Raw genomic sequence first — 47,022 nt, 5'->3', positions numbered from 1 at the left:
AAATCATGAATCTACAGGACTTTATATTGCAAAGTTAATTTTAAATGGTGAGGAGTTTACCACAGAGAATGGCGGACTTACAATCACACAGACTTTACCAGGAAATATTTCTGGAGAATTTGAGGTGGTAAAGGAAAATATGAAAGATTATGTAGGACGCCCATCAGGTGACGCTTATAATTTTAAATTTACCAATAGTAATATTTTTACAACAACACTTCAGAGTAGAATTAATATTGTACCAAAATCAATAGATACAGAGTTATTTGCTGCTGCAACAGGAGATAAATATTATGAATTAAAGAATCATCTAGGAAATGTACTTAGTACAGTTTCAGATAGAAAATTGGTAGATTCAGATATTAATACTACATTTAAACCTAAAGTTCTTTCATATAGTGATTATTATCCATTTGGAATGCAATTACCTAATAGATTTGGAAATTCAGATGCGTATCGTTATGGATTCCAAGGACAGGAAAGAGATGATGAAGTTAAAGGAGAAGGGAATTCTTATGATTTTGGTGCTAGGATGTTGAATTCTAGAATAGGTAGATGGTTTGCAAGAGATCCTTTGGAAGCTAAATTTCCTGGATTTAGCCCATATAACTTTGTGTTAAATAAACCTTTAATTTTAACAGATCCAGATGGTAGGGCTCCTCAAGATCGTTGGAGAATTCATGCCGATGGAACAACAGAATGGATTAGTTCCGAAGGAGGAGATAAAATAGATTATGTTGAATATTTAAATGATAAATGTGAACTTGAATATACAGATGAGATAGAGGTTGAAACAAAGATTGTATATAATTTGAAATCTAAATTTTCTCTTAATGGAGAAGAATTTATTAAGGATGCCCCACCTGGTACACAGGAAAAATCACCAGGTTTAAGGAAAGAACAAGGGCTAGCAATGGGATATACTAATCCTGGAGAAATTAGTGATTGGTCTGATCCAATTATAGAGGAAGGAACAACGAAAATACAAGAAGCAGGATTTCCAGTTGTTGCGATTATTCTTTTTGCAGTACTTGTAGATACTAAAAAAGCTTTGAAAAAAGTAGATGAATTAGTTTCCAGAAAAAAAGCTTTTAGACAAGCGAAAAGAGATGCTAAGATACCAATGAGTCAACAGCCAAGTAAGGTTGATTCAGATGTGTTAATGACTGATAAAAATGGTAATCCTATACTTGATGATAAAAATCAAATGATTAGAACAAGAGAATATCACTTTAAAGATACAGATGGTAACTCAAGAGTAATTCAAGATCATTCAGCAGGTCATTCTTATCCTGGTGGTGTAGGAGATCAAGGAGCTCATTTTAATGTGAGACCTAGTGAAAATACTAGAACTGGAAAAGTTCCAGGAACACAACCTCATTATGATTTCGACAAATAAAAGCAATAAATATGAACTTAGATTATGTAAAAAAATCCTTTTTTTTAAAGGAGCTTTATTCAAATGAATTAGATTTAAAAGGGTCTTTCATTTCAAATATAGATTTTTCATATAATGGGCCTTCTTTACTTATAACATTTCATATAAATAAAATTCCTAAAAAGTATCCAGAAAAGTGGAAGCAAAATTGTAATTCATTTAAAATTAATTTTGAATTTTCAGGTATTTTAGATTTAAATTTTTGTAAGTGGGGAACAAATAATATAATTGATTTTCAAATGGAATATGTAAGTGGGAAATATGATATTAATATTTTTTCTGAAGAAGTGAGTTTAAGATTTAAAGCACGAGAAATATTATTTAAAACAATAGAACCTTATAATATATAATTTATATTGTAAACTTAATGTCTCATTAATGTTCCCCGCTTGTCTTCGAGTGAATAACAAAAAACACTAGATACCTAAAAAACAAACCCAGTACTTTGTAAAAAGTACTGGGTTTTATAATTTTATTTCTCAAGAATAGGATTAATTTCAATCAATTCTACATTCGAACTTCCTTTATAGAAATCTTTAATTACAGCGCTATGTCCTGAACCGATTAAAACTAAAATTCGATCGTTCTCTGTGATTACATCGTCAATGTTTTTTTTGATGAAAATATTTCTTTTCCACCAATTTGAAACAAAATCAGAAGCTGGAGAATTTCCTTTTTCTACAAAATTTAAAACACTTTCTAAATAAATATTTTTATTAAAATTATCCGATTCTGCTTGATTTAATTTAATCAAAGTTTCATTTAAAGTATGTGTTTTTAAATAAGAAGTGAAATCAGCAGCAAAATCATTGGTATTTGCTAAAAGCGAAGAGAATTTTTCCATTAAATTATGCTTTTCTAAATAGTTTACAAGCTCTTCATCACCCAAACCCATTTCATAATCGATACCGAAAAGTTGCTCATGATTTAATTCTTTTGCCAAACGAAACCCAATTTGATACAACTCATTTGTAGGTAATTTATATTCTCCATTTAAATAAGATGCATATTTTCTATTTAATGTGTCATTATAACTTGGTTCTCTTTCAACTAAAATTTTTGTTGGTTTAAATGCAACCAATTTTTTTACAATTTCTGCAACTTCTTTCTGCCTTTTTTCTGTGTGTAAATCATCCATTTTTATAGAGGAATAATCGGAAGTATTGCCAAAATGGAAGGATCCTAAAAAAGCAATTTTTGGTAAATTTTCAGTTACTTTTTTCTCTTTAATTTCTTCTTTTTGAACTTCATTTTTCTTTCCATCTGAAGTATTACAAGCAAAAAACAAAGCAGATAAACTTAAAATAATTAATTTTTTCATAGTGTGATTTATAGTTTGAAATTTTTATAATTTGTGAAATTAGGAATCTTTTAATATTAATTAAAATAGATAGTTTTAATTAATCATTAATATTGAAAACAAGAATAAAAGATTTGGAAGTTTTTGTAGATTTTGCGACAGAAATATTTCTAAAATTAAAAATATAAAGCTTAAAAAATGGAGAATTTACTACGTGAAATTGGAAAAAAATGTCCTATAAATGTAGAATTAAAAGAAAGAATTCAATCAGATTTTAAATTAGTCGAAACCAAAAAAAAAGAGATTCTTTTAGAACAAGGAAATATTGCAAATCATTTATATTTCATCGAAAAAGGAGTTTTACACAATTATTATTTCTTTAAAAATAAAAAAGTTTCTTCTTGGTTTTATGCTGAAAATCGATTTGTTTCTTCTTGGTATAGCTTTTTTTCGCAAAAACAAAGTTATGAAGAAATTGAATGTTTGGAAGATTGTGTTTTATATAAAATAAGTTATCAAGATTATCAAAAATTAATCAAAGATTTTCCTGCATTTAATAATTTTGCTCGCTTACTTTCTGAAGAAATTATTGTGTTTTTTGGAGAGTTTTCAAAAGGTTGGGCATTCTTAACCGCTAAAGAAAAATACGATTTATTATTATCTTATTCTCCAACAATTGAACTTCGAATTAAACTTGGATTTATCGCTTCATTTATTGGAGTTTCACAAGAAACTTTAAGTAGAATTAGAGCTGGAAAATGATTTTTTGATATAGGTCAAAGGAAAAAAGAAACCCATTTCTGAACTTTGTAGAAAATAAAACACACGTAATAAAATGAAAGATTTAAGATTATTTTCTACAAAGTTTGTAGTTGTATTTTTGCTGCTTGGAAATACGTCTTTTGCTATGATTTCTGAAAATTTAAATAAGCAAAATTTACCACCAAAAAAAGAAATTGTTGAAACACAAAAAACAGAAATTCTTCTTGGAAATTGGTATGTTGACTATAATGATAAAAATTATAAAGGAAGATTAGTTTATGAGATAAAAAAATCTAGAGCTGATATTTACAATGCTTTTTTAAAGGAATATAACGATGAAAATGGAAATGTTAAAAAGGCAAATGATGAAAAAGTTTTATTAATTAAATCTTTTAATGGAAAAAGAGGAAAAGGAATTTATTTATTGAAATATCAAGGAGAGCGATACAATGTAAATTGTACAATTGAATTGAAAGATAAAAATACATTTGTTTTAAAATATAACTATTATGGTTATAAAAGTGTTGAAACTTGGAAAAGAAAGTTGAGTTAGTTTATTTTTTAAATGTATTATTATGAAAAAACGTAAAATAATAATTCTTGTTTTTGTACTTTTTCTACTTCCCATTTTATTTTATTTCTTTTCTAAAAATCCACATGATGTTGTTTCTTACCCAGAAATTTTAGTGAAAAATGCTAAAATTTATACACAAGATTCTATTCATCCTTGGGCAGAAGCCATGTTGGTGAAAAATGGAAAAATAAAATATATAGGAACAAATAATGAAGCTAAAAAACAAAGCTCTTCAAAAGCAAAAGTAATCAATGCGAAGAATAAATTAATTCTTCCTGCTTTTATTGATTCACATACACATCCAGGTTTGGTTTCTTGGTTTTCGGATAAAATTATTGGAATTCCAGAAGGAACAATAGAGGAGAAATTACAATGGCTGAAAAAATATGCTGAAGAAAATCCAGATGTTCCTTATATCATTGCTGGAAGTTGGAATTGGTATGATTTCGGAAAAGAAGGACCAAATAAACGTGATATTGATGCTGTTGTAAAAGATATTCCAGTGATTCTTTTAGAAGGAATCGGACACAGTTTATGGGTAAATAGTAAAACTTTGGAGGTTTTAGGTGTTGATAAAAACACAAAAGAAGGTGTAGAAGATTTGTCTTTTTATTACAAAGATGAAAATGGTGAACTAACTGGTTGGATTAAAGAATTTGTTGCTTATCCAAAAATGATTGAGTTATTAAAAGCGAAAGAGAGTAAAAATGTTGATTTGGTTTTAGAAATGTTTTTAAATCATCTTTCGTCACAAGGAATAACGACTATTTTTGATGCAGGAAATATGACTTTAAATGATGAAACTTATAGTCGTGTTGCAAAATTAGATAAAAAAGGAAAATTGCCAATGCGCTATGAAGCTTCTTATCACATTGTTATTCCAGAACAAGTGAAAAAAGCTGTACCAGAAATAAAAAGATTACGTCAGAAATATCAAACCGAAAATTTGAGATTTAATACAGTGAAAATTCATTTTGATGGAATTATTCAAATTAGAACTGCGGCGATTAAAGAACCTTATAGAGATGATTTGGATAATCATGGAAATACGCTTTTAAATGAAGAAGAATTAACTTCTTTTCTTAAAGATTTAAATAAAGAGAATATAAATTTACACTTGCATACAATTGGTGATCAAGCAATTCATATTGCAATAAATAGTTATGAAAATTTGGTGAATTCTCTTGAAAATAAAGAAAGTTTAAAAACAAAATTGACCATTTCTCATTTGGAATATATAGATCCTGATGATGTTTCTAGAATTAAAAAACTTGGAATTATTGCGAATTTCACACCTCAATGGTTTGGATATCCGCAACATTATTTAGCACATATGATTGGAGAACGAGCAGAACATAGAATGGAAGCGAAAACTTTGATGGATTCTGGTGCAGATGTTACATTTTCAAGTGATGTTATTTCTCCACTTGAATATTTAAGAAGTAGTCCGTTGCTAGGAATACAAGTTGGACATAATAGACAAAATATTTACGGTGGAAAAGAAGCGCCGATAACTTTGCCAATTAAGGAACGTTTAAGTATCGAAGAATTAATTAAAGGTTATACCATAAATGGCGCAAAACAATTAGAACTAAATGAAAGAATTGGTTCCTTAGAAGTTGGAAAAGAAGCAGATTTTATCATTTTAGATAAAAATATTTTTGAAACGGATCGCTATGATATTTATAACACGAAAGTGGAAAAAACTTTTAAAAATGGAAAGGAAGTTTATAGAAGAAATTTTAAAGCCATCGTAAATGATTTTTTCTTGAGTTTAATTTTGTAAAGCAAATTCAATCCTGAAGCTGTTTTTTTGCTAAAGTATCTAGGATGGATACTTTAGCTTTTTTATTTTATTCTATTTTAGGTTCGCTTAGATATTTCGTTATAGTTTTAAAGGTTCCAGTATTTTTATAAGAATATTGAATTTTTCCAACATATTTTTCATCTTCAAGGCTAGAACGTATTATTTTTCTTGTAGAAGAATCAAGCATATCAAAAGTGGTATCATCATCTAAATAATTTTGATTTAAATGGAAAATTACTGAAATATATTTGGAATTTTCCATATATGGAACAGAATCATACACACGAATATCTGGTGAAAAAGCAAAGGATTCTACACCTTTTATTAAAGATTGTTCTAATTTTTTTGATGTATTTTCATTATAAGACTCTTTGACAAAAGTATTTTGTTCAATGAAAGAATTATTCAATGATTCAAAAGGAGAAAAAATTATATACAAAAATCCTGTAGCAATTAAAAAAGAGATAGCAATAAATCCATAATTTATTTGAGAAGGATGATTTTCGGCTGAATAAGGGACAACTTCTGTTCCTGTAATCATATCACCAATTCTTCTATTTGGATTAATAAGAGTAACAATAACTTCAATTGGCCAAATTATTATAAAAAGATTTCGAAATAGACATTGAATTGGAGATGCAACTTTTCCAGTTTTCTTTTCAATTATTTGTAATTTAAAAATTCTTTTAGCAAGACTTCTACCACTAAAGCTATCTTTACAAAAATAAAAAGAAGAAATTGCATAGAAAATAAATGAAAAATAAGAATCATAAGTGTCAAAAGGGTCAGATTGATTTTCATGAGAAACATTAAATCCATCAATGATAGATGGAATAAAAAAAGGTATAATTAATATTCCCATTATAAGCGTCATTGAAAAATGATCAACAACCATAGAACCTATACGAGCTCCAGTATCGACTTTTTGTTTTAGCATAATTTTTAATTAATTGTTGTTTAATAAATATTTTTTTAGAATAGATGCATGAGAAAGTGGTTTTATTGTATTATTGACATCTTCATTCACATCATAATCTAAAAAAACCAAATCTTTTTCTTTGTGTAAATTTTGTAAGAGTTTTATTTCTTTTTGTAATTTGTTTTCTAAAATCCAAGTATAAGTCGGAATATAAATTTCTTTTCTAGCTGAGATATAATCTAGTAATTCTTCACTATTTATTCCTTTTTGATGACCAATTGTTTTTCCAAATTTTCTTACAGTTCTTTTTAAACTTTTCATTTTTTGATTCTCGAATTTTTGCATATCAATTGGATGATTTTCAAAAACTTTTAAACCTTGCCAAATTCCTTCAACGGAAGCTGAAAAATATCCTTTAGAAAAAGGAACGGGAATATTTTTTATGGGATAAAATGGACTAAATTTTAAATAAGGAAGCGATGCTTTTGAGGTTACATCAATAATTTCAGCATTTGGAAATTCCTTGCGAATATTATCTAATTTTCGCCTTTTACTAATAATAAAAATCATTTTGTGCTTTTTCTTTTTTGCAATATTACTATTTAAGAATTGATTGAACAATTCAATGTTCAATTAAAGTGAGAAAAATAAAAAGAGAATTTCAAGATATGTTTCCTAGAATAATAAATATCGTACTTTTGTAGCATTAATTTGAGATAAATGAGTAAGAATTTTAAGATGGTTGCTACAACCATGCAAGGACTAGAAGAAGTTTTAGCTACAGAATTACGAAATTTAGGAGCGCAAGATGTTAGAGTTGGTGTTCGAAATGTTTCTTTTTTTGGAGATAAAGGATTTATGTATAAAGCAAATATTGCTTTACGTACTGCAATTCGTATTTTAAAACCAATAAAAAGATTTAAAGTATATGATGAAGAAGATTTATATGAGGAATTACAAAAAATCAAATGGGAACATTATTTAGATACACATAATACTTTTGCGATAAATGCGGTTGTAAATTCTAAATTCTTTACTTCGAATTCACATTATATTTCATTAAAATCAAAAGACGCAATTGCAGATTATTTTAGACATAAATATAGCAAGCGTCCTAATATTGATATCAAACATCCAGATTTAAGAATTCATGTACATATTCAAAAGGAATTTTGTACAGTTTCTATAGATTCTTCAGGAGATTCTCTACATAAAAGAGGATATAGAAGTGCAACGAATATTGCACCAATTAACGAAGTTTTGGCTGCTGGATTAGTATTACTTTCAGGATATAATGGAGATAGAAATTTTATTGATCCAATGTGTGGTTCTGGAACAATTTTAATCGAAGCTGCAATGATTGCAAATAATATCCCAGCTAATATTAATAGAAAAGAATTTGGTTTTGAAAAGTGGGCAGATTTTGATGAAGATTTATTCTTTATTATTCAAGAATCTTTATTGAAAAAAATTAAGAATTGCCGTCATAAAATCATGGGATTTGATAAAGCTCCTTCGGCAGTGAAGAAAGCAAAAGACAATGTGAAAAATGCCAATTTAGAAGAATTTGTTGGAATACATCATGTGAATTTCTTTAATTCTACAAAAGATTTAAATGGTGCTACAACAATGTTATTTAATCCACCTTATGGAGAACGTTTAAATATTGATGTAAAAGAGTTTTATAAAAGTATTGGAGATACATTAAAACATCAATATCCAGATACACAAGTTTGGTTTATTACGTCGGATTTGGATGCTTTAAAACATGTTGGTTTACGAACTTCAAAGCGAATTGCAATTAAAAATGGAGATTTAGATTGTCGTTTCGTGCGTTATGATATGTATGCAGGAAGTAAAAAAGCAAAAAAACAAGAGGATAGATAATTCGCTTAAAAAGAATAAAATAAAGAGAAGAGGTGGTTAATTTTTTAATCATCTCTTTTTTTTGTTAAAAAAATAAAGTTAAAGAGTGGGAAATGTTTAAAAATAAAATAAATTTGCGCTGAAATTATAAAATATGTTATTTCTTAATTTATTATTGCTTGAATAAAGAAAAAATGTGTTTTTGAAAAAGAAATAAAAATGAATAAAAAATACACACTTTTTGTGTTGTTTTTGCTATGTACACTTATAAGTAAAGCACAATTAAAAAAATCCATGATCTATGGTTTTGAATATGGAAAAAATAATCCAACATTAGAAAATAATTATTTTTTTTTAGATAAAGAACTTAATAGTTCACAGTTAAAATTAAACATAGGTTTACAATTAGAAACAAAAAATGAATTTGTTTATTCTTTAGAATATGGACTTATTTATCGTTTTTTTTCTACGATTGGGCTAAAATATAATTTACTTAATGATGTTCTTGTTAATGTATCTCAAGAAGATTTAAATTTAATAGGAAGAGTTGGTTTTGGTAAAAATATTTACTTTTCAAAAAAACTTGATCGATTTTCTCTTTTTTTAGGAGTAGGTTTACAAGCAGAACTAAACGGAATGCAAATACAAAGAAAACCAACTGGTTATGAGAACGATTATGTGTTACTTACAAGTAATTTCAAAAATAAAGTATCTTGGTTTATACAACCTGAAATTGCAATAAGAATTCGTTCTAAAAGTAGAAAATCAGCATGGAAGTTAGGAGCAAGATATAATGTTTCTTTTGCGAAAAATATAATGGAAGGTAATTTTTCTCATTATAATAATCAAAAATTAGCTGGTAAAGTAAATTTTGAAGTTGATGGAAAAATGTTAGCACTATTTTTTCAGTTAGAATTTCAAATGAAAAATAAGAAGAATAAAAAAACAATGTTACAATTAAAAAAATAATATAAACAAACTTATAGGGAAGAGATGATTTTGAAATAAAAGATCATCTCTTTTTTTTGAAAAAAAACAATAATATTTATTTAGATTAAATAAAAATAAAATACATTTGCATTCAAATTTTAAAAAATAGAAACATGATTAAAAAATACTATTTAGGAGCGATTCTAGTTATTTCTCTTTGTTTTTCTTGTTCTAAAGCTGATTTGGATGTTATTTATGGAGAGAATCCAGAAGAGAATTTAATTACAAATCCAGATGAAAATATAGATAATACAGATTCTGGAGACAATTCATCAAACACAGATGATAATTCTGATAACACGGATAATACAGATGATACTAATAATTCTGATAAAAGTTTAGTAGGAATTTGGAAAGGAGTGATGAATTGTAAACCATGTGGAAATGGAAATGCTTCTTATACTTATACTTTAGATATTTTTACGGATGAAAACAATGAAATAACAGGAACTATTCATTTAATTGATATTGATTTTAATACAGAAACAGGATTATACAGTATTTCAGGAGAATATAATTCAGATTTGGAATTGGTAATTGATCAAACAATTTTGATTGAAGAAAATGGAGATAACGGAGATTATTGTGAAGGAAATGTGTATCAATTTCAAATTTCTGAAAATAAAACAGAAATGGACGGACATTGGATTAGTTCAGAATCTTGTTCGCAATTTTGGTTATTTAATTCGACAGAAGATACATTTGATATTCACATTGAAAAAGAAAATTAAGCGATGAAAACATACTTTTTAAATACGCTTTTTCTTCTATGCTTTGTAGTTGGAAAAGCACAAATGCAAAAATCAATTATTGTTGGTTATGCTATTGGAACTTTTAATTCAAATATTGATCATTCGGGAGATTATTTTCAAGTAGATCAAAATAATTTTCAATCGAAATTTAATTTAGGAATTCAGTTTAAAACCCAAGCGAATACAATTTATTTTATAGAATACGGACAAATTTACCAACGATTTAGTGTAGATGGAGAAACTTCTGAAAGCCGATTTAAAATTGATCAAAATAAATATATTCCTTCTGCAAGAGTAGGACTTGGAACGAATTTTTCCATTTTAAAAAAAGCTAGAAAATTGTGGTTTATCTATTTTGGAGCTGGAATTCAATCAGAATTTCATAGTACAGATGTTTTGAGAAATATTTCTGGAAATGAAAATGATTATGTAGAATTATTGACGGAATTACAAGATAAAATTGTATTGACAATTCAACCAGAAATTGCTCTTACAAGTGAAATGAGTAAGAACAAATCGTTTTGGAAATTAGGATTACGATATACGTTTCCATTTTCGCAAAATGTGGCAAAAGGTAAATTTTCACATTATTTAGAGAAAGAATTAGTGAAAAATCAGAATTTTGAAATCAGTGGTAAAATGTTATCAGTTTTTCTACAATTAGAATTTAATATTTCAAAGAAAAAATAAATTTTTAAAAAAATAGAATGAAATATAACTATCTGAAATGATATGTTTTAGGGTGAATTTTCTTACTATAATTTAATCAAAAAAAACAAAAATTAAAAGGGATAAAATTTTAACAAAAAATATTTGTAATGTGAATATTTGCATACTTTTTCATTTGAATAAAAAATGATATAAAATTCATGAGGATTGTAAACATCGATGTTTAAAATAAAGGTTGTGTGAAAATTACTTAATAATTAGCAATTTTTTAGGTTAAAAAAGTAACAATAATTCAAAATTTGCGGAATTTAAATAATGAATTATTAGTTAAAAAAGTATGTGTATTTGATAAATTTCTATTAGAAATTTTGTGAAGTTTCATTTAGCTTTAACAAAACTTTAACAATCACGCAAAATGAAACTAAAATTACTCACACTAATTGTGCTCTGTTGCACAGCGGCTTTTTCACAAAATTCTCCGCAACCCTGTAAAGCTTCTGAAATCAATAATAAGTTTTTAGAAGAACATACAGATGCGTTTGTTGAAAACCATAAATTCAACCAATTTTCAAGAGAATTTCAACCTCAAACGAATAATAGTACATACATTATTCCTGTAGTATTCCATGTTTTTGGAGATATTCATAGTGGTAAAACGGTTACTTATGAAAAAATAGAAGTAGCTCTAGAAAAATTAAACGATGATTTTAATGGATTAAATCCAGATTTTTCATCTGTTGATTCTTATTTCTCAAATATTAAATCAACTCTAGATATAGAATTTCGTTTGGCTAAAATTGATCCAAATGGAGGATGTACTACAGGTGTCATTTTTTATGAAGATGCAAGTGGATTCGGAAATGGTTCTGGATATGATAATCAAATACAACAATATGCTTGGGACAATTATAAATACATGAATATCTATGTGCAAAATGATTTGTACAATGATGGAAGTGAATATAATTCAGGTGTTGCTTGGTATCCGAATACTTGGATGTCAGATAACGATTTAGCAAGAGTTGTGTATAATGGATCATATTTACACGGAAATACAGATTCAGAATTTGCTTCAACTTTGACACATGAATTTGGACATTGGTTAAATTTAATTCACACTTTTGAAGGTGGATGTAATGGAACTGATGAGGTTAACGATACTCCAGCAGAAGATGGATATCACGACTTAGATTGTACTTATGGATATAATTGCAGTAACAGCTATGTAAATGTTGAAAATTACATGGGATATAACGGTTCAAGTGGTTGTTATAAAATGTTTACTGCTGGACAAGTTACTAGAATGGAGGCAGCTTTAAATCACCCTACAAGATACCCTTTATGGCAAAATTCTAATTTGATTGATACAGGAGTTCTAAACGAAACAAGCGGACAAGGAACTTTTGAGAGTAGCATAAGTACAATTTTTGAAGATGATGCGAATAACGGAACTTTTACAGAAGTTATTACTGTCGATCTTAACAATGGATATTTTTCAAATTCTTCTGGAACTTTACAAGAAAATACAGATTATACTGTAAGTGCTCCAACTGGATTAGGAGTTCAAATTAATCTTCTTTCTTCAACGAAAGCTGAAATTTCATTTACTGGAGCTGCAACTTATCATGATGATAATGATAATACAACTCTTGAAATTGATTTTAAAAATAATGCACTTTCTGGTGGATTAAGTAGTTTTTCTTGTGCTAAATTAGCTTACGAATTAAAATATTATGCTCCTTATGAAATCGTTTATGTTGATATAGATGATATTACAATCACAACTTCTTATCCATGGGAATGGTTTACAATTGAAGTTGGTGATGATAATCAATATGGAGCATTTTTAGATGCAAATCTAAATGATGAATTAAAAATCGAAACATATCAAAAACCACTTATTTGTGAAGGAAATTCTTTAAACATTACATATTTAGGAGAAGATGAGCCTGTGAACGGAACAAGAAATTTTGTTGACGGTGGGCCTTATCCAGATCTTCATAATTTAAGAAGTACAAACTATACAGTTTGGGATGGACAAGAAGGATATGTTGGATTTGAATACCGAATTAACAATAGAAAATGTTATGGATGGTTTAAGTTGAGTGTTTCAACTTATGGAGATTCCTATACATTATTAGAATACGCATATAATACAGCTCCAAATCAGACAATTTATACAGGTTATAATAATTCGAATGTTAGTGTGACGGATTATACTTTAAATAATGAAATACTTATTTATCCAAATCCAGTAAAAGATCGTTTACAGTTAAAGTTGAATTCAAAACAAGAAAATGTTCAAATCAGTATCTACGATTTACATGGAAAACTTGTAAAGAGAATTTTCAAGGATAAAATAGATGGTGTTCTTGAAATTGATACTAAGGACATGACTTTTGGATTGTATAATATTACGTTAGAATCAGGCGAAGAAATAAAACTCTCAAGTAAATTCCTTAAAAGATAATTAATTTTTTCATAAACAATTTTTTTAAAAAAATTTCTTCGTGTATTAAAAGAGGCTGTTTTATTCTTTGGTGAAGGCAGTCTCTTTTTTGTATTTAAAACTTTTGGTTACTTTTTGAAATAAATTATAAAAAGGCATTAAAATATTTTTCCAAAAAGTATTGTAATTTTTATCATCACCTAATCCTAAACCAAATTCTACTTTTCTATTTTTTACAGATTTTGAACGAATTAAAGTTCCAAACATCCAATCCCAAATTGCTAATTTTGATCCCATATTTTTGTCAAAATGCTCAGGATTATTACTATGGTGAATTTGATGTTGGAAAGGACTAATAAAGATATATTCTAAGAAATTAAAATAAGTCAATTTTACATGAGAATGACGGAGATTTGCTCCCCACGCAAGAAAAATAAAGCTAAAAGCATTTACTCCTAAAAAAGTAATTTTTTCAATTTGATGATTTGATAAATAATCAAAAACTCCTGTAACAACTCCAAAAACAATGATATTTTTTGCATTATTTAATAATAATTCAATAGGATGCAAACGATATTGTGTCAAAGGATTTAAAGAAGTTGCAGAATGATGAATCTTATGAAATTCCCATAAAAACGGAATTCGATGCATTAAATAATGAATAAAAAAGGAAAAGAAATCACCGATGATTGTTAAAGCAATTGTATAGTAAATCAATGTTTCTGTAACACTCAATTTAATACTTTCATAACCGAAAGTTCGCATCAAATATTCGTTTACATGATAAGAAATATACAATCCGAAAATCAGAAAAGGAGCAATCAATAATACTTTCACAAAACTATTGAAAAAGATAATTTTATAATCAATCCAAGCAGATTTACTAAACCAAACTTTTTTATGGAATAAAAATTTAAAGAAATTTTGACGAGTTTTCGAACGATAATAAACATACAAAGCTAAAACAAGCGTCGAGACGAGATATAAATAATGAATTCTTTTTGTTGGATTTACAAAATTTTTAAAAGGAAGTTTTAAAGCTTCATATACGGTATCGAAAATTTCATGAAAACTCATATCCATACATTTTGAATTCATGCAAAAGTATCTAATTATTTGTGGTTAAACAAATTATTTAGATGTGTTCTAAATAGAATTTTCTAGTTTCAATTATTACCTTATTTTTGCAGCATTAAATACATAAATTTATGAATATTGATTTATTATTCTCATTTTTAACTGCATCTGTTTTGCTGACTTTAATGCCTGGTCCAGATATTATTTATGTCTTGATTCAAAGTATTACAAACGGAAAGAAATATGGAGTTGCAACAGCAGCAGGTTTGGTTTCTGGAATTATTATCCATACAACTTTGATTGCTTTTGGTGTTTCTGCAATTATTAAAGAATCAGAAGTTATCTTTACAATCATCAAATTTTTTGGGATTTTTTATCTTCTTTATCTTGCATTTAAAACATTTAAAGCAAGTGCTGTAATAGATTTAGATGTCGAAACTAAAAAGGATGTTACTTTATTAAAATTGTTTAAACAAGGATTTATTATGAATGTTTTAAATCCAAAAGTTACCATTTTCTTTTTAGCATTTTTTCCAAGTTTTATTGATGAAAATTATGGAAATGTAACAATGCAAGTTTATGTTCTAGGACTTCTTTTTATGTTACAAGCTTTTATTATTTTCTCTAGCATGTCTGTAATTGCAGATAAATTAACTTCTTTCATCAGAGAAAATCAAAAGTTCCAAGTTACTTTAAAATGGCTACAAATAATTGTTTTAATTGGAATTGCAGTATTTATTTTTGTTTCCGATTTATAAAAAATAAAAAAGCATATAGAATTTCAAATCTATATGCTTTGATAGCTATTTTAGTTTAATGTTATTATCTTTTTTTCTTATAACTGAAAGGGAAAAGAGTTATTCAATAAAAGAAATATGATAATTTTGGTTAATTGATTTCGAGTTTTTTATGCATTTAAAGTAATTTCTTCTTTCTTTTGAACGAAACACATAATTCCGCCAATTAAAAATATTATAGCAACAACAATAGAAAGTAAATTTCCTACAATAATGGAAGTTCCGACTAAAACTGCGGAAAGAATCATTAATATTCCAGCGATTGTTGGTTTTGGTTTCCCCATAATTCCACCTACAAGTCCAAGAATTGCAGCAGCAATTCCAATCCAAATAAAAATAGATCCTGTTGTTGCAGCAGCTTCATAAGGTGCAGGATCACTTAAAACAGTTGTTAAATTTTCAATATCTTCATCTGTTAAGTTTTCTCCTAAATTTCCAACTCTTTCTAATTCATTAATTTGCTCCTGAGAATTAGCCATGGCTCCAACTGCCGTTCCACAAGCTCCTGCACATAATGCAGAAGGTATTCCTAACACGCCACCAATAATTCCTAATATCATCGGAGCTGATGATGTTCCTTTTTCTGTCATTTAAAAATTAATTTTGATTATAAATTTTTGAAGCAATTTAAAGAAAAATAAGGAATGTAACTGATACAATTTTAGCAATTTAAGATGAAATATTAATATTTTTATAATCCGTTGATTTTTCGCGGTTTAATTCTTTTCAAGGAATACATTATTTATGTAAAAATAAGTTTTGAAAGACTAAAAATTTATTAAAATAGAAGACTTTGATATATTTTTTAAAAGGAAGCTTTTTGAAATAAACATTATTATTATCTTTGGTTTTTCATTAAAAAAATAAGAAAATTATGAAACTTCTTGAAAATAAGACAGTTTTAATAACTGGAGCAACACGAGGAATCGGAAAAGGAATAGCTCAAAAATTTGCAGAGCAAGGTGCGAATGTAGTTTTTACTTTTAGTTCTTCAGTAGAAGCAGCAAAAGCATTAGAAGACGAGTTAAATGGATTAGGAGTAAAAGCTAAAGGTTACCAATCAAATGCAGCTGATTTCCAAGCAGCACAAGATTTAGTAGCTGAGGTTGTGAAAGAATTCGGTTCTGTAGATGTTTTAATTAATAATGCAGGAATTACAAAAGATAATTTATTAATGCGTATTTCTGAAGAAGATTTCGATAAAGTGATGGATGTAAACTTGAAATCTGTTTTCAACTTAACTAAAGCAGTAATTCGCCCAATGATGAAACAACGTAAAGGTTCGATCATCAACATGAGTTCTGTTGTTGGAGTTCAAGGAAATGCTGGACAAGCAAATTACGCAGCTTCTAAAGCAGGAATGTTAGGATTTACAAAATCTGTTGCTTTAGAATTAGGTTCTAGAAATATCCGTTGTAATGCAATTGCTCCTGGATTTATTGAAACAGAAATGACTGCTAAATTACCAGAAGAAACTGTAGAAGGATGGAGAAAAGAAATTCCATTAAAGCGTGGAGGTTCTCCAGAAGATATCGCAAATGCTTGTTTATTCTTAGCTTCTGATATGAGTTCTTATATTACAGGACAAACTTTAAATGTTGACGGAGGAATGATTACTGCATAATCTTTTTTTCAAAATTATATGATATGAAAGCTGACTTGTTTTTTTCAAGTCAGTTTTTTTATGAACTTATTTTATTGCTTCATAAAAAAGTCTATTTTTACAACTTATGAAATTTGAAATTATTCATGATTGACACATCAACTATTTTCTATATTATTTTAGCATTTGTCATTGCAATTGCAGTTTCCTTTTTATTATATTTTTTAAAAGAAAAAAAAACAGATAAAAGTAATTTTCTCTTATTTGGTTTAAGAACTTTAAGCGTTTATCTTTTATTACTTCTTTTTATTAATCCTGTAATCACAAGAAAAACTTACGAAACAATAAAACCAAAATTGGCAATTTTGTTCGATAATTCTTCATCTGTGCTTTCTACTAAACATAATAAAGAAGAAATACAACAATTTTTTGAAACTATAGAAAATAAAGATGAATTAAAAGAAAAATTTAATGTTGATTTTTATGAATTTTCAGAAGATATTTCTGTTTTAGATTCTTTACATTTTAATGGAAAACAAACAGATATTTCTAAAGCTTTACAGAAAGTTTCTAAAGTTTATAAAAATGAAAAAGCTCCAATAATTTTATTTTCTGATGGAAATAGTACTAAAGGAAATGATTATGCCTATTTTCAAGGAAAACAAACAATTTATCCAATTATTTTAGGAGATACAATTTCTTATGCTGATTTAAAAATTAATCAAATAAATGTCAATCGCTATGCGGCTTTAGATAATAATTTTCCTGTTGAGATTTTTACAAATTACGATGGTGAAAAACCTGTAAAAGCAAAATTAATTGTAAAAGAAGGAAATAAAACTGTTTTTACAGAAGATGTAAATTTTGATAAAAATACAAAATCCGAAACAGTAAATTTTTATATCAAAGCTGATAAAAAAGGTTTTCATCGATATAATGCTTCTTTGATTTCTTCTGATTTAAAAGAAGAAAATATGCAAAATAATCATGTGAATTTTGTTGTAGAAGTAGTGGAAGAGCAATCGAAAATTTTAATTCTTTCCAATTTTGTACATCCAGATGTTGGAATGTTTAAAAAGATTGTTGCAAATGACAAAAAACAATCAGTTTCTTTTAAAAATATTAAAAATTATAAAGGAAATCTAGCTGAAAATGATTTAGTTGTATTATACCAACCAAATCGAAATTTTTCAAAAGTTTTTCAGCAATTAAAAAATACAAATCAGAATTACTTTATCATTACAGGAACAGTTACAGATTGGAATTTCTTGAATAATGCACAAGATTTTTTCAAAAAGAAATCTGGAAATTTGGTAGAAAACTTTACACCAAGTTTTAATGCAGGATTTATGCCTTTTATTACTGAAGATTTAGGTTTTTCTGATTTTGCTCCTGTAAGAGGAATTCTTGGAGAAGTTTCCATAAATGCGCCTGCGGATATTTTATTGAAACAACAAGTGGAAGGAATTGAAACAGAGGAACCACTTTTGGTGACGATTAATCCAAATAATGAACAAAAAGTTGGTGTTTTATTTGGAGAAGATATTTGGCGTTGGAGAATGCAATCTTATTTAAATTCGCAATCTTTTACAGAATTTGATACTCTTTTTAGCAAACTTTTTCAATATTTGAGTTCTACAAAGAAATTAGACAGATTGAAAATAGATTATAAGCAAAATATGCTTTCTAGCGAGGAAAATAAAATTTATGCTTCTTATTTTGATACAAATTTCAATTTTGATAAAAGAGCTAGAGTTTGGCTAGAAATTCAAAATACAGAAACAAATAAATCGTTCAAACTTCCATTTAATTCAAAAGAAAATTACAATGAAGTTTCTTTAGAAGAAATTCCAGCAGGAAAATATGCATTTACAATTTCTGTGGAAAATGAAAAAGAAACAAAGAAAGGTTTTTTTGAAATTATTGATTTTGATGTGGAGAAACAATTGGTTTCTGCAAATGTGGAGAAATTAAATCAATTGGCAGCAAATACAAATGGAAAAACAATGTATCCAAATCAATTAAATTCTCTTTTAGATGAATTAATTCAAGATCAAAAAATCACACAAACACAAAAAGAAATCATCACACAAGAAAGTTTAATTTCTTGGAAATGGCTTCTTGGATTATTGGTTTTCTTATTGAGTTTAGAATGGTTTATTAGAAAATATTTGGGGAAAATTTAAATTGAAAAAATGTATTTATTAGAAGAACACTTCAATTCAATTGAAAAATTACTTATTGCTAAATCTAAAATTGCTAATAATTCAGGGCATCCATTACATAAAGGAAATGCAAGAGAATATTTTATTAAAGAATTTTTAAAAGACCATATTGGAGAAAATATTAATATAGGAACTGGTGAAATAATTGATAATAATACATTAATAACTGATAAAAGAAATCAAATTGACATTGTTTTATTTAATTCTGTGTTTCCAAAAATTAGATTTTCTTTAGATGTTGATGTATTTTTAATAGAGTCAGTGAATGCAACAATTGAAATTAAATCGACTTTAACTAAAATAGAACTTAAAAAAGCAATTCAATCAGCAGCTAATATTAAAAGACTTGATAGAAATGTAGATAGATATATTAATCCTCAAGGTACAGTTCCTCCAAGATTGTATTGCCATTTAGTAGCTTTTAATTGTAAAGTGAAATTAGAAACAGTAAATAAATGGTTTATTGAAATAGAGAAAGAACTTAATTTAAATCAAGAAAACTTCCCTCAAAAATTAGAGGAACGAACTTCAACACCTAGCCAAGCTCTTGATGGAATATTTATTCTTGGAAAAGGAACTATAATATATGATAATCTACCTGTTAGATTTGGAAATATTACACAAGACTTATATGTTAATAATCCTTCCAATAAAAAAATTGTTTTTAATCAAGTTGATAAAAATATTCTATTATTTTTTATAATAATTACTGAACAAATCAAGGGTATTGAAACAGATGTAATAAACCTTACAAAATACTATTCGAAAACATTTGATGAAAAAGGGATTATTTATTGGTCAATCTAAACTATTAATTATAGTCATGACATAATAATTTTTAATTCTTAATGAATAAAAGTTTAGATTAATGGAAATTAAATTATTATCAAAAATAAGTTTGAATAAATAATTCCGTAAATTTAATAGCTCCTTCTGTATTTAAATGCGTATGATCTTTAAAAAGAGTAATATCAGAATATGCATTTGAGAAATCAGTGTAATTATTCAGTGAATTTTCAAAAATTTTATGATTTCCTTCAAAATTGAAAACAGGTGCTGTAAAAAACATTAATTCGATATTATTTTCTTTACACAAAGAAATAATTTCTTCAATATGAATATTTTTTTCTCTTTTTAAAGTATAAAAATGAGGAGTTTTTTCTTTTAATATTCCATCTGTGGCTTTAAAACCTAGATTATTTATTGTATTAATTTTCTTTCCTGAAACACTTAAAAATAAATTTCTAAATCCAATTTTAGAATCAAATTTTAAATATTTATAAAATGGGATATAATTATAATAGAAATAATCTGGCTCAAAGCGTTCAAATTCTTTATTAATATTATCTTCAGTCAAATATGGAAGCCAATTAATTTTTGCAAGATTGTCTGGTGAAATTTGATTAAACGAATAATCTATTTGAATAAAAACCTTTTTAGTATTAGTATTTTTAATCACCTCTTGTAGCATTAATTTTACTTCGAATGGACCTGTGGAAGGATATGCTAAATTCAATCCTTTTTTTCCAGTTTTTTCTAGGATTGTTTTTGAATTTAAACTATGAATACATCTGGAAGAACCTAAAAGAACATATTCCAAAGAATCTTTTTTAGAAAAAGATTGCTTTAGCCAAGTAATTTTACTTCGAGGAGCACTTTTACTATAAATAAATGTATATGAAAAATCTAGAAAATAAGCTAGAATTATAAAAATTAAAACTGTTTTTAAAATATGAATAAGAAACTTTTTCATGGCAATTAAAATTTGAAATAAATAAAATCTTGGATTTCAGAAAAACTTCCAAAAGAAAGAATTAAGATTAAAATAAAAGCAATTTTCAATCTTGGAAATTTCATATCTAAAAGAGGAAATTCTTTATGTCTAGCAAACCACTCAATTACAACAAGAACAAGAATTAAAGGTAAACTTTCAAAGGCGAATCTTTCAATTGATAATTTTTCTATAGAAAATTGAAATTGTGCAATTTTTCGGATATAAGAAAAAGCATGTGAAACATTTTCAGCTCTAAAAAATATCCATCCGAAAACAGTTAAGGTAAATGTTACTAAAATTCCAAAAAGCTCTTTTCCTTTTGGTAAAAAACTATTTGAAGCAATTGTGTTTAAGTTTTTTCGATTTGAATTTGACAAAGATAAAGGTAGAAAATAGAGAGCATTTAGAAATCCCCAAACGATAAATGTCCAATTTGCTCCATGCCAAAACCCACTAATCAAGAAAATGATAAAAGTATTTTTGATTTTATTTAAATTATTTCCTTTGCTTCCGCCAAGAGGAATGTAAACATAATCACGAAACCAAGTGGAAAGAGAGATGTGCCATCTTCGCCAAAACTCTGCAATATCTCTCGAAAAATAAGGATATTTGAAATTTGTCATTAATTTAAAACCGAATAATCTAGAAGTTCCGATTGCAATATCAGAATAACCAGAAAAATCACCATAAATTTGAAAAGCGAAATAAATTCCACCTAAAAATAAGGTGAAACTAGAATAGCATTCATAATTATTAAAGATGTCATTTGCATATTGAGCACAGTTATCAGCAATTACAATTTTCTTAAAAAGTCCCCAAATTATTTGATTGATACCATTTTTTGCATTTTCTAAATTAAATTGTCTTTTTTTAGAAAATTGCGGTAATAAATTTGTAGCTCTTTCAATTGGTCCAGCAACTAATTGCGGGAAAAAGCTTACATAAGTGAAAAAATCTATTGGATTTTTAGAAGGTTTTAAATCTTTACGATAGACATCAATTGTATAACTCAATGTTTGAAAAGTATAAAAGCTAATTCCAACAGGTAAAATAATATTTAAAGAATTTCCTTGAATAGTTTTTCCGAAAAATGAAAAAGTATCAACAAAACTATTTAGGAAAAAGTTATAATATTTAAAGAAACCAAGTAATCCCAAGTTTACTGCTATGCTAATTCCTAGTAAAAGTTTTCTTTTTGAAATATTTTCCGATTTATATATTCCGATACTTAGGATATAATCCAAACAAGAACTTATAAAAATTAAACTTAAAAAACGATAATCCCACCAACCATAAAATACATAACTAGCAATTAGTAAAAGGATATTTTGTAATTTGAGATTATTTTTTAGAATGATCCAATAAATAAAAAAAACTATTGGAAGAAAAATAGCAAAATCTAGGGAGTTGAATAACATTTTTTATTTTTTTCGCAAAAGTAATTAAAATATTAGCAAGCATTGATTTATTCTTAAAAAATAAAGAATGGATTGCAGTTAATTTGAAACTTAAAGCTAAATAGAATAGAAACTTACATCTGCGTATAATAATTATAATCTTGAATTACAGTATTAATGAAATCATAAGGTTTTTCATTTGTTTCTATTTCAGTTATATTTATGATTTTATCATTAAGTTTTATGATAATATCATGATTTCCTTTTGATTTAGCTTCTTGATAAAGGTTTTTAATTGTTTGAATATCTTTATCAGAAAGTAAAGTTACTTGAGGATAAGTTGGAGCATAATCTTCTTTTACTTCTGTAATAATTGTGTTTTCCAAACTGATATATTCTTTTTCAAAAACAACTGTTGTTCCAGCAGCAACATCACCTAATCGCTGTCCTTTTTTTGTTAGTAAAATAGAAAGTGAAGCAACAGATCCTGTAGTAAGTAAAATATCAAAAATTCTTAAAACCCAACGAACTAATAAATTAATAACAGTTGGTTTTTCGCCATTTATTTGAACAACACGAATTTTCATAAAATATTTTCCAGGACTTTTTCCATTATTTAAAACTTCAAAAAGCAAACTATAAAAAAACACAGGAAGCATTATTAAAGAAATAATTGTAGGAGTTAAATCATATCCTAATAATTTCTTTGCAATCATAAGCATGATAAAAGCATACATACCCATTATATCGATATCAATTAAAAATGCCCAAATTCTTTTAGTAATTGGAGATATATTTTGTGAAATAGTAATGTTTTGTGCAGTTTGAATTTGAAATTTTTCCATAATTTTATTTATTTTTGGCAAAAATAATAAAAAATGCGTGAAGCCAATTTTATAAAAAAAAATAAAGAAAAATGGCAACTTTTTGAAGATGTAATTCGACATAAAAAAGAAATAGAACCAAATGAACTTTCGGACTTATATATAGAAATTACAGATGATTTGAGTTTTGCTAGAACATTTTACCCTGATAGTAATATAGTAGTTTATTTAAATTCAATTGCTGCTGAAGCACATAGAAAAATATATAAAACTCAAAGAGAATCAAAGAAAAGATTATTGGAATTCTATAAAACAGATTTTCCATTATTATTTTACAATTACCAAAAACAACTTTTAATTGCTTTTTTAGTTTTTGCTTTTTTTACAATCGTTGGAGCTTTTTCTGTTTATACAGATATTGATTTTGTTAGAATTATTTTAAGTGATGGTTATGTAAATATGACGCTGGAAAATATTAATAATGGTGATCCAATGGCTGTGTATAAGCAAACAAATGAAGTCGATATGTTTCTTGGAATTACAATTAATAATATTCGAGTTGCATTTATGGCATTTGCTTTTGGAATATTATTTTCTGTAGGAACATTATACGTAATGATGCAAAATGGAATTATGCTTGGCTCATTTCTTTATTTTTTCATAGAAAAAGGACTTTTCTGGGAATCATTCAGAACTATTTGGATTCATGGAACTATTGAAATTTCTGTAATTATAATTGCTGGTTGTGGAGGAATGGTTTTAGGAAATAGTTTATTATTTCCAAAAACACTTTCTAGATTAGATTCTTTTAAAAAAGGAGCAAAAGATGGATTGACAATTATGTTGAGTACAGTTCCATTATTTATTGTAGCTGGATTTTTAGAAGGATTTGTAACTAGACATACAGAAATGCCTGATTGGTTAGCGGTTTTGATTATCGGAACATCGCTATTTGTGATTCTTTTTTATTATGTATATTATCCGATAAAATTAACGAACAAACTAAAAAAACTTGAAAAATGAAAAACTTAATTACATTGTACAAAGAAAGAGATTTAGGGGAACTAATCTCAGATTCCTTTAAATTAATCAAAGAAGAATCGAAAAACTTTTTTCCAATATTTATTAAAATAACTTGGATTTATATTTTAATAGTTTTGGCTGGAAATGCTTTTACTCTATTAAATTTTTCAGATCCTACAAAATTGACAAATATTTTTGCAATGTTTGGAGGAACTATAATTTCTGGAGTAACAAACATTATTTTATATGCTGTTTCTTTTGGAGTGGTTCTATTTTATTTAAAAGCTTATAACGAAAACGAAGGAAATGTAACTTATGAATATGTAAAGACAAATGTTTATAAAAGAATTTGGTCTTTATTAGGTTTAGGATTCTTAATTTATTTAATAATTTTTGTTAGTGCATTTTTCTTTCTCTTACCTGCAATTTATTTTGCAATTACGTTCTCAACTTGCTATCAAATTATGATTTTAGAAGATAAAACTGCATCAGAAGCAATTTCAGATAGTTTTAAATTAATTAAAGATCATTGGTGGGTAACTTTTGGAGTTTTGATTGTTATTACTGTATTATTTTTAATTATTAGTTCTGTTTTCAATATTCCAACAATATTATATCAATTTATCAGTATGGGAACTATGCTTAGAGATTTTGGAAATGGAATTGATGCATATTCTATTTTTTCAGATCCAATTTATGTAACTCTAAATATGATTTCAATTTTAGGAAGTACATTTATTAATGTTTTAGCAACTTTCGCTTTTGCAATGGTGTATTTTGATTTACATGAGATTAAATATAAAACTGGGATTTCTAATCAAATCGATAATATAGGAAGCTAATTAAATGTTTAGAAAAATATTTGTTTTATTCTGTTTTTGTGTAAGTACTATTGTATTTGCACAAACAACAGAAGATGAAATACAAGAAGATAGAAAATCAACTGTTGAACGCAAACATTTTGATGCTAATAAACTTCAAGGTTATAAAGAAAAAAAAGATTTTAATTATGAAATAAATGAAAAAGATACTTCTTTATACGAAAGAATAATAAACTGGTTAACTATAACTGTTGAGAATTTTTTACACCGTATTTTTGAAAATGAAACTGCTGGAATAATTCTAGGTTTTATAGGGCTTTTCTTTACTTATCTTCCATATTTATTTGGAGCTATAGTATTGTATTTGCTTTTAAAATTCTTAAATAAAAAAGGATATATCTCTTTATCATTTAAATCAAAAAATAAAAAAAACATCACTTTTTCAGATGATGAAAAAATAATTAATGAAGCAGATTTACCTTCTCTAATTGAAAAAGCAGTTTTAAATCAAAATTTCCGTTTAGCAATTCGATATCAATATTTATTTCTTCTAAAACAACTACAAGATGCTGAAATATTGCGTTGGGCACAGCAAAAAACAAATGAAGATTATTTCGAAGAAATTGAAAAAGAAGAAATTAAACAATATTTTAGAAAAGTCACAGATTTATATGATTATATCTGGTATGGAAATTTTAATATTACAGAAATAGAATATAATAAATTGTTAGTGAATTTTGAAAAAGTAACTAAAACTCTGAATTATAATGGATAAAAAAACTAAAATATATATAGGAATTATTTTGAGTTTTATGTTCATTGGAGTTTTTTTTCAAATGCTAAAACCAAAAGAAATTAATTGGCTTCCAACTTATTATGGAACACATAAATCACCTTATGGAACTTATGTTTTAAAGAATAGTTTAAAAGAACTCTTTCCTGAAACGAATATTTCAGAAATACATAAACCAACATATGAGTTTTTAAAAGAAAACCCAGAAAATGGAACTTTAATTTATATTGATCATCAATTGAATTTTGATGAAGCAGAATTTTACGATTTATTAGAATTTATTGAAAAAGGAAATGATGTTTTTATTTCAACTTCTGCTGTTCGAATTGATACTTTAAATTTAATTACGAAAGAATTTGAAACATCTGGATTTGATTTAATTCCTTTCTTTACAGTAATCAATCCAAATTTAACACAAAAAGAATATTCTTTTGACAGAGAATTTAGTAAAAATTATTTTTCTAAAATTGATACCACAAATTCAATTGCATTAGGAAAATCAGGTTTATTAAACGCTGAAAATGAACGTGAATCTGAAGGAATAAACTTTATTAAACATCCTTATGGTAAAGGAAATTTATACCTTCATACTTTTCCAGAAGCCTTTACAAATTACTATCTTTTGAAAGATGAAAATAGTGAATATTCTGCTTCAGTTTTATCTTATTTAGGAAACCCGGAAAGGATCTATTGGGATGAATATTTTAAAACAGGAAAACCAACAAATCGTTCTTTAATGCAACATGTATTGCTAAATAAAAGTTTAAAATGGGGATATTATATTGCATTAATTGGTGTCTTATTTTTTATCATTTTTAAAGGAAAAAGAGAGCAAAGAGTGGTTCCAATTATAGAACCTTTAAAAAATAATACATTAGCTTTTGTGCAAACAATTGCTGGAATGTATTTTAATAACAAATCACATAAAAGTATTTCTGATCAGAAAATTATATACTTTTTAGAACAAATTAGAATTCATTATCACTTGGATACAAGTAATATAAATGAAGAATTTATAAAGAATTTCACAGAGAAAAGTGGTTCAGATTACGAAGAAGTAAAACAATTTTTTACGTATTTAGAAAATATATACAATGAAAAAACTATTCAAGAAAATCAATTGATAAAGTTGAATAAATTCTTGGAAAAATTTCAAATAAAAAATAAAAATGGAAGAAAATAACGAAATATTTTTTGAAAATAGAATAGATTTAGAAGCATTAAAAAATGCTGTAGATAAAATAAAAACACAAATAGGAAAAGTGTTAGTTGGACAAGAAGAATTTTTAGAGTTTCTGATTGTTTCTTTACTAGCTGATGGACATGTATTGATTGAAGGTGTTCCTGGAGTTGCAAAAACCGTAACTGCAAAAATGCTTGCAAAAACAGTTGCTACAGCATTTAATAGAATTCAATTTACACCTGATTTAATGCCAAGTGATGTTATTGGAACTTCTGTTTTAAATATGAGTTCTGCTGAATTTGAATTTAAAAATGGGCCAATTTTTTCCAATTTAGTTTTAATTGATGAAATCAATCGAGCACCTGCAAAAACACAATCTGCTTTGTTTGAAGTTATGGAAGAAAAGCAAATTACAGTAGATGGAATTACGTATAAAATGCCAAATCCATTTATGGTTCTTGCAACTCAAAATCCAATTGAACAAGAAGGAACATACGCTTTACCTGAAGCGCAATTAGATCGATTTTTATTTAAAATTCTTGTAGATTATCCTAATACAGAAGATGAAATTAAAATTTTGCAATTGCATAATGAACGAAAAGGACAAAAACAGGAAGCTTTAATTGAAAGTATTTTAACGGAAAAAGAATTAGAAGAAGCAAAATCGAAAGTAAATGATATTTTAGTGGAAGAAAAATTGTTTACTTATATAGCAGAAATTATTTCTAAAACAAGAAATCATTCATTTTTAAGTTTAGGAGGTTCTCCAAGAGCAAGTATTGCAATTTTGCAAGCTTCTAAAGCATATGCAGCAATGAAAGGAAGAGATTTTGTAATTCCTGAAGATATTAAAAAAGTAGTTTTTCCGATTTTAAGACACCGAATTATGTTGACTCCAGAAAAAGAAATGGAGGGGTTAACAACAGATAAAGTGATTGAAATTATTGTACAATCAGTGGAAGTTCCAAGGTAGATGAAGTTTTTTAAAAGTTTATATATTCACCAACGATTTTTCATTTATATCGCAATTATTTCCACTCTTTTTATTTTAAGTTATTGGATAGAATTTTTATATCAATTAGCTTGGGTTTCTGTTCTTTTTCTAATGGTTTTTATGTTTTTAGACATCTTTTTATTATACAATAAAAAACAGAAATTAGAGGCTTTTAGAAATGTAAGTCAGAAATTATCAAACTCTGATGAAAATCCGATTACAATTCAAATAAATAATGAATTTAATATTCCAATTCATGTAAAAGTAATCGATGAAATTCCTTTTCAATTTCAAAAAAGAGATTTTGATTATTCTTTTCAATTGGATAAATACCAATCTTTTAGTTTTGAGTATAAATTAAAACCAACGGAAAGAGGTGAATATGATTTTGGAAATTTATTGTTGTATATTTCTAGTTTTTTGAAGATTTTTTCAAGGAAAATAACATTTGAACTTTCTGAAAAAGTTAGTGTGTATCCGTCATATATTCAAATGCAAAAATATGCTTTCTTAGCGATAAGCAATGGTTTGAACAAATTAGGAATTAAGAAAATTCGTAAAATCGGTCATACGATGGAATTTGAAAAAATTAAGGAATACACAAAAGGAGATGATATTCGAACAATTAATTGGAAAGCAACTGCGAAACGAGCACAAATAATGGTGAACCAATATCAAGATGAAAAATCACAACCGATTTATTCGATAATTGATACTGGAAGAGCAATGAAAATGCCTTTTGATCAATTGAAATTATTAGATTATGCAATTAATTCTTCATTGGCTTTTTCAAATATTGCAATAAAAAAAGGAGATAAAGCAGGTTTGTTGACTTTTTCAAAAGAAATTGATATTATTTTATCTGCAAGTAAAAAAGTGACACATTTAAATTTGATAAATGAAGCTTTATACAAGATTTCTACCGATTTTACAGAATCGAATTTTGCATTACTTTACAGTACAATTAGAAGAAAAATTACGCAAAGAAGTTTGATTATTTTATATACAAATTTTGAACATGAAGCGAATTTAAAACGTCAATTACCATATATTTCTGCGATTGCAAAAAAGCATTTGTTATTAGTTGTGTTTTTCAAAAATTCAGAATTAAATTCATTAATATCTGAAAAAACAGAAGATTTAAAATCGATTTATAAGAAATCGATTGCAGAAAAATTTGATTTTGAAAAAAGATTAATTGTAAAAGAATTGGAAAAAGCAGGTGTAAATACCTTGTTGACCGAGCCTTCTGAATTATCTGTAAATGTGATTAATAAATATTTACAATTTAAAGCAAAAGGAATGATATAAAAGAAAAAAAGACTAGAATTAACTAGTCTTTTTTTTATGTTATTTCTTGATTCCAACTAAAATTCCTGCGCCATATTTATTTCTATTTAAAATAAAATGGGTGAACATTTGAATGGTTCTTCTAAATAGATAAGAAGAAGATTTAACTTGCAATACTTCGGGGGAATTTAGAATGTTTTTTGTGAAATTTGAAAACAAATAGGAGGGGGCATAATCTTTGAAAAGTATTTTTAAATTCATCAATTCAAATTCTTTCGATTCTGATTTTACAATTTTAAAATTTGATTTACAAAGCTTTTGTTTCAAATATTTTGTTGTATACATTTTCATGTTACAACCACAAATAGCGTAGGTTTTTAATTTAAATTTCTCCGAAAAAGATAAATGTTTAAAAACAAAAGGAGCGTCGATAAAAATTCCACCAGGAGATAAAATTTTCTCTGAATTTTTATAAAAAAACTCAATATCTGGTAAAAACATACTTACAGAAATAGAAAAAATTCCAATAATTTTTAAAGTCGGATATTGCAATCTAAAATCTTCCATTGTTCCATGATAAAAAGAAAGATTTGGAATATCTTCATAATAAGATTTCGCTTTTTGAATTGCAATTTTATTGATATCAATTCCAATAATATCAATTCCTTTTGAGATTTTTTTTGATAAATTATAAGTTCCTTTTCCACTTCCACAACCAATATCTAAAATTACACCTTTCTGATTTTCAGTATGTTTAGCGATTAAGTTTAAAATGTTGTTTACCGTTTTTAATGAGTGAGGATGCAAACCATCAATTCCCATGATATGTTCTAAAATTTCATAGGTGTTTACCAATTCGCATGTACTACTATTTTCCATTTTCAATTTTGATTAAATTAATAAAATAAGTTGAAGTTATTTTATCAGTGTACTAATAAATTATTAGTTAAAACTCTGTTTTATAGCATAATTATAATCGAAATTAGAGAAATGTTTTTAATAATAAAAATGGTAATTTTTGTAAGCTTTTTTGGTATTTTACGTCGTTTTGAGATTTTTCGACATTTTAGGAAGTTTATATTTAATGCTAAAAGGAAGTAGGAAATGGTTTTTTTGGTAAGTTTTTAAAAAAGAAAAGTACAACAGTAATGACTAAAGAGATTTTGAGTTTATTACTGCGTACTTTCTAAAATTACAACAATTACCATCTTGGCGTATCGTGATGCCAACCTGGTGCATCAAATTCAGCTTTCAAATTTTGAATATATTCTGTTGGGAAAGAAATTGCATGTGTAAAAGTTGGTAATTGGATTTCTACATCTAAATTTTTTGAATCTAAATTTTTTACTTCATTGTCAAAATTGTGAATCCAATCTTCTACAAAAAATAACAAATCCATCAATTTTTCTCGATCTACATCTTCAGAATAATGAAAATTATATTCGATGATATCAATTAGTTTTTTATAGGATTTTTTTAACCTTAAACCTTGGTGAATTCTATGATTTTCAGAAAAATGAGCTGCTGCTTTTTCACATCTTTCTAAAGCGATGATTAAATGTTTTACTTCATACATAATTTAACGTCTTACTTTTTTACAAAAAACTTGCTCCATATAATATTTATACATAAAAAATGGATCTAAATTTTGCTGGAATATTTTAGGATATATAGCTTTCCATAAATCATCTTCTAAGAAGCGAACAAGAATTTTTGTTTCCTCTGCTGTTTGATGAATAATTATGGGTGTAAAACTATCTTTTCCAACAACTTCACTTGTTGTATATTGATATTTTATTTCCATCATGTCTTTAAATAAAATTTCTTTTTTATATCGATAAACTTTACAATTTAAAGTATCTTCAATATCTCGAAATTCTATTAAAACATCTCCTTCTGATTTTTCTCCAATTGGAAGAATTTTTACTTTAAATGGAATAGAACCATCTTTACCAATATATTGATGAATGTTCATTCCTAATTTTGGTTTCGCCATAGTTTTTTTGGAAATTCAGAAAGTTTAAACAGCCAATAAGAGATGATTTTAATTTTATAACCCCCATTATAAAATATGAACAAAGACAAAATTTTCTCTTTCAAATTCTTCTGTATTTATTTGGTTTAAACTTTCTCAGAAATGAAAAATATAGAATGCAAAAGAACCATCAAGTTGAAAACTCGATGGTAAAAAATCAATTACAAATTATTAAAGCGCGTTCTCTAATAATTCCTTTAGATAATAAATTCGATCCTCTACATTCCCCATATTTGAAGTAGTTTCATGATCAAGAGTTAATACTCCATCTTCGAATTTAGCCCATTTTGTTGCCGACCAAATATCATTTTCATTTTTAATGACAATTTTCTTTAAAACTTCTTTCATCGCTTCTTTCCCTAAATCATCCTGACAAATGTCCTTAAAAGTTTCAATTTGTGGCTGAAAATAAATAGCAGGAATTGCTTCTCTATATAAATCTACTTTTGTATCCTTTGCTAAAGAATCCCATTCTACTTCCATAGGAACTTCAAATCCTAAAGTGTTTAAAACTTCTGTTTTTAAATCTTCAAATTTTGTTTCTTTAAAATTTTGTATCGCTCTTTTTTCTTTTAATCCCATGTTGAGTGTTTTTTTAGTTTTTGTTGAATACAAAATTCTAGAATTATTAAAAGTTATAATACACTTGAAATAGTAGAATTTTTCACCCTGTTTTCAGGGGGTAAGTTTAAATTTGAAAGAAAATTAAAAGAATTAAATACAATTAATCAGAAATTTGTTTAAACAAAAGAAAAAACATAGATTGAAAACAATATTTTATCTTTGAGACCCTTTATTTTAAAAGATAAGATTAAAGAAAACCAAATTATGTTCCAAAAATCATTTCTATTATTTATAATATTCACACAAATTTCTATTTGTTCATTTGCACAGAAACCTACAACTTATTCAAGGAAGACATTGGTTCCAATTGTGAATATTATTGTAGAAGGAGTGAATATGCACACTTATAAAACTCGAAATAAAAATCATTTTTATGGAGATTATTACACCAAAAATTTATTTGAGAAGAGATCGACAAGAATTAGCAAATTTCCAAAGTATAAGTTTAATATTTTTATCAAAAAAAATCGATTTATAAAAGCAAAAGAAAATGTTCAATATTTACCTGGAAAATGGGCAGCTTTAATTGAAAAAGAATTGCAAGAATTAGAAAAATTGCAAAATGAAGAAATTGAATTAAATGCTACTTTGGTTGTACAAACACAAGACATTTTATCGACAAAAGAAAATAGAAAAGCTGTAGGAGAGAATGTGATTAAATTAATTGAAAATGCACATAATCATACTACTTTAGTTGAAAAAATACAAAGTCAACTTCGTGAATTATTACTAGATTATCCAATTAAAGATACTTCAAATTCATGGTATAAATGTGGAGATTTGATGAATCAAATTTTGGAAGAATCAGAAGTAGTATTGACATTTTTAAAAGAAAATAAAACTAAAGAAGCCAAAGAATATGTATCGAAAGTAGATGATCTTTTAAAAGAAATTGAAGAAAATAAAACGACTTTATTAGAAGGAATTAGAAAATATCCAAGTGAAGGAGGAGATGTACATTCGTATTTTTTCATTTTCCATAGATTCGGTCAAGCTTTTGTTTCAGATGTTTTAAAAGATCCAGAAACATTTTCTCGTAGAAGTTTTTATAATTCAGCTTTAATAGAATTTTTTAACATGCAAAATTATTACAATGAATTTACAAACAAAGCTTCTATTGCTTCTAATCATAAAGTTGCTCCAGCTTATTTAATGAAGCAAGTTTATAAGAAATTTTATGTAGAAGTTCCTGAATTAAATTCAAATGAAGAAGCATTTTTAAATGAAGTTTCTGAGGATTTAACGATGGAAGGTTTTAAGAAAAATAATTTGATTTTGTTGTTGGATGTTTCTGGAAGTATGAAAAAGAAGGAAAGATTGCCTTTGTTTAAAGATGCAATACAAAAAGTTTCTTCAATTATGCGAAATGAAGATGTTTTTACAGTTGTTTTATATTCAGATAATGCAAAAATTCTTTTTGAAAGAAAATCATTTACAGATTCCAAAGCGATGAAAAAGTTATTAAAACTTCAAACAAATGGAAGAACAAATGTTTTAAAAGGAATAGAAAAAGCATATAATTTGGCAAATAAAAAATATGATAATCTTGAAAATACGCGAATTATTATGATAACTGATGGTAGTTTTAAATTACCAACTAAAATTTATGAAAAAGTAAAAGCTCAAAATGAAAAAATCCAATTTTCAGTTTTCAATTTTGGAGAACCAAATAAAGCTAATGAGAACTTAAAAAAACTTTCCAAAAGTGGAAATGGAAATTATGTTTCAGTTACTAATGAAAATCATATCAAAACTTTATTAGAGGAAGTTCGTGTGAAATAAAATGTAAAAAAGCTACTTCTATAATAAAGTAGCTTTTTCAAATATTTTATGTATCACAAGTTACAGCATCCCATTCTTGATTTCTATAATTTATCAACCAATTTAAAGCATAATGTCTTTCATAAACTACACTTGGATTTAAATTTTCTACTGTTTCATTTTTAATTCTTGCATCTACACAAGCCCATTCATAGCGATAATATAAATCGTTTAAATCTAAAATTTCCGATTTATTCCTAGTTTCCGTAATTGAATTGATATAATTTGTTACTTCTTGTGCATTTGAAAGAGGATAATTTTCTTTTGGAATAGAATCTAATTGACACATTGCATTTGGCGAACCTAAATCATTTACTTTGTTAATTGCCCATAACAAAGTCCAAATACACTCACATTTCCAAGTTTGTAAACTTTTCTTTTCTGCTGTTGGATTTTCAATAAAATCTTTTTCACCTTCTGTTACAAATTCCCATAAATTATTTTTCTTTAGAAAATTAGTTATCTGTTCTGGAGTTGCAGCATCAAAGGCTATAAAATTCAAAGAAATTAAAATACTTGCTCTTGTTGCGATTTCTTTTGGTGTTCTTAAAGTAACTTCTTCTTCAGCTTCCACACAAGGAAGTTTTTTATTAAATTTTATATGGTTTTCAGCTAAAAAAAGTTCGTTTGTTTTTTTTCGATTTAATTGATCTTCAGTTAGATTATTTTGATTCTGATCATAATATTTTGCATCAATATTCACTTCTAAATCTTCAATTTCACAATTTCCTTGAGAATCAATGATTATATTTAAATTTTTATCTACAAAATGTTGCACAGAAGATTTGCTAATCAATGTATTTGGTTGAACAAAAAGAAAAGCATTAAATTCAATAGCTAATTGTTGAATTAATTGCTGAATTTGTTCTTTTTTACCAATTCCATCTACCAAAGTAAATTCACTATTTACGGCTTGAATTCGATACAAAAAACGACTTTGAATTTCTTCATTAGAGGAAGGGAGGTTTTGAACATAATTAAAAAGTCCACGCAAATTGGAAGTTAAATTTCCTTTTTCTTCTTGAGGAATAAAATAGTTTGGTTGCTCTCTTTCTCTGTAAGAAAATTTGATTTTTGTAGCGCTTTTAAATAATCCTCCTTTGTTTTCTAATTTGATAATTTGAAAATCATCTTCTGTTGAGGTTGTAATGTTTCCTTTCGGAAAAATTTGTTGTAAAGTACTTTTGACTTTTTCAAATCCCATTTGATGGGAATAAAATGTGCATATCATATTTTTTAATTTTTCTTGTTCTTTTAGCAATAATTTGAATGCTTTTTTAACACTCAATATAGCCTTTTTTAATTGCATATTTGGTTAACCCTGCTATATTTTTAGCATTGATTTTTGCCATAATATTTTTACGATAACTTTCCACAGTGTGTTTACTTATAAAAAGTTTTTCTGCAATTTCTAAAGTTGTAAATTCTTGTGAAATCAATTTTAAAACATCAATTTCTCTTTTTGTCAATTTAATTTCTTGTGTGTTTTTGGAATTAATATTATAATCCAAGAAAATATTTTTTACTTCTTGTGAAAAATATTTTTCTCCTTTTAAAATGGTTTTTATAGCTTTTAAAAGTTCCGAAATTTCAGCATTTTTTGGAATATATCCATCTACTTTTGCATCAATTAACTGGCTGATTATTCGCCCTTCTAAATGCATGCTAACCATTAAAACTTTGATTTCTGGATATTTTTTTTTGATATAATTATTGACTTCCATACCATTCATTTCAGGCATCGACATATCACAAATCAATAAATCGATTGGTTCATTTTGATTGATATCAACATATTTCACCAATTTTTTTCCATTATTTGCTGTGTAAAGAATTCGAAATTCATCTTCTATTTTCAAAATTTTATGCAATCCATCTACAAATAAATTATGATCATCAGCAATTAATAAATTATATTTCATGAATAATTTTGTGTTGTTTTTTTAGCGGAATTGTAAAAGAAAAAGTAAATCCACGCTTTGGATGTGCGTCCAAATTTGCAATTCCACCTAATTTTGTTGTTCTGTTTTCAATACTTTTTAATCCTAATCCAGAATTGAATTCTTCCAATTCAAAGCCTTTTCCATCATCTTCATAGATAAAATTCAATTCATCATCATGCAAAGTTATATGAATTTCTACATTTTTCGCATTTGCATGTTTCAAAGTATTACTTATTAATTCTTGAATAATTTTATAAATTTCTACCAAATATTTTTCTTCTAAAACATTAATTTCAAATTCAGGGAATAAGTTTAAATGAAATTCTATTTCTGTAGAGTTTTCTATATTTTGTATATAATTTGCAATTGTTTCTGAAAATTTTCCTTGATAAATTCGATTTTCCATTAAACTATGCGATAAATTTCTAACCTGTTCGTAAGTATGATTTATCTGTGTACTAATTGAATTCCATCGTTGGTGTTTTTGAATCAAATTTCCAATTTGCAATTTAATTGCAGCAATATTTCCACCAATTGTATCATGTAATTCTTGCGCAATTCTTTCTCTTTCTTTTTTCTCTCCTTCCAAAGAAGCGTTAATGATTTCAATTTCTTGATTTTTAATTAGACTTTCTATTTTTTGTGCATTAATTATTTCCTGTTTTTGGTGTAATAAATTTTTAGTTTTTAATTTTTTTAAATAGAAATAAATCAGAATAAAAATGAAAATCAATACAATTGAAATACTAATAACTGTAATCGTACGAATCATTTTCATTTTCGCATTTTTCTCCTTTTCGAGAATTCTTTTTTTCTGTAAAAGCTCTAATTCTGTACTTTGTAATTTGGATAAATTACTTAGTTTATCAATTTCATATTTCTGAGATTGTTCTTTTAATTGTTTTTCTAATTCTAAATTTTGATATGCTTTTTTCTGATTCTGAATAACTAATTCTTTTTCTTTTTTCAACATTTGAAGTTCATGAATTTCTTTTTCTTTTCGATAAGCTTCAAATTCGATTTCCAATTTTTTTATTTCTTCATTATCTTGTAATTCATCAATTTCTTCTTGTAAAATATTTTGTTTTAATAGATAATCATAGGCTTTTTCTAAGTTTTTATCTGCAACCTCGCAAAGTTCTAATTGATGTAAAATTTGCAATTGTTTTCCTAAAACTTTCTTTTCTAAACTTGTTGGATAAATTGTCCATAAAATTTCTTTTGCTTTCTGAATTTCTCCGATTTCTCGCAATAAAGTTGCTTTCAATAGATAAATATCAAGATAGAAAGCTTGAAAATCATTTTCTGTAGAATATTCTTTTGCAATATTTATATATTCTAATGCTTTTTTATATTCTTTTTGATGTAAAAGGTTTTCTCCAAGATTTAAATTCCCAATGATTATTCCTTTTATATTTTCAATTTTTTCACTTAGTTGAATCGCTCGTTGTAAATAAGAATTTGCTTTTTCATAATCTTCATTTCCTGTAAAAATCAATGCAAGATTAATCAAAGCAGCAATAATAAATGTTGGTTTTTCCTTATAATTCAGGCATTCTTCAAAATATGGAATAGCTTTTTTATCATCAAATTTATTCGTGTAACAAAGTGCTAAACCATTTAAATGTCTGAAATAATACTCTTTAAAATTAATTTTCTCAGCAATTTTTAAACCCTCAATATGCCATTTTATCGATTCGTCAATTAAACCTTCATTTAGTAAAGTAATTGCACGAGTATTGTAAGCGGAAGTCAATCTTTTTTGGGATAAAATGTCTTTTCGATTTCCAATTAATTCTATAAATTTTAAATTATAATATTTTGCAGAATCAATATTATGATGTGTATTATGATATTGTCCTAAAACATTTACAGCTTTAATTTTCGAATCATATTCTGATGAATATTGATAAATTTCCTGAAGTTTTTGATAAATAGAGTCACTTTCTTCTCCAATTAATTTTAAATGGGCAGTTTTAAAAAATGAAGAACTAACATTTCCCTTTTCATTTTGTGAAAAAAGAAAAACAGAGTAGAAGAAGCAAAAGAAAACGAGTAGCTTTTTTTCCATGCTCGAAATTAGTGAAGAATTTTTTGAAATAAAAAAACTCAAGACGTAAATCTTGAGTTTAAAAAATTTGACTAAATTTTTAAGTCCTATAAATAAAAAGTAAATCCACCACTAAATTGAACACCAGAATTAATTAATTTGGCGTCATTCGAACTATCTTTTTCTTTTAAAGTGTTCGAGACATATTGCAGACCTAAGTCAATAGAAGCAGATTTTCCTAAGAAAAATGCAGCTCCAACTCCAACATTCCAACCGCTTAAATTAAAGTCAGTTGTTGTATTTCCATCTTCTTCTTTTGCAGTTCCAAAGTTGTAACCTGCTTCTGCAAATGGCTTAATTTTATCTAAATCGAAATAGTAACGAGCAAATGGTCCTACATAAAATGAAGAACTTTTTACATCATCTCCAATTTCTGGTTTTATAGTTTCAGAATCATAACCAAGATTTAATCCTCCTGCTAAATTATCAATGAAAAAGTATCCTCCCTTTGCTTCTAAACCAAATTGAGTTGTTTTACCTATATCAGTTTTATTTCCGTCTACATCAACTTTTGAATTTGTTGAACTAAAATTAAAATTAGAACCTGCTCCAATTAAAATAGCTCCTTTTTCCGTTTGAGCATTTGCAAATTGAACACCACATGCAATTAATGCTGTTAATAATAATTTTTTCATATTGTTAATTTTGTTAATTTGAATATGATTAGACAAAAGTGGTGCCAAAAAAAATATTATTAAGAAAAAAAATAAATTAAAAATGTAGAAAAGCTTACAAATGATTGCTTTCTAATACTTTGAGCTGTATTTTTATTTTAGTTGGTGAAAAAATGGAAGAGAGAAAGTGGATTTAATAAAAAAAAGCCCGTCAAATGACGAGCTTTTAAATCAATTAATACTAAATAAAATCCTTTTTATTTAGTACTATAACTCATTTTTATTTTAAAAATTGTGCAGAAATTTTTTCAGCTTTTCTAGATTCTGAATAATCATAGAATCCTTCACCTGATTTCACACCTTTTTTTCCAGCTGTAACCATATTTACTAATAGTGGACATGGTGCATATTTTGGATTACCAAATCCTTCATGTAATACATTTAAGATTGATAAACAAACGTCTAATCCAATGAAATCTGCTAATTGTAATGGTCCCATTGGATGCGCCATTCCTAATTTCATTACTGTGTCAATTTCATAAACTCCAGCAACTCCTTCATAAAGAGAATAAATTGCTTCGTTAATCATTGGCATTAAAATTCTGTTAGCGATAAATCCAGGATAATCATTTACTTCTACAGGAACTTTCTTTAAAGTTTTAGATAATTCCATAATAGATTCAGTTACTTCATCTGTAGTAGAATATCCACGGATAATTTCTACTAATTTCATAATTGGCACAGGATTCATGAAATGCATTCCAATTACTTTTTCTGGTCTTCCAGTAACAGAAGCAATTTTAGTAATAGAAATAGAAGAAGTATTTGTAGCTAAGATTGTTTTTTCTGGAGCTAATTCATCTAATTGCTTGAAGATTTTTAATTTTAAATCTACATTTTCAGTTGCAGCCTCTACTACTAAATCAGCATCTTTTACTCCTTCTTCCACAGAAGTTAGAGAAGTAATATTTCCTAAAGTAGCTTCTTTATCTTCTTGAGAGATTTTTTCTTTTGCTACCATTCTATCTAAGTTCTTAGAAATTGTAGCAATTCCTCTTTCTAAAGCAGCTTCAGAAATATCTACTAAATTTACTGTAAATCCAGTTTGTGCAAATACATGAGCAATTCCATTTCCCATTGTACCTGCTCCGATAACTGTAATATTTTTCATGTTATTTTCGTTAATTTTTTAATTATTCTTTGGGTTTATTTTATTTAAAACAAGCAATAATTTGATGTGCAACTTTTAATGCATCTGTTCCATTTTCTAATGTTACAATAGGATCTGTATCATTAATAATAGCATCTGCAAAAGTTTCTAATTCATCTAAAATTGCATTGTTTGGATGAATCTTAGGATTCTCAAAGTAAATTTGTTTTTTCACACCTTCTGCATTTTGAAGAATCATTGCAAATTCATCTGGATTTTCTGGAGCATCTTTCATTTTTACAACTTCACTTTTCTTTTCTAAGAAATCTACAGAAATGTAAGCATCTTTTTGGAAGAAACGCGATTTACGCATATTCTTCATAGAAATTCTACTTGAAGTTAAATTTGCAACACATCCATTTTCAAATTCAATACGAGCATTTGCAATATCTGGAGTATCGCTAATAACAGAAACTCCACTTGCATTGATATTTTTTACTTTCGACTTTACTACACTTAATACAACATCAATATCGTGAATCATTAAATCTAAAACTACAGGAACATCTGTTCCTCTTGGATTAAATTCAGCAAGACGATGTGTTTCGATAAACATTGGTGAATCCATCACATCTTTTACTGCTGTAAACGAAGGATTGAATCGCTCTACATGTCCAACTTGTCCTTTTACACCATATTTTTTAGAAAGTTCTAAAAGTTCTTCCGCTTCCTGAATTGTATTTGTAATAGGCTTTTCAATAAAAATATGTTTTCCTTTTTCGATTGCTTTTACAGCACAATCAAAATGAGAAAGTGTAGGAGTAACAATATCTACAACGTCAACTGCGTCGATTAATTCATCAATAGTAGCAAAGGCTTTATATCCAAATTCTTCCGAAACTTTTTTTGCATTTTCAGCACTTGGGTCGTAAAAACCAACAAGCTCATATTTCGAAGATTGTTTTAATAATTTTAAATGTATTTTACCAAGGTGACCTGCACCTAAAACGCCAGCTTTTAACATAAAAATTTGTTTTGAACAAAAGTAACAATTTTTTAATGATTTATATTTAATTTTATACTTTCAAATATTAAGAGAAAGTGAAGGATACATTTAAACATCAGGGACTAAGAAATAGGTTAGTCAAGATATTGATTGAGAAGGGGATAAAGGATGTGAATGTTTTAACAGCGATTCAGAAAATTCCACGCCATTTATTTATGGATTCTGGCTTTGAAAGCTTTGCTTATCAAGATAAAGCTTTTCCTATTGCAGCAGAACAAACCATTTCGCAACCTTATACTGTTGCATTTCAAACAGAATTACTTGACGTTAAACCTGATCAGAAAATTTTAGAAATAGGAACAGGATCAGGATATCAAACAGCAGTTTTGTTAGAAATGAATGCAAAAGTTTATACTATAGAAAGACAAAAAGAATTATATAAAAAAACAAAATTGTTTTTACCAAAAATTGGCTATAAACCAAAACATATGTCTTTTGGTGATGGTTATAAAGGAATCAAAGAATTTGCGCCATATGATGGAATTATTGTAACTGCTGGAGCACCATTTATTCCTAAAGATTTATTGATGCAGCTTAAAATTGGAGGAAAACTTGTAATTCCAGTTGGAGTAGAAGATCAAATAATGACTGTTTTAACTAGAACTACAGAATTAGATTTTGAGAAAAGAACTTATGGTAATTTTCGTTTTGTGCCAATGCTAAAGAAAAAAAATTGATAAATAAATATAAAATTTGATTAAATTTTTAGAGAATCTTAACAAAGTTTATCAGTTTATTATAAAAAACGTCTTTATTTAATAATTAATTTCGATTAGAATAAATCTTAAAGAAATTCATTATGAGAAATTTATTATTAGTAATTCTATTATTTTTCGCAGGTTTTTTTGCGATAAATGCACAAAAAAAAGAAATGTCGTGGGGAGTCAAAGGAGGTGTCACAATAACAGATTTAGTAAATAGTGATATTTATGGTGGTGAAACTAAAGTTGGATGGACAGCAGGTTTAGTTTATGAAATTCATCTGACTGATAGATTTTCTATTCAGCCAGAAGTTTTATATTCAAGACAAGGAGCAAAAAGTAATTATACAACTCCTTATGGAGGTGATGAAAATGTAATGAATGAAATTTATACAAATATTACATTGCATTATATTAATATCCCAGTTTATGCTAAATATTATATTGTAGACGGATTCAATGTTTTCTTAGGACCACAATTTGCAATTTTAGCAGATAATGAAATTGAAACAAAAGAAACAATTCCACTTATTCCAAATCCACAAGTGATTCGTGAAAGAGATAAATTGAACAGATCAAAAAGTTTTGGAATTGATGGAAGTGTAGGACTTGGGTATCACTTTGATTTTGATGTTTTTGTGCAAGCAGTTTATAGTTATGGTTTCTATAAAATAGTTGCTGAAGATGATATGAAAAACTCTGTTTTACAATTTTCTGTAGGATATAAGTTTTAAAAAAATACACCTAAAAATAAAAAGCGAAAGTTATTTTCTTTCGCTTTTTTTATTGCTCTAAAGCTTCCTCAGATTTTGATTCATTTGCTTTTTGAATAATTGCTTTTAATCGTTGTTTTGTCGATTCTTTCGATTTTCGAAGCTTATTCTTTTTGCGATCCATCAACTTTTTATGTTTCGCCTTATTTACCGTATTTTTTTCTTTACCTTTTTTTGCCATATTGCAAAATTAAAATAATTTAGATTTTTGAAGAAATAATTTAAATAAATGAAAGAAAAAGAAAGAAATTGGAAAGAAAAATTGCATGAAATTATTTATGAAGCCGATACTCCAGCAGGAAAAAATTTTGACATTGTTTTATTAATTTTAATTCTTTCAAGTTTAATTGTTGTAATGCTTGAAAGTGTAGAAGATTTTCGAATTCAATACCAAGAATGGATTAATATTGCAGAGTGGTTGATTACAATTTTGTTTTCTATAGAATATATTCTACGAATTGTAACGGTTAATAAACCACTACGCTATGTTTTTAGTTTTTATGGATTAATTGATTTTGTTTCTACAATTCCTAAATATGTTTCCTTGTTTTTTGGAGGAGCAAACGTTTTAATTGCTGTGCGAATTTTAAGACTATTAAGAGTTTTTAGAATTTTGAAACTAGCAAGATTTATAGGCGAATCGAATCTTTTAATAAAAGCAATTCGAGCAAGTCGCGCTAAAATTTCGGTTTTTTTATTAGCTGTTATAAGTATCGCTGTGATTTTAGGAACTGTAATGTATTTAATTGAAGGTCCAGAAGCTGGATTTACAAGTATTCCTAGAAGTATTTATTGGACAATTGTAACACTAACAACTGTTGGTTATGGAGATATTGCTCCACAAACTTCTTGGGGACAATTTATTGCAAGTGTCGTGATGATTCTTGGTTATGGAATTATTGCTGTTCCTACAGGAATTGTAACTTCTGAATTGACAAGACAAGACAAAGATATTCGAACAAATACGCAAAGCTGTAGAAATTGTGGAAATGAAAGACATTATAATAAAGCAGAATTTTGTCATCAATGTGGAACGAATTTACATTAATAGAATAACTAAATATAGTTAATGACTTTTAAATAAAATAAATAGCAATTTTTTTAAGAAAATATAACGTAAATTAACGTGTTAATATCTTTTGAAATTAATTTACAAATCAAAAGAAATTGTATTTTTGCGCTTCCATTTTAAAAATTAAATAATAGAAATAAATTGAAAGCAACATTGGTTAAAATAGGAACTCATCAAGTTTCTGAAAATTTACAGAAATCCTTTCGTTTGTGCGATTTAGTACCAGGAACATTTCCGACAATTCCTTCTAAAAAAGCAATGAAAAATTCGCTTAAGAAAGGATTGATTCAGGTAAATGGAAAACGTGGTTATTCTGGAAGTTTTATCAATGCAGGTGATGTAATAGATTTGTTTCAAGACACTGCTGTTAAAGAGAAAAATACTTCAATTGACTTGGAGTTAGAAGTTTTATTTGAAGATGATTTTTTAGCAATAATTAATAAACCAGCAGGTGTTGAGGTAAGTGGAAATAAAAAATGGACAATCAAAAATGCACTTGTTTCAAATCTAAAACAAAGTATAGAAAAAGATGCTGTTGCCCCTTTGCCAATTCATCGTTTGGACTATCCAACTTCTGGTGCCTTATTGATTGGAAAAACAGCTTCTACTATTGTAAGCTTAAATAGTTTATTTGAAAACAGAAATGTTGCAAAAACATATTTAGCTGTTACCATTGGAAAAATGGAAAAACATGGAATTTTGACTTCTCAGGTAGATGGAAAAGATTCAGAAGCAACATTTAAAGTTTTAAAAAGTGTAGAATCGCCTAGATTTGAATTTTTAAACTTGGTAAAATTAACACCAAAAACAGGAAGAAAACACCAATTGAGAATTCAATTAGCTGCAATTGGAAATCCAATTTTAGGAGACGCACTTTATGGAAAAGAAAATTTGATTTTAAAAGGAAAAGGATTGTATTTACATGCTTTGTCTTTACAATTTTTACATCCAAAAACTTCTGAAACTATTTTTGAAAAAGCACCATTTCAAAAGAAATTTAAAAAGTTATTTCCTGAAATTGAGAATTATATTTAAGAAATGAAATTTAAGAGATTTTCTTACTAAATTGTTTCAGTTTTTCACTGCTTAAAACTATATTTGAAATACTATTTTTTTAATTAAATAAGTAATTTTGAAAGCAGTTTTTTTGAAATATAAAAACGAAAATTACTATTCTAAAACTATAAACAATACAACGTGTCGAATTATATAGATAACTTAAACCCAGCGCAAAAAGAAGCTGTTTTACATAAGGAAGGTCCAATGATTATTATTGCAGGAGCAGGATCTGGTAAAACGCGAGTTTTGACATATAGAATTGCAAATTTAATGCAAAATGGAGTAGATGCTTTTAATATTCTTTCGTTAACTTTTACGAATAAAGCCGCAAGAGAAATGAAAGAACGTATTTCGAAAGTAGTTGGAGCAGAAGCAAAAAATCTATGGATGGGAACTTTTCACTCTGTTTTTGCAAGAATTTTACGTTCAGAAGCAGATCATTTAGGTTATCCTTCAAATTTTACAATTTACGATACACAAGATTCCGTTCGTTTAATCACTTCGATTATTAAAGAAATGAATCTGGACAAAGATAAATACAAACCAAAACAAGTTTTAGGTAGGATTTCACAACTTAAAAATAGTTTAATTACTGTAAGAGCTTATTTTGGAAATTCTGATTTGCAAGAAGCAGATATGATGGCAAAACGTCCAAAACTTGGTGAAATTTATCATCAATATGTAGAAAGATGTTTTAAATCAGGAGCAATGGATTTTGATGATTTATTGCTTCGAACAAATGAACTTTTAACTCGTTTTCCTCAAGTTTTAGCTAAATATCAAGATAGATTCCGTTATATTTTAGTAGATGAGTACCAAGATACCAATCATTCTCAGTATTTAATTGTTCGTGCTTTAGCAGATAGATTTAGAAATATTTGTGTGGTAGGAGATGATTCGCAAAGTATTTATGCTTTCCGTGGCGCGAATATTCAAAATATTTTGAATTTCCAACGTGACTACGAAGGTGTGAAAATTTACAAATTAGAGCAAAATTACCGTTCTTCAAAAAATATTGTAGAAGCTGCAAATAGTGTTATTGATAAAAACCAAACAAAGCTGGATAAAACTATTTGGACAGCAAATGAAAGAGGTGGTTTAGTAAAAGTAATGCGAACACATTCAGAAAGTGAAGAAGGAAGATTTGTTGCAGAAAGAATTTTTGAAACAAAAATGAATGAGCAACTTTCTAACAATGATTTTGCGGTTTTATATCGTACAAATGCACAATCTAGAGCAATTGAAGATGCTTTAAGAAAGAAAAATATTCCATATAAAATTTATGGAGGACTTTCATTTTACCAAAGAAAAGAAATTAAAGATGTTTTAGGATATTTAAGAGTTTTAATTAATCCAAGTGATGAGGAAGCTTTAAAGCGAATTATCAATTATCCTGCTCGTGGAATTGGGCAAACAACCATGGATAAATTGACTGTTGCAGCAAATCATTATAAGCGTTCAATTTTTGATGTTTTACAAAATTTAGATAAAGTTGATATTAAAATTAATACTGGAACTAAAACGAAATTAGAGAATTTCGTAACGATGATTCAAAGTTTTCAAGTAGAAGCAAAGAATAAGAATGCTTTTGAAGTTGCAGAACATGTGATAAAACAAACAAGAATTATCAAAGACATTGAAAGTGATGGAACTCCAGAAGATATCAGTCGTATAGAAAATATTCAAGAATTATTAAATGGTTTAAAAGATTTTATCGATACTCAAGAAGAAAAAGGTGAAGATGCTTCTCTTTCTTATTTCTTGGAAGATGTTGCTTTAGCTACAGATTTAGATTCGGATAAAGAAGATGATGAACCTAAAGTTTCTTTATTAACAATTCACTTAGCAAAAGGATTGGAATTTCCACACGTTTTTGTTGTTGGATTGGAAGAAAATCTTTTTCCTTCTGCGATGAGTATGAATACAAGAAGTGAATTGGAAGAGGAGAGAAGACTATTTTATGTTGCTTTGACAAGAGCGGAAAAACAAGCATATTTAACGTATGCACAATCTAGATTCCGTTGGGGGAAATTAGTGGATGCAGAGCCTAGTCGATTTATTGAAGAAATTGATGAGAAATTCTTAGATCATTTAGCGCCTCCTGTGAATCCAAGAGCAAATCCATTCTTAGATTCTGGATTATTTGATGATGGTTCTTCTTCTAAAACAGTCCGTTTTAAAAAGCCACAGACAAAAACAAAACCGAATACGGTTAACGTTACTCCTTCGCAACGTTTTACTCCTCCAAAAAACTTAAAAAAAGTTTCTTCAGCGACTTCCACTTCTGTTGGAACTGTGCAGATGAATTTAGAAGTTGGAAACAAAGTAGAACATGGAAGATTTGGTAAAGGAATTGTATTAAATATTGAAGGTTCTGGTGCGGATAAGAAAGCAGAAATTAAATTTCCAATAGGAGTGAAAAAACTTCTTTTACAATTTGCAAAATTGAAAGTAATTGGATAAAGATATAAATATAAAGAGGCTGTTAAAAGCCTCTTTTTTTGTTTAAACCCTAAACTAATTTATAACTTTCTAAAGTTCCAGCTGTCTGAAATCCTAACTTTTCATAGATTTTCTCCCCAGATTTGGATGCAACCAAAAATGCTTTTTTACTTTTATTTTGAATTGCTTTTGAAATTAATTTTTCTGTCATTTTTTTACCTAATCCTAAACCTCGGAATTTCGGAATTGTTCCAATCATATGAATTCCAGAGTTTCCTTTTTTAT

At 27.0% G+C, this 47,022-nt stretch carries 46 protein-coding genes (1 of these 46 running past the window's edge); 26 read left to right on the top strand and 20 right to left on the bottom strand.

Annotated features, from left to right (window positions below; genetic code table 11):
* Together I1A51_RS13985 and I1A51_RS13980 are read left to right on the top strand one after the other, a co-directional pair.
* The coding region (locus I1A51_RS13985; protein WP_262895831.1) for an HNH/endonuclease VII fold putative polymorphic toxin at positions 1-1,399 on the top strand (1,399 nt) is incomplete at its 5' end.
* Between the two features lie 11 nt (positions 1,400-1,410).
* Positions 1,411-1,788, top strand: a complete 378-nt coding sequence (locus tag I1A51_RS13980; RefSeq protein WP_196894956.1) for an Imm50 family immunity protein — start codon at positions 1,411-1,413, stop codon at positions 1,786-1,788.
* A gap of 122 nt (positions 1,789-1,910) precedes the next feature.
* Here I1A51_RS13980 and I1A51_RS13975 read toward each other — a convergent pair whose 3' ends face one another.
* A complete protein-coding gene (locus tag I1A51_RS13975) occupies positions 1,911-2,759 on the bottom strand; it encodes a DUF5694 domain-containing protein (protein WP_196894954.1) in 849 nt (282 codons plus the stop codon).
* 177 nt (positions 2,760-2,936) lie between these two features.
* On the opposite strand from I1A51_RS13975, the gene I1A51_RS13970 reads away from it, so the two are divergent.
* From I1A51_RS13970 to I1A51_RS13960, 3 genes are all read left to right on the top strand, one after another.
* Complete coding sequence (locus tag I1A51_RS13970) at positions 2,937-3,500, top strand: Crp/Fnr family transcriptional regulator (RefSeq protein WP_196894952.1); 564 nt, start codon at positions 2,937-2,939, stop codon at positions 3,498-3,500.
* Between the two features lie 73 nt (positions 3,501-3,573).
* Positions 3,574-4,053 (top strand): hypothetical protein, encoded by a 480-nt coding sequence (locus I1A51_RS13965; protein ID WP_196894950.1) that lies wholly within the window; start codon positions 3,574-3,576, stop codon positions 4,051-4,053.
* Positions 4,054-4,075: 22 nt separating this feature from the next.
* Positions 4,076-5,860 (top strand): amidohydrolase, encoded by a 1,785-nt coding sequence (locus tag I1A51_RS13960; protein WP_196894948.1) that lies wholly within the window; start codon positions 4,076-4,078, stop codon positions 5,858-5,860.
* 67 nt (positions 5,861-5,927) lie between these two features.
* Here I1A51_RS13960 and I1A51_RS13955 read toward each other — a convergent pair whose 3' ends face one another.
* Both I1A51_RS13955 and I1A51_RS13950 read right to left on the bottom strand, forming a co-directional pair.
* Positions 5,928-6,818, bottom strand: coding sequence for an RDD family protein (locus I1A51_RS13955; RefSeq protein ID WP_196894946.1), 891 nt, complete (start codon positions 6,816-6,818; stop codon positions 5,928-5,930).
* A gap of 9 nt (positions 6,819-6,827) precedes the next feature.
* Complete coding sequence (locus I1A51_RS13950) at positions 6,828-7,370, bottom strand: DUF6939 family protein (protein WP_196894944.1); 543 nt, start codon at positions 7,368-7,370, stop codon at positions 6,828-6,830.
* 150 nt (positions 7,371-7,520) lie between these two features.
* Here I1A51_RS13950 and I1A51_RS13945 point away from each other — a divergent pair, with 150 nt between their 5' ends.
* The 5 genes from I1A51_RS13945 (at position 7,521) to I1A51_RS13925 (ending at position 13,547) form a co-directional block, all read left to right on the top strand.
* Complete coding sequence (locus I1A51_RS13945; protein WP_196894942.1) at positions 7,521-8,687, top strand: THUMP domain-containing class I SAM-dependent RNA methyltransferase; 1,167 nt, start codon at positions 7,521-7,523, stop codon at positions 8,685-8,687.
* A gap of 198 nt (positions 8,688-8,885) precedes the next feature.
* Entirely contained in the window at positions 8,886-9,635 is a 750-nt protein-coding gene (locus I1A51_RS13940; protein WP_196894940.1) for a hypothetical protein, read from the top strand.
* A gap of 134 nt (positions 9,636-9,769) precedes the next feature.
* Complete coding sequence (locus I1A51_RS13935) at positions 9,770-10,387, top strand: hypothetical protein (RefSeq protein ID WP_196894938.1); 618 nt, start codon at positions 9,770-9,772, stop codon at positions 10,385-10,387.
* A 3-nt stretch (positions 10,388-10,390) separates the two neighbouring features.
* Complete coding sequence (locus I1A51_RS13930) at positions 10,391-11,098, top strand: hypothetical protein (RefSeq protein ID WP_196894936.1); 708 nt, start codon at positions 10,391-10,393, stop codon at positions 11,096-11,098.
* A gap of 421 nt (positions 11,099-11,519) precedes the next feature.
* On the top strand, positions 11,520-13,547 hold the full coding sequence (locus tag I1A51_RS13925; RefSeq protein ID WP_196894934.1) for a zinc-dependent metalloprotease: 2,028 nt from the start codon (positions 11,520-11,522) through the stop codon (positions 13,545-13,547).
* A gap of 60 nt (positions 13,548-13,607) precedes the next feature.
* Here the strand turns inward: I1A51_RS13925 and I1A51_RS13920 are convergent, their stop codons facing one another.
* Complete coding sequence (locus I1A51_RS13920; RefSeq protein ID WP_196894933.1) at positions 13,608-14,624, bottom strand: sterol desaturase family protein; 1,017 nt, start codon at positions 14,622-14,624, stop codon at positions 13,608-13,610.
* Between the two features lie 110 nt (positions 14,625-14,734).
* On the opposite strand from I1A51_RS13920, the gene I1A51_RS13915 reads away from it, so the two are divergent.
* Positions 14,735-15,361: a LysE family translocator gene (locus I1A51_RS13915; protein WP_196894931.1), complete on the top strand. Its 627-nt coding sequence runs from the start codon at positions 14,735-14,737 to the stop codon at positions 15,359-15,361.
* A gap of 149 nt (positions 15,362-15,510) precedes the next feature.
* On the opposite strand, the gene I1A51_RS13910 is transcribed toward I1A51_RS13915, so the two are convergent.
* Positions 15,511-15,990: a DUF4064 domain-containing protein gene (locus I1A51_RS13910; protein ID WP_196894929.1), complete on the bottom strand. Its 480-nt coding sequence runs from the start codon at positions 15,988-15,990 to the stop codon at positions 15,511-15,513.
* A gap of 284 nt (positions 15,991-16,274) precedes the next feature.
* Here I1A51_RS13910 and fabG point away from each other — a divergent pair, with 284 nt between their 5' ends.
* The 3 genes from fabG (at position 16,275) to I1A51_RS13895 (ending at position 20,035) form a co-directional block, all read left to right on the top strand.
* Entirely contained in the window at positions 16,275-17,024 is a 750-nt protein-coding gene (gene fabG / locus I1A51_RS13905) for a 3-oxoacyl-[acyl-carrier-protein] reductase (protein ID WP_196894927.1), read from the top strand.
* A 125-nt stretch (positions 17,025-17,149) separates the two neighbouring features.
* Entirely contained in the window at positions 17,150-19,189 is a 2,040-nt protein-coding gene (locus I1A51_RS13900; RefSeq protein WP_196894925.1) for a vWA domain-containing protein, read from the top strand.
* A gap of 9 nt (positions 19,190-19,198) precedes the next feature.
* Positions 19,199-20,035, top strand: coding sequence for a DUF6602 domain-containing protein (locus I1A51_RS13895; RefSeq protein WP_196894923.1), 837 nt, complete (start codon positions 19,199-19,201; stop codon positions 20,033-20,035).
* Positions 20,036-20,114: 79 nt separating this feature from the next.
* Here the strand turns inward: I1A51_RS13895 and I1A51_RS13890 are convergent, their stop codons facing one another.
* The 3 genes from I1A51_RS13890 to I1A51_RS13880 all read right to left on the bottom strand — a co-directional run bounded on the left by I1A51_RS13890 (position 20,115) and on the right by I1A51_RS13880 (position 23,244).
* Positions 20,115-20,981 (bottom strand): hypothetical protein, encoded by an 867-nt coding sequence (locus I1A51_RS13890; protein ID WP_196894921.1) that lies wholly within the window; start codon positions 20,979-20,981, stop codon positions 20,115-20,117.
* A gap of 5 nt (positions 20,982-20,986) precedes the next feature.
* Complete coding sequence (locus tag I1A51_RS13885) at positions 20,987-22,420, bottom strand: MBOAT family O-acyltransferase (RefSeq protein ID WP_196894919.1); 1,434 nt, start codon at positions 22,418-22,420, stop codon at positions 20,987-20,989.
* A gap of 113 nt (positions 22,421-22,533) precedes the next feature.
* Positions 22,534-23,244, bottom strand: a complete 711-nt coding sequence (locus tag I1A51_RS13880) for an RDD family protein (RefSeq protein ID WP_196894917.1) — start codon at positions 23,242-23,244, stop codon at positions 22,534-22,536.
* A gap of 33 nt (positions 23,245-23,277) precedes the next feature.
* Here I1A51_RS13880 and I1A51_RS13875 point away from each other — a divergent pair, with 33 nt between their 5' ends.
* The 6 genes from I1A51_RS13875 to I1A51_RS13850 are packed head-to-tail and all read left to right on the top strand — an operon-like array spanning position 23,278 to position 29,348.
* The gene (locus I1A51_RS13875) at positions 23,278-24,246 is read left to right on the top strand and encodes a stage II sporulation protein M (protein WP_196894915.1); all 969 of its coding nucleotides are present in this window, start codon (positions 23,278-23,280) and stop codon (positions 24,244-24,246) included.
* Positions 24,243-25,088 (top strand): hypothetical protein, encoded by an 846-nt coding sequence (locus tag I1A51_RS13870; RefSeq protein ID WP_196894913.1) that lies wholly within the window; start codon positions 24,243-24,245, stop codon positions 25,086-25,088. The genes I1A51_RS13875 and I1A51_RS13870 overlap by 4 nt, the downstream gene beginning before the upstream one ends.
* A 4-nt stretch (positions 25,089-25,092) precedes the next feature.
* Positions 25,093-25,842: a DUF4129 domain-containing protein gene (locus I1A51_RS13865; RefSeq protein ID WP_196894911.1), complete on the top strand. Its 750-nt coding sequence runs from the start codon at positions 25,093-25,095 to the stop codon at positions 25,840-25,842.
* Positions 25,835-27,043 carry a DUF4350 domain-containing protein gene (locus I1A51_RS13860; RefSeq protein ID WP_196894909.1) on the top strand — a complete coding sequence of 403 codons (1,209 nt, stop codon included), beginning with the start codon at positions 25,835-25,837 and terminating at the stop codon, positions 27,041-27,043. The genes I1A51_RS13865 and I1A51_RS13860 overlap by 8 nt, the downstream gene beginning before the upstream one ends.
* Entirely contained in the window at positions 27,030-28,016 is a 987-nt protein-coding gene (locus I1A51_RS13855) for an AAA family ATPase (RefSeq protein ID WP_196894908.1), read from the top strand. The genes I1A51_RS13860 and I1A51_RS13855 overlap by 14 nt, the downstream gene beginning before the upstream one ends.
* A complete protein-coding gene (locus I1A51_RS13850; protein ID WP_196894906.1) occupies positions 28,017-29,348 on the top strand; it encodes a DUF58 domain-containing protein in 1,332 nt (443 codons plus the stop codon).
* A gap of 39 nt (positions 29,349-29,387) precedes the next feature.
* Here the strand turns inward: I1A51_RS13850 and I1A51_RS13845 are convergent, their stop codons facing one another.
* The 4 genes from I1A51_RS13845 to I1A51_RS13830 form a co-directional block, all read right to left on the bottom strand.
* Positions 29,388-30,206, bottom strand: a complete 819-nt coding sequence (locus I1A51_RS13845; RefSeq protein WP_196894904.1) for a class I SAM-dependent methyltransferase — start codon at positions 30,204-30,206, stop codon at positions 29,388-29,390.
* A gap of 322 nt (positions 30,207-30,528) precedes the next feature.
* Entirely contained in the window at positions 30,529-30,903 is a 375-nt protein-coding gene (locus I1A51_RS13840; protein WP_196894903.1) for a hypothetical protein, read from the bottom strand.
* A gap of 3 nt (positions 30,904-30,906) precedes the next feature.
* On the bottom strand, positions 30,907-31,323 hold the full coding sequence (locus I1A51_RS13835; RefSeq protein ID WP_196894901.1) for a hypothetical protein: 417 nt from the start codon (positions 31,321-31,323) through the stop codon (positions 30,907-30,909).
* A 210-nt stretch (positions 31,324-31,533) separates the two neighbouring features.
* A complete protein-coding gene (locus I1A51_RS13830) occupies positions 31,534-31,944 on the bottom strand; it encodes a hypothetical protein (protein WP_196894899.1) in 411 nt (136 codons plus the stop codon).
* A gap of 246 nt (positions 31,945-32,190) precedes the next feature.
* Here I1A51_RS13830 and I1A51_RS13825 point away from each other — a divergent pair, with 246 nt between their 5' ends.
* A complete protein-coding gene (locus tag I1A51_RS13825; RefSeq protein WP_196894897.1) occupies positions 32,191-33,768 on the top strand; it encodes a vWA domain-containing protein in 1,578 nt (525 codons plus the stop codon).
* A gap of 46 nt (positions 33,769-33,814) precedes the next feature.
* Here I1A51_RS13825 and I1A51_RS13820 read toward each other — a convergent pair whose 3' ends face one another.
* The 6 genes from I1A51_RS13820 to I1A51_RS13795 all read right to left on the bottom strand — a co-directional run bounded on the left by I1A51_RS13820 (position 33,815) and on the right by I1A51_RS13795 (position 40,648).
* A complete protein-coding gene (locus I1A51_RS13820) occupies positions 33,815-35,038 on the bottom strand; it encodes a DUF4272 domain-containing protein (protein WP_196894895.1) in 1,224 nt (407 codons plus the stop codon).
* 46 nt (positions 35,039-35,084) lie between these two features.
* Complete coding sequence (locus tag I1A51_RS13815; RefSeq protein ID WP_196894893.1) at positions 35,085-35,729, bottom strand: response regulator; 645 nt, start codon at positions 35,727-35,729, stop codon at positions 35,085-35,087.
* Complete coding sequence (locus I1A51_RS13810; RefSeq protein WP_196894891.1) at positions 35,719-37,821, bottom strand: ATP-binding protein; 2,103 nt, start codon at positions 37,819-37,821, stop codon at positions 35,719-35,721. Before I1A51_RS13810 ends, I1A51_RS13815 begins: the two co-directional genes overlap by 11 nt.
* Positions 37,822-37,907: 86 nt before the next feature.
* A complete protein-coding gene (locus tag I1A51_RS13805) occupies positions 37,908-38,495 on the bottom strand; it encodes a porin family protein (RefSeq protein WP_196894889.1) in 588 nt (195 codons plus the stop codon).
* A 259-nt stretch (positions 38,496-38,754) separates the two neighbouring features.
* On the bottom strand, positions 38,755-39,645 hold the full coding sequence (locus I1A51_RS13800) for a 3-hydroxybutyryl-CoA dehydrogenase (RefSeq protein ID WP_196894888.1): 891 nt from the start codon (positions 39,643-39,645) through the stop codon (positions 38,755-38,757).
* A gap of 40 nt (positions 39,646-39,685) precedes the next feature.
* Entirely contained in the window at positions 39,686-40,648 is a 963-nt protein-coding gene (locus I1A51_RS13795; protein ID WP_196894887.1) for a Gfo/Idh/MocA family protein, read from the bottom strand.
* A 77-nt stretch (positions 40,649-40,725) separates the two neighbouring features.
* Here I1A51_RS13795 and I1A51_RS13790 point away from each other — a divergent pair, with 77 nt between their 5' ends.
* Positions 40,726-41,367, top strand: coding sequence for a protein-L-isoaspartate(D-aspartate) O-methyltransferase (locus I1A51_RS13790; RefSeq protein ID WP_196894886.1), 642 nt, complete (start codon positions 40,726-40,728; stop codon positions 41,365-41,367).
* A gap of 122 nt (positions 41,368-41,489) precedes the next feature.
* Positions 41,490-42,125, top strand: coding sequence for a porin family protein (locus I1A51_RS13785; protein ID WP_196894885.1), 636 nt, complete (start codon positions 41,490-41,492; stop codon positions 42,123-42,125).
* Between the two features lie 49 nt (positions 42,126-42,174).
* Here I1A51_RS13785 and I1A51_RS13780 read toward each other — a convergent pair whose 3' ends face one another.
* Positions 42,175-42,345, bottom strand: coding sequence for a hypothetical protein (locus I1A51_RS13780; RefSeq protein ID WP_196894884.1), 171 nt, complete (start codon positions 42,343-42,345; stop codon positions 42,175-42,177).
* 48 nt (positions 42,346-42,393) lie between these two features.
* On the opposite strand from I1A51_RS13780, the gene I1A51_RS13775 reads away from it, so the two are divergent.
* The 3 genes from I1A51_RS13775 (at position 42,394) to I1A51_RS13765 (ending at position 46,758) form a co-directional block, all read left to right on the top strand.
* Complete coding sequence (locus I1A51_RS13775; RefSeq protein WP_196894883.1) at positions 42,394-43,212, top strand: ion transporter; 819 nt, start codon at positions 42,394-42,396, stop codon at positions 43,210-43,212.
* Between the two features lie 165 nt (positions 43,213-43,377).
* Positions 43,378-44,271, top strand: coding sequence for an RluA family pseudouridine synthase (locus I1A51_RS13770; protein ID WP_231374038.1), 894 nt, complete (start codon positions 43,378-43,380; stop codon positions 44,269-44,271).
* Positions 44,272-44,433: 162 nt separating this feature from the next.
* Positions 44,434-46,758: an ATP-dependent helicase gene (locus I1A51_RS13765; protein ID WP_196894881.1), complete on the top strand. Its 2,325-nt coding sequence runs from the start codon at positions 44,434-44,436 to the stop codon at positions 46,756-46,758.
* Between the two features lie 49 nt (positions 46,759-46,807).
* On the opposite strand, the gene I1A51_RS13760 is transcribed toward I1A51_RS13765, so the two are convergent.
* Positions 46,808-47,022, bottom strand: partial view of a GNAT family N-acetyltransferase gene (locus I1A51_RS13760; protein ID WP_196894879.1) — the 3' end only. It continues 502 nt past the right edge of the window; the window shows 215 of its 717 coding nt (coding positions 503-717); the start codon falls outside the window, past its right edge; it ends in the stop codon at positions 46,808-46,810.

The organism is Aureivirga marina (assembly GCF_015767265.1).
GTDB lineage: Bacteria > Bacteroidota > Bacteroidia > Flavobacteriales > Flavobacteriaceae > Aureivirga > Aureivirga marina.
Note: the sequence above shows the minus strand (reverse complement) of the source record. Positions and strands in the feature narration are given on the sequence as shown.

Excerpts from the sequence above, each read along its gene's own strand:
- I1A51_RS13930 (WP_196894936.1), top strand. The coding sequence starts at position 10,391 with ATGAAAACATACTTTTTAAATACGCTTTTTCTTCTATGCTTTGTAGTT.
- I1A51_RS13845 (WP_196894904.1), bottom strand. The coding sequence starts at position 30,206 with ATGGAAAATAGTAGTACATGCGAATTGGTAAACACCTATGAAATTTTA.
- I1A51_RS13960 (WP_196894948.1), top strand. The coding sequence starts at position 4,076 with ATGAAAAAACGTAAAATAATAATTCTTGTTTTTGTACTTTTTCTACTT.
- I1A51_RS13955 (WP_196894946.1), bottom strand. The coding sequence starts at position 6,818 with ATGCTAAAACAAAAAGTCGATACTGGAGCTCGTATAGGTTCTATGGTT.
- I1A51_RS13855 (WP_196894908.1), top strand. The coding sequence starts at position 27,030 with ATGGAAGAAAATAACGAAATATTTTTTGAAAATAGAATAGATTTAGAA.
- I1A51_RS13920 (WP_196894933.1), bottom strand. The coding sequence starts at position 14,624 with ATGAATTCAAAATGTATGGATATGAGTTTTCATGAAATTTTCGATACC.
- I1A51_RS13835 (WP_196894901.1), bottom strand. The coding sequence starts at position 31,323 with ATGGCGAAACCAAAATTAGGAATGAACATTCATCAATATATTGGTAAA.
- I1A51_RS13935 (WP_196894938.1), top strand. The coding sequence starts at position 9,770 with ATGATTAAAAAATACTATTTAGGAGCGATTCTAGTTATTTCTCTTTGT.
- I1A51_RS13810 (WP_196894891.1), bottom strand. The coding sequence starts at position 37,821 with ATGGAAAAAAAGCTACTCGTTTTCTTTTGCTTCTTCTACTCTGTTTTT.
- I1A51_RS13800 (WP_196894888.1), bottom strand. The coding sequence starts at position 39,645 with ATGAAAAATATTACAGTTATCGGAGCAGGTACAATGGGAAATGGAATT.
- I1A51_RS13940 (WP_196894940.1), top strand. The coding sequence starts at position 8,886 with ATGAATAAAAAATACACACTTTTTGTGTTGTTTTTGCTATGTACACTT.
- I1A51_RS13820 (WP_196894895.1), bottom strand. The coding sequence starts at position 35,038 with ATGATATGCACATTTTATTCCCATCAAATGGGATTTGAAAAAGTCAAA.
- I1A51_RS13965 (WP_196894950.1), top strand. The coding sequence starts at position 3,574 with ATGAAAGATTTAAGATTATTTTCTACAAAGTTTGTAGTTGTATTTTTG.
- I1A51_RS13900 (WP_196894925.1), top strand. The coding sequence starts at position 17,150 with ATGATTGACACATCAACTATTTTCTATATTATTTTAGCATTTGTCATT.
- I1A51_RS13975 (WP_196894954.1), bottom strand. The coding sequence starts at position 2,759 with ATGAAAAAATTAATTATTTTAAGTTTATCTGCTTTGTTTTTTGCTTGT.
- I1A51_RS13890 (WP_196894921.1), bottom strand. The coding sequence starts at position 20,981 with ATGAAAAAGTTTCTTATTCATATTTTAAAAACAGTTTTAATTTTTATA.
- I1A51_RS13780 (WP_196894884.1), bottom strand. The coding sequence starts at position 42,345 with ATGGCAAAAAAAGGTAAAGAAAAAAATACGGTAAATAAGGCGAAACAT.
- I1A51_RS13885 (WP_196894919.1), bottom strand. The coding sequence starts at position 22,420 with ATGTTATTCAACTCCCTAGATTTTGCTATTTTTCTTCCAATAGTTTTT.
- I1A51_RS13865 (WP_196894911.1), top strand. The coding sequence starts at position 25,093 with ATGTTTAGAAAAATATTTGTTTTATTCTGTTTTTGTGTAAGTACTATT.
- I1A51_RS13860 (WP_196894909.1), top strand. The coding sequence starts at position 25,835 with ATGGATAAAAAAACTAAAATATATATAGGAATTATTTTGAGTTTTATG.
- I1A51_RS13795 (WP_196894887.1), bottom strand. The coding sequence starts at position 40,648 with ATGTTAAAAGCTGGCGTTTTAGGTGCAGGTCACCTTGGTAAAATACAT.
- I1A51_RS13945 (WP_196894942.1), top strand. The coding sequence starts at position 7,521 with ATGAGTAAGAATTTTAAGATGGTTGCTACAACCATGCAAGGACTAGAA.
- I1A51_RS13805 (WP_196894889.1), bottom strand. The coding sequence starts at position 38,495 with ATGAAAAAATTATTATTAACAGCATTAATTGCATGTGGTGTTCAATTT.
- I1A51_RS13895 (WP_196894923.1), top strand. The coding sequence starts at position 19,199 with ATGTATTTATTAGAAGAACACTTCAATTCAATTGAAAAATTACTTATT.
- I1A51_RS13915 (WP_196894931.1), top strand. The coding sequence starts at position 14,735 with ATGAATATTGATTTATTATTCTCATTTTTAACTGCATCTGTTTTGCTG.
- I1A51_RS13775 (WP_196894883.1), top strand. The coding sequence starts at position 42,394 with ATGAAAGAAAAAGAAAGAAATTGGAAAGAAAAATTGCATGAAATTATT.
- I1A51_RS13830 (WP_196894899.1), bottom strand. The coding sequence starts at position 31,944 with ATGGGATTAAAAGAAAAAAGAGCGATACAAAATTTTAAAGAAACAAAA.
- I1A51_RS13840 (WP_196894903.1), bottom strand. The coding sequence starts at position 30,903 with ATGTATGAAGTAAAACATTTAATCATCGCTTTAGAAAGATGTGAAAAA.
- I1A51_RS13875 (WP_196894915.1), top strand. The coding sequence starts at position 23,278 with ATGCGTGAAGCCAATTTTATAAAAAAAAATAAAGAAAAATGGCAACTT.
- I1A51_RS13825 (WP_196894897.1), top strand. The coding sequence starts at position 32,191 with ATGTTCCAAAAATCATTTCTATTATTTATAATATTCACACAAATTTCT.
- I1A51_RS13785 (WP_196894885.1), top strand. The coding sequence starts at position 41,490 with ATGAGAAATTTATTATTAGTAATTCTATTATTTTTCGCAGGTTTTTTT.
- I1A51_RS13880 (WP_196894917.1), bottom strand. The coding sequence starts at position 23,244 with ATGGAAAAATTTCAAATTCAAACTGCACAAAACATTACTATTTCACAA.
- I1A51_RS13910 (WP_196894929.1), bottom strand. The coding sequence starts at position 15,990 with ATGACAGAAAAAGGAACATCATCAGCTCCGATGATATTAGGAATTATT.
- I1A51_RS13870 (WP_196894913.1), top strand. The coding sequence starts at position 24,243 with ATGAAAAACTTAATTACATTGTACAAAGAAAGAGATTTAGGGGAACTA.
- I1A51_RS13980 (WP_196894956.1), top strand. The coding sequence starts at position 1,411 with ATGAACTTAGATTATGTAAAAAAATCCTTTTTTTTAAAGGAGCTTTAT.
- I1A51_RS13970 (WP_196894952.1), top strand. The coding sequence starts at position 2,937 with ATGGAGAATTTACTACGTGAAATTGGAAAAAAATGTCCTATAAATGTA.
- I1A51_RS13950 (WP_196894944.1), bottom strand. The coding sequence starts at position 7,370 with ATGATTTTTATTATTAGTAAAAGGCGAAAATTAGATAATATTCGCAAG.
- I1A51_RS13815 (WP_196894893.1), bottom strand. The coding sequence starts at position 35,729 with ATGAAATATAATTTATTAATTGCTGATGATCATAATTTATTTGTAGAT.
- fabG (WP_196894927.1), top strand. The coding sequence starts at position 16,275 with ATGAAACTTCTTGAAAATAAGACAGTTTTAATAACTGGAGCAACACGA.
- I1A51_RS13850 (WP_196894906.1), top strand. The coding sequence starts at position 28,017 with ATGAAGTTTTTTAAAAGTTTATATATTCACCAACGATTTTTCATTTAT.